The organism is Kitasatospora sp. NPDC085464 (genome assembly GCF_044541955.1).
Lineage (GTDB): Bacteria > Actinomycetota > Actinomycetes > Streptomycetales > Streptomycetaceae > Kitasatospora.
Genome location: NZ_JBITTM010000019.1, coordinates 1 through 57,164, shown reverse-complemented (window position 1 = coordinate 57,164; position 57,164 = coordinate 1). Strand labels below are relative to the sequence as shown.

At 71.5% G+C, this 57,164-nt stretch carries 51 protein-coding genes and 3 tRNA genes (1 of these 54 running past the window's edge); 10 read left to right on the top strand and 44 right to left on the bottom strand.

Annotated elements, in window-relative coordinates; all coding sequences use genetic code 11:
• The 4 genes from ACIGG8_RS18505 to rfbB all read right to left on the bottom strand — a co-directional run.
• Positions 1–128, bottom strand: the start of a protein-coding gene (locus ACIGG8_RS18505; protein ID WP_360254645.1) for a DUF2304 domain-containing protein. It extends 265 nt beyond the left edge of the window; the window shows 128 of its 393 coding nt (coding positions 1–128); its start codon is at positions 126–128; the stop codon falls past the left edge of the window.
• 109 nt (positions 129–237) lie between these two features.
• Entirely contained in the window at positions 238–1,557 is a 1,320-nt protein-coding gene (locus ACIGG8_RS18500) for a hypothetical protein (RefSeq protein WP_396549179.1), read from the bottom strand.
• Positions 1,554–2,468 carry a dTDP-4-dehydrorhamnose reductase gene (rfbD, locus tag ACIGG8_RS18495; RefSeq protein ID WP_396549177.1) on the bottom strand — a complete coding sequence of 305 codons (915 nt, stop codon included), beginning with the start codon at positions 2,466–2,468 and terminating at the stop codon, positions 1,554–1,556. The genes ACIGG8_RS18500 and rfbD overlap by 4 nt, the downstream gene beginning before the upstream one ends.
• Entirely contained in the window at positions 2,465–3,442 is a 978-nt protein-coding gene (gene rfbB / locus ACIGG8_RS18490; protein WP_350519902.1) for a dTDP-glucose 4,6-dehydratase, read from the bottom strand. The genes rfbD and rfbB overlap by 4 nt, the downstream gene beginning before the upstream one ends.
• An 83-nt stretch (positions 3,443–3,525) precedes the next feature.
• Between rfbB and rfbA the strand changes: the two genes are divergently transcribed.
• Both rfbA and rfbC read left to right on the top strand, forming a co-directional pair.
• A complete protein-coding gene (gene rfbA, locus ACIGG8_RS18485) occupies positions 3,526–4,401 on the top strand; it encodes a glucose-1-phosphate thymidylyltransferase RfbA (protein ID WP_350519901.1) in 876 nt (291 codons plus the stop codon).
• Complete coding sequence (gene rfbC, locus ACIGG8_RS18480) at positions 4,398–5,003, top strand: dTDP-4-dehydrorhamnose 3,5-epimerase (protein ID WP_396549174.1); 606 nt, start codon at positions 4,398–4,400, stop codon at positions 5,001–5,003. Before rfbA ends, rfbC begins: the two co-directional genes overlap by 4 nt.
• Before the next feature lie 61 nt (positions 5,004–5,064).
• Here rfbC and ACIGG8_RS18475 read toward each other — a convergent pair whose 3' ends face one another.
• Positions 5,065–5,502 (bottom strand): GtrA family protein, encoded by a 438-nt coding sequence (locus ACIGG8_RS18475; protein ID WP_350519899.1) that lies wholly within the window; start codon positions 5,500–5,502, stop codon positions 5,065–5,067.
• Positions 5,503–5,603: 101 nt separating this feature from the next.
• Between ACIGG8_RS18475 and ACIGG8_RS18470 the strand changes: the two genes are divergently transcribed.
• Positions 5,604–7,172 carry a DUF2142 domain-containing protein gene (locus tag ACIGG8_RS18470; protein ID WP_396549172.1) on the top strand — a complete coding sequence of 523 codons (1,569 nt, stop codon included), beginning with the start codon at positions 5,604–5,606 and terminating at the stop codon, positions 7,170–7,172.
• On the opposite strand, the gene ACIGG8_RS18465 is transcribed toward ACIGG8_RS18470, so the two are convergent.
• The 7 genes from ACIGG8_RS18465 to ACIGG8_RS18435 all read right to left on the bottom strand — a co-directional run bounded on the left by ACIGG8_RS18465 (position 7,159) and on the right by ACIGG8_RS18435 (position 14,199).
• Positions 7,159–7,644 carry a GtrA family protein gene (locus ACIGG8_RS18465; RefSeq protein ID WP_396549170.1) on the bottom strand — a complete coding sequence of 162 codons (486 nt, stop codon included), beginning with the start codon at positions 7,642–7,644 and terminating at the stop codon, positions 7,159–7,161. The two genes, ACIGG8_RS18470 and ACIGG8_RS18465, sit on opposite strands and share 14 nt — an antisense overlap.
• Entirely contained in the window at positions 7,641–8,603 is a 963-nt protein-coding gene (locus ACIGG8_RS18460) for a glycosyltransferase family 2 protein (protein WP_396549168.1), read from the bottom strand. The genes ACIGG8_RS18465 and ACIGG8_RS18460 overlap by 4 nt, the downstream gene beginning before the upstream one ends.
• Positions 8,604–8,794: 191 nt before the next feature.
• Positions 8,795–9,988, bottom strand: a complete 1,194-nt coding sequence (gene tuf / locus ACIGG8_RS18455) for an elongation factor Tu (RefSeq protein WP_350519895.1) — start codon at positions 9,986–9,988, stop codon at positions 8,795–8,797.
• A 220-nt stretch (positions 9,989–10,208) separates the two neighbouring features.
• Positions 10,209–12,314 (bottom strand): elongation factor G, encoded by a 2,106-nt coding sequence (gene fusA / locus ACIGG8_RS18450; protein WP_396549166.1) that lies wholly within the window; start codon positions 12,312–12,314, stop codon positions 10,209–10,211.
• A 39-nt stretch (positions 12,315–12,353) separates the two neighbouring features.
• Entirely contained in the window at positions 12,354–12,824 is a 471-nt protein-coding gene (gene rpsG, locus ACIGG8_RS18445) for a 30S ribosomal protein S7 (protein ID WP_148644378.1), read from the bottom strand.
• A gap of 2 nt (positions 12,825–12,826) precedes the next feature.
• Complete coding sequence (gene rpsL / locus ACIGG8_RS18440) at positions 12,827–13,198, bottom strand: 30S ribosomal protein S12 (RefSeq protein ID WP_014144289.1); 372 nt, start codon at positions 13,196–13,198, stop codon at positions 12,827–12,829.
• 410 nt (positions 13,199–13,608) lie between these two features.
• Positions 13,609–14,199, bottom strand: a complete 591-nt coding sequence (locus ACIGG8_RS18435; protein ID WP_396549164.1) for a DUF1707 and DUF4190 domain-containing protein — start codon at positions 14,197–14,199, stop codon at positions 13,609–13,611.
• A gap of 244 nt (positions 14,200–14,443) precedes the next feature.
• On the opposite strand from ACIGG8_RS18435, the gene ACIGG8_RS18430 reads away from it, so the two are divergent.
• The 4 genes from ACIGG8_RS18430 (at position 14,444) to ACIGG8_RS18415 (ending at position 19,487) form a co-directional block, all read left to right on the top strand.
• A complete protein-coding gene (locus tag ACIGG8_RS18430) occupies positions 14,444–15,295 on the top strand; it encodes an ABC transporter ATP-binding protein (RefSeq protein WP_396549162.1) in 852 nt (283 codons plus the stop codon).
• On the top strand, positions 15,292–16,914 hold the full coding sequence (locus ACIGG8_RS18425) for a transporter (protein WP_396549160.1): 1,623 nt from the start codon (positions 15,292–15,294) through the stop codon (positions 16,912–16,914). The genes ACIGG8_RS18430 and ACIGG8_RS18425 overlap by 4 nt, the downstream gene beginning before the upstream one ends.
• A gap of 119 nt (positions 16,915–17,033) precedes the next feature.
• Positions 17,034–18,320 carry a DUF2786 domain-containing protein gene (locus ACIGG8_RS18420; RefSeq protein WP_396549159.1) on the top strand — a complete coding sequence of 429 codons (1,287 nt, stop codon included), beginning with the start codon at positions 17,034–17,036 and terminating at the stop codon, positions 18,318–18,320.
• Between the two features lie 54 nt (positions 18,321–18,374).
• Positions 18,375–19,487, top strand: coding sequence for an ADP-ribosylglycohydrolase family protein (locus tag ACIGG8_RS18415; protein ID WP_396549157.1), 1,113 nt, complete (start codon positions 18,375–18,377; stop codon positions 19,485–19,487).
• A gap of 52 nt (positions 19,488–19,539) precedes the next feature.
• Here ACIGG8_RS18415 and ACIGG8_RS18410 read toward each other — a convergent pair whose 3' ends face one another.
• From ACIGG8_RS18410 to ACIGG8_RS18315, 20 genes are all read right to left on the bottom strand, one after another.
• Positions 19,540–20,859 carry a serpin family protein gene (locus tag ACIGG8_RS18410; protein ID WP_396549155.1) on the bottom strand — a complete coding sequence of 440 codons (1,320 nt, stop codon included), beginning with the start codon at positions 20,857–20,859 and terminating at the stop codon, positions 19,540–19,542.
• 118 nt (positions 20,860–20,977) lie between these two features.
• Positions 20,978–21,976, bottom strand: coding sequence for an ADP-ribosylglycohydrolase family protein (locus ACIGG8_RS18405; protein ID WP_396549154.1), 999 nt, complete (start codon positions 21,974–21,976; stop codon positions 20,978–20,980).
• A gap of 18 nt (positions 21,977–21,994) precedes the next feature.
• Positions 21,995–23,209 carry a cytochrome P450 gene (locus ACIGG8_RS18400; protein WP_396549152.1) on the bottom strand — a complete coding sequence of 405 codons (1,215 nt, stop codon included), beginning with the start codon at positions 23,207–23,209 and terminating at the stop codon, positions 21,995–21,997.
• 90 nt (positions 23,210–23,299) lie between these two features.
• Positions 23,300–24,040 carry an SIR2 family NAD-dependent protein deacylase gene (locus ACIGG8_RS18395; protein ID WP_396549150.1) on the bottom strand — a complete coding sequence of 247 codons (741 nt, stop codon included), beginning with the start codon at positions 24,038–24,040 and terminating at the stop codon, positions 23,300–23,302.
• A gap of 142 nt (positions 24,041–24,182) precedes the next feature.
• The gene (locus ACIGG8_RS18390; RefSeq protein ID WP_396549149.1) at positions 24,183–24,791 is read right to left on the bottom strand and encodes a hypothetical protein; all 609 of its coding nucleotides are present in this window, start codon (positions 24,789–24,791) and stop codon (positions 24,183–24,185) included.
• 133 nt (positions 24,792–24,924) lie between these two features.
• Positions 24,925–25,605, bottom strand: coding sequence for a response regulator transcription factor (locus tag ACIGG8_RS18385; RefSeq protein WP_350519883.1), 681 nt, complete (start codon positions 25,603–25,605; stop codon positions 24,925–24,927).
• Positions 25,602–26,789 carry a sensor histidine kinase gene (locus ACIGG8_RS18380; protein WP_396549148.1) on the bottom strand — a complete coding sequence of 396 codons (1,188 nt, stop codon included), beginning with the start codon at positions 26,787–26,789 and terminating at the stop codon, positions 25,602–25,604. The genes ACIGG8_RS18385 and ACIGG8_RS18380 overlap by 4 nt, the downstream gene beginning before the upstream one ends.
• An 82-nt stretch (positions 26,790–26,871) precedes the next feature.
• On the bottom strand, positions 26,872–27,546 hold the full coding sequence (locus ACIGG8_RS18375) for a DUF4097 family beta strand repeat-containing protein (RefSeq protein ID WP_396549146.1): 675 nt from the start codon (positions 27,544–27,546) through the stop codon (positions 26,872–26,874).
• 223 nt (positions 27,547–27,769) lie between these two features.
• On the bottom strand, positions 27,770–31,663 hold the full coding sequence (locus ACIGG8_RS18370; RefSeq protein ID WP_350519880.1) for a DNA-directed RNA polymerase subunit beta': 3,894 nt from the start codon (positions 31,661–31,663) through the stop codon (positions 27,770–27,772).
• Positions 31,664–31,763: 100 nt separating this feature from the next.
• Entirely contained in the window at positions 31,764–35,240 is a 3,477-nt protein-coding gene (gene rpoB / locus ACIGG8_RS18365) for a DNA-directed RNA polymerase subunit beta (RefSeq protein ID WP_350519879.1), read from the bottom strand.
• A 707-nt stretch (positions 35,241–35,947) separates the two neighbouring features.
• A complete protein-coding gene (rplL, locus tag ACIGG8_RS18360) occupies positions 35,948–36,331 on the bottom strand; it encodes a 50S ribosomal protein L7/L12 (RefSeq protein ID WP_350519878.1) in 384 nt (127 codons plus the stop codon).
• Positions 36,332–36,419: 88 nt separating this feature from the next.
• Complete coding sequence (gene rplJ / locus ACIGG8_RS18355; protein WP_045693068.1) at positions 36,420–36,983, bottom strand: 50S ribosomal protein L10; 564 nt, start codon at positions 36,981–36,983, stop codon at positions 36,420–36,422.
• 350 nt (positions 36,984–37,333) lie between these two features.
• Positions 37,334–38,200 (bottom strand): hypothetical protein, encoded by an 867-nt coding sequence (locus tag ACIGG8_RS18350; protein ID WP_396549143.1) that lies wholly within the window; start codon positions 38,198–38,200, stop codon positions 37,334–37,336.
• Between the two features lie 269 nt (positions 38,201–38,469).
• Positions 38,470–39,306 (bottom strand): hypothetical protein, encoded by an 837-nt coding sequence (locus tag ACIGG8_RS18345; protein ID WP_396549141.1) that lies wholly within the window; start codon positions 39,304–39,306, stop codon positions 38,470–38,472.
• A 134-nt stretch (positions 39,307–39,440) separates the two neighbouring features.
• A complete protein-coding gene (locus tag ACIGG8_RS18340) occupies positions 39,441–40,223 on the bottom strand; it encodes a hypothetical protein (protein WP_396549139.1) in 783 nt (260 codons plus the stop codon).
• Between the two features lie 225 nt (positions 40,224–40,448).
• Complete coding sequence (gene rplA, locus ACIGG8_RS18335) at positions 40,449–41,171, bottom strand: 50S ribosomal protein L1 (protein ID WP_030290441.1); 723 nt, start codon at positions 41,169–41,171, stop codon at positions 40,449–40,451.
• A 76-nt stretch (positions 41,172–41,247) separates the two neighbouring features.
• Complete coding sequence (gene rplK / locus ACIGG8_RS18330) at positions 41,248–41,682, bottom strand: 50S ribosomal protein L11 (protein WP_030232334.1); 435 nt, start codon at positions 41,680–41,682, stop codon at positions 41,248–41,250.
• 165 nt (positions 41,683–41,847) lie between these two features.
• On the bottom strand, positions 41,848–42,750 hold the full coding sequence (gene nusG, locus ACIGG8_RS18325) for a transcription termination/antitermination protein NusG (RefSeq protein WP_396549137.1): 903 nt from the start codon (positions 42,748–42,750) through the stop codon (positions 41,848–41,850).
• Positions 42,751–42,960: 210 nt separating this feature from the next.
• Positions 42,961–43,320: a preprotein translocase subunit SecE gene (gene secE, locus ACIGG8_RS18320; protein WP_350519872.1), complete on the bottom strand. Its 360-nt coding sequence runs from the start codon at positions 43,318–43,320 to the stop codon at positions 42,961–42,963.
• 150 nt (positions 43,321–43,470) lie between these two features.
• Positions 43,471–43,543 (bottom strand) — tRNA-Trp (locus ACIGG8_RS18315).
• A 285-nt stretch (positions 43,544–43,828) separates the two neighbouring features.
• Here ACIGG8_RS18315 and ACIGG8_RS18310 point away from each other — a divergent pair.
• Together ACIGG8_RS18310 and ACIGG8_RS18305 are read left to right on the top strand one after the other, a co-directional pair.
• Positions 43,829–45,076 carry a pyridoxal phosphate-dependent aminotransferase gene (locus tag ACIGG8_RS18310; RefSeq protein WP_396549136.1) on the top strand — a complete coding sequence of 416 codons (1,248 nt, stop codon included), beginning with the start codon at positions 43,829–43,831 and terminating at the stop codon, positions 45,074–45,076.
• 109 nt (positions 45,077–45,185) lie between these two features.
• Entirely contained in the window at positions 45,186–46,259 is a 1,074-nt protein-coding gene (locus ACIGG8_RS18305) for an adenosine deaminase (protein ID WP_350519870.1), read from the top strand.
• Between the two features lie 46 nt (positions 46,260–46,305).
• On the opposite strand, the gene ACIGG8_RS18300 is transcribed toward ACIGG8_RS18305, so the two are convergent.
• The 8 genes from ACIGG8_RS18300 to ACIGG8_RS18265 form a co-directional block, all read right to left on the bottom strand.
• Positions 46,306–47,349, bottom strand: a complete 1,044-nt coding sequence (locus ACIGG8_RS18300; RefSeq protein ID WP_396549134.1) for a UDP-N-acetylmuramate dehydrogenase — start codon at positions 47,347–47,349, stop codon at positions 46,306–46,308.
• A gap of 79 nt (positions 47,350–47,428) precedes the next feature.
• On the bottom strand, positions 47,429–48,886 hold the full coding sequence (locus ACIGG8_RS18295; RefSeq protein ID WP_396549133.1) for an MFS transporter: 1,458 nt from the start codon (positions 48,884–48,886) through the stop codon (positions 47,429–47,431).
• 107 nt (positions 48,887–48,993) lie between these two features.
• Positions 48,994–49,560 carry a TetR/AcrR family transcriptional regulator gene (locus tag ACIGG8_RS18290; protein WP_396549131.1) on the bottom strand — a complete coding sequence of 189 codons (567 nt, stop codon included), beginning with the start codon at positions 49,558–49,560 and terminating at the stop codon, positions 48,994–48,996.
• A gap of 135 nt (positions 49,561–49,695) precedes the next feature.
• Entirely contained in the window at positions 49,696–50,118 is a 423-nt protein-coding gene (locus tag ACIGG8_RS18285; protein WP_396549130.1) for a MaoC family dehydratase, read from the bottom strand.
• Between the two features lie 5 nt (positions 50,119–50,123).
• On the bottom strand, positions 50,124–50,582 hold the full coding sequence (locus ACIGG8_RS18280; RefSeq protein ID WP_396549128.1) for a MaoC family dehydratase N-terminal domain-containing protein: 459 nt from the start codon (positions 50,580–50,582) through the stop codon (positions 50,124–50,126).
• Between the two features lie 132 nt (positions 50,583–50,714).
• Positions 50,715–50,879, bottom strand: coding sequence for a 50S ribosomal protein L33 (rpmG, locus tag ACIGG8_RS18275; protein WP_006604855.1), 165 nt, complete (start codon positions 50,877–50,879; stop codon positions 50,715–50,717).
• A gap of 83 nt (positions 50,880–50,962) precedes the next feature.
• Positions 50,963–51,035 (bottom strand) — tRNA-Met (locus tag ACIGG8_RS18270).
• A gap of 43 nt (positions 51,036–51,078) precedes the next feature.
• Positions 51,079–51,151: transfer RNA gene (locus ACIGG8_RS18265), tRNA-Thr, on the bottom strand.
• A 252-nt stretch (positions 51,152–51,403) separates the two neighbouring features.
• Here ACIGG8_RS18265 and ACIGG8_RS18260 point away from each other — a divergent pair.
• Positions 51,404–52,672, top strand: a complete 1,269-nt coding sequence (locus tag ACIGG8_RS18260; protein WP_396549126.1) for a hydrolase — start codon at positions 51,404–51,406, stop codon at positions 52,670–52,672.
• A gap of 264 nt (positions 52,673–52,936) precedes the next feature.
• Here ACIGG8_RS18260 and ACIGG8_RS18255 read toward each other — a convergent pair whose 3' ends face one another.
• From ACIGG8_RS18255 to ACIGG8_RS18240, 4 genes are all read right to left on the bottom strand, one after another.
• On the bottom strand, positions 52,937–53,611 hold the full coding sequence (locus tag ACIGG8_RS18255) for a response regulator (RefSeq protein WP_350519863.1): 675 nt from the start codon (positions 53,609–53,611) through the stop codon (positions 52,937–52,939).
• A complete protein-coding gene (locus tag ACIGG8_RS18250; protein ID WP_396549124.1) occupies positions 53,604–56,192 on the bottom strand; it encodes an ATP-binding protein in 2,589 nt (862 codons plus the stop codon). The genes ACIGG8_RS18255 and ACIGG8_RS18250 overlap by 8 nt, the downstream gene beginning before the upstream one ends.
• A gap of 125 nt (positions 56,193–56,317) precedes the next feature.
• The gene (kdpC, locus tag ACIGG8_RS18245; RefSeq protein WP_396549122.1) at positions 56,318–56,953 is read right to left on the bottom strand and encodes a potassium-transporting ATPase subunit KdpC; all 636 of its coding nucleotides are present in this window, start codon (positions 56,951–56,953) and stop codon (positions 56,318–56,320) included.
• A 14-nt stretch (positions 56,954–56,967) separates the two neighbouring features.
• On the bottom strand, positions 56,968–57,164 hold a 197-nt coding region (locus tag ACIGG8_RS18240; protein ID WP_396549120.1), incomplete at its 5' end, for a hypothetical protein.

Genomic DNA, 57,164 nt, shown 5'->3' with positions numbered 1-57,164 from the left:
GCGATCACCACGCCGATGGCGAGCCAGAGGGCCGCGTACTTCTCCCGGAGCTGCTGGCGGCGCAGCAGCTCCAGGATCCACACGAGCACCAGCACGCCGGTGATCGAAGTCAGCACACTCAGCTGCACGATGGGTCTCGCCTTTCACGCGTCGGTGAGGCATGGGGGTGAATGGGGCACATGCTAGGGGCTCCGGTACCGCGGGACGGCCGCGGGGGGAGCGCTGACGACATCGTGATCAGCTCGCGGAGACCGCGTCGGGAGAGACCGTGACCTGCGCGGTGTCCGTACCGGCGCCGCGCACGCTACCGTCGCCGCGCAGCGCCAGCAACATGACCACGAGCACCACCAGCGGACCGACGGTGTACGCGGCCTCGACCCTGGTCGCCGGGGCGCCCGGCAGGCAGGTGATCAGCAGCAGCGCGGCGGTGCCGAGCACCCACCCGAGCAGCTGCCGGCGGTGGTGGCCGCGGGCGATGACGGCCTGGCCGACCACCGTGGCGAGCAGGTAGGCGAGCGTGCCCACCGAGAGCCAGAGGAAGTCCACCGGGCCCAGAGCATGCCGGTCCGCGTTGAACGCGACGTGAATCATCCATGGCCCCAGGACCACGGCGGGCACCCCGCCGAGGACCCCGAGGGCGGTCACGATGCCGCAGGTCTTGGTGAGGAGCTTGCGGAAGCCGACCCGGTCGCCGGTCGACGCGGCCGTCGACAGCCCCGACATCAGCGAGGCCTGCAGCGCGCCGAAGACGAACAGCGGGACCCGGCTGAGCACCATCGCGCCGGTGATCGCGCCGACCAGGACGGCCTGCGAGGGCGCCAGCACCTTGATGCTGAGCACCGCCGCGTTGGCGACGAACTGCGCCAGCAGGAAGGAGACGGTCAGCAGGCCCAGCCCGCTGCACAGCTCCCGCCAGCCGATGGCCGGACCGGGCAGGGCGATCCGCAGCGTCCGCGGCAGGCTGACGAGCATGGCCAGCACCGGGGAGACGGCCAGGACCAGGCTGTACGCGAGCGCCGAGTGCACACCGGCCACCAGCAGGCCGACCGAGAGGGCGATCCGCAGGACGCCGTCCAGGCCGAGCTGGAGACCGTACGCACCGAAGTGTCCGAGACCGGCCAGCACCCCGCGGGTCAGGTAGCAGGCGGCCGGGCCGACGAAGGCGGCGGCCAGGGCCACCACCAGGCTCCGGTCGCCGTGGAAGAACGTGTCCGCGAGCGGGCGGGAGAACGCCCCCAGCGCGGCGAGCACCACCAGCAGCAGCCCGCCGGTCAGCACGGTCGCCTTGCGCAGCACCGGGGCCGCGCCCTCGCCCCGGGCGGCGCGGGCGGCGATGACCCGGGTCAGCTCCTGCTCGACCGGGAAGAACAGTCCGAGGGCGAACGCCATGGCGATCGTCCACAGGACGTTGACGTCGGCGATCGCCTGGCGGTCGAGCGCGTGCCCGGCCACCCCGAGGTGCACGTACGAGGCGCCCCCGAGGGTGACCGTCCCGACGCCGACCGCCAGCAGTCCCGGCGGCAGCGCGCGCGTCAGTCGGCCGAGCACGCCGCTCACCGCTCCGCCGCGGTGCGCAGCGCCCGGAAGGCCGAGCGCTCCAGGGCGTCGGCCAGCATGGCCCGCCACTCGGGCAGCGGCGCCAGCCCGGCGGCGGCCCAGCGGTCGTGGCCCAGCACGCTGAAGGCGGGGCGGACGGCCGGGCGGACGAACGCCTCCGAGGTGGTCGGCCGGATCCGCTCCGGGTCGAGCCCGCTCAGCGCGTAGGTCTCGCGGGCCAGCCCGAACCAGGTGGTCCGGCCGCTCGCGGTGCCGTGGTAGACCCCGGCCGGGGCCCGTCCGCCGAGCGCGGCCCGGCCGAGCTCGACCAGGCGGACGGCGAGCGCGTACGACCAGGTGGGCTGGCCGTGCTGGTCGTCGACCACGTCCAGGGTGTCCCGCTGGGCGGCCAGCTTGAGCATGGTGGCCACGAAGTTCGGGCCGTGCTCGCCGTACAGCCAGGCGGTGCGCACGACGTAGCCGTGCTCGGGGAGCAGCTCGGCGACGGCCTGCTCCCCCACCAGCTTGCTGCGGCCGTAGGCGTTGACCGGTGCGGTCGGGGCGTCCTCCGGGCAGGGCTCGGTGGCGTCGCCCGGCAGGACGTAGTCGGTGGAGACGTGCAGCAGCCGGGCGCCGGTCTTGGCGCAGGCCGCGGCGAGGTGGCGCACGCCGGTGCCGTTGACGGCGGTGGCGGCCTCCTCCTCGGTCTCCGCACCGTCGACGTCCGTCCACGCTGCGCAGTTGACCACGATGTCGTGGCCCTCGACGGCGGCCAGTACGGCCGCCGCGTCGGTGATGTCGAGGTCCGCCCGGCGCAGCGCGGTGATCTCGGCGGTCGGGTCGGCGGCCAGCACCGACAGCAGGTCCTGCCCGAGCATCCCGGCCGCGCCGGTGACCAGCCAGCGGACCCGGCCGGTGGCGTTCGCGGTCACTTCGCCAGGGCCGCCTTCTGCTTCAGCGGCTCCCACCAGGCGCGGTTCTCGCGGTACCAGGCGATGGTCGCGGCGAGGCCGTCCGGGAAGGACACCTGCGGCTCGTAGCCGAGCTCCTCGCGGATCTTGCTGATGTCCAGGGAGTAGCGCAGGTCGTGGCCCTTGCGGTCCTCGACGTACTCGACCATGTCCCAGCCGGCGCCCGCGGCCTCCAGCAGCAGGCCGGTCAGCTCCTTGTTGGTGACCTCGGTGCCGCCGCCGATGTTGTAGACCTCACCGGCGCGGCCGCCGCGCATGACCAGCTCGATGCCGCGGCAGTGGTCCGCCACGTGCAGCCAGTCGCGGATGTTGCCACCGTTGCCGTACAGCGGCACCTTCTTGCCGTCGATCAGGTTGGTGGTGAACAGCGGGATGACCTTCTCCGGGAACTGGTAGTGCCCGTAGTTGTTGGAGCAGCGGGTCACCACGACGTCCATGCCGTGGGTGCGGTGGTACGCCAGCGCCAGCAGGTCGGAGCCGGCCTTGGAGGCCGAGTACGGGGAGTTCGGGGCCAGCGGCCAGGTCTCGGTCCAGGAGCCCTCGCTGATCGAGCCGTAGACCTCGTCGGTGGAGACGTGGACGAAGCGGCCGACGCCGTGCTTGCGGGCGGCGTCCAGCAGGACCTGGGTGCCGAGCACGTTGGTGACGACGAACGGGCCCGCGCCGGCGATCGAGCGGTCCACGTGCGACTCGGCGGCGAAGTGCACCACCACGTCGTGGCCCGGCATGACCTGGTCGACGGCGTCCGCGTCGCAGATGTCGCCCTGGACGAAGGTGTAGCCCTGGTGGTCGGCCACCGGGGCCAGGTTCTCCAGGACTCCCGAGTAGGTGAGCTTGTCAAAGACGGTGATCCGGGCGCTCTCGTCCGCTCCGAGGAGCTGACGGACGAACTCCGAACCGATGAATCCGGCGCCGCCGGTCACGAGGATGCGCATAATGCGCGTAGTCTACCGTCGCCGATCGGCCCCCTCGAACGGCCCAGGACAGGGCCCGTCCGACTCTCACTTAAGCTGCTCGCATGCGTGGAATCCTCCTGGCCGGCGGGACCGGCTCGCGCCTGTGGCCACTCACCCGGGCGGTCTCGAAGCAGCTGCTCCCGGTCTTCGACAAGCCGATGATCTACTACCCGCTGTCCACCCTGGTGATGGCGGGCATCAGCGAGATCCTGATCATCACCACCCCGGCCGACCGCGAGCAGTTCGAACGCCTGCTGGGCGACGGCTCGCAGCTCGGCCTCAAGCTGGAGTACGCCGTCCAGGAGAAGCCCGAGGGCATCGCCCAGGCCTTCGTGCTCGGCGCGGACTTCATCGGCGACGAGTCCGTCGCCCTCATCCTCGGCGACAACATCTTCCACGGCAGCGGCCTCGGCACCCGGCTCGCCGAGCACACCGACGCCCCCGGCGGCCGGGTCTTCGCCTACCCGGTGGCCGACCCGACCGCGTACGGCGTGGTCGAGTTCGACGAGCACGGCCAGGCGATCTCCATCGAGGAGAAGCCCGAGAAGCCGAAGTCCCGCTACGCCGTCCCCGGTCTCTACTTCTACGACAACCAGGTCGTGGAGATCGCCCGCGGCCTGAAGCCCAGCGCGCGCGGCGAGCTGGAGATCACCGCGGTCAACGACGCCTACCTGCGCAAGGGTGAGCTGAACGTCACGATCCTGGACCGCGGCACCGCCTGGCTGGACACCGGCACCTTCGTCTCGATGGTGCAGGCCTCGGAGTTCGTCCGGGTCATCGAGGAGCGCCAGGGCTTCAAGATCGGCTGCATCGAGGAGGCTGTCTGGCGGGCCGGCCTGATCAGCTCCGAGCAGCTGCGCGAGCTCGCCGAGCCGCTGCTGAAGAGCGGTTACGGACAGTACCTGCTGGCCCTGCTGGACGAGGAGAACGCCCGGTGAAGTTCCGCGAACTGAGCATCGAGGGCCTGATCGAGATCACCCCTCAGCTGCACGGCGACCCGCGCGGCATGTTCACCGAGTGGTACCGCTTCGACCGCCTCGCCGAGGTCGTCGGCCACCCGCTGCGGCTGGCGCAGGCCAACCTGTCGGTCTCCTCGCGCGGCGTGGTGCGCGGCATCCACTTCGCCGACGTGCCGCCCGGCCAGGCCAAGTACGTGACCTGCGTGCGCGGCGCCGTGCTCGACGTCATCGTGGACCTGCGGGTCGGCTCGCCGACCTTCGGCCGCTGGGAGGGCGTGCGGCTCGACGACGTGGAGCGCCGCGCGGTCTACATCCCGGAGGGCCTCGGTCACGGCTTCTGCGCGCTGACCGACGACGCCACGCTCTCGTACCTCTGCTCCGAGACGTACAACCCGACCGGCGAGCACTCGGTCCACCCGCTCGACCCCGACCTGGGCATCGAGTGGCCGGCCGAGGAGCCGCTGCTGTCGGCCCGGGACGAGGCCGCGCCGTCGCTGGCGGAGGCGATCTCCTCCGGCCTGCTGCCGACGTACGAGACCTGCAAGGCGTTCACCGAGAGCCTGCGCACCCAGCAGGACTGAGGTCCCGCGAGGACGCACGAAGGCCCGGCCGGATCCCTCCGGCCGGGCCTTCGTCCTTCCGTCACTTGTCCCGGAAGACCCAGTACTTGTAGCCGAAGTAGTTCACGACCGAGAGGATCACCAGCGCGAGCGCACGGGCCAGCAGGTAGAAGAGGCCCAGCTTCACGAAGCCGCCGACCAGCAGCACGGTGCCGACCCAGTTGCCGCCCGCCATCACCATGTAGCGGGCGGTCTGCTTGCCGACCGGCGAGGAGCTCTCGAAGGCCCAGATCCGGTTCAGCACGAAGTTCGTCGTGAAGCCGGCCAGCACGGCGACGAGGGTGGACACCGCCAGCGGCAGGCCGAGCACGCCGTGCAGGAGGTACAGCAGGCCCATGTCGACCGTGGTGCTGGTGACGCCGGCGGCCAGGAACCGCACCGCGCTATGGCCCAGAAGTCCGGCGATCCGGCCCTTCGCGGTGGATCCGGACACTTCCGAGGGCGATTCCAGTTGAGTCACGGGGGAATCGTAAGTGCAACGCCGGGCGGGCACACAGCCGCCCGGTCCGACCGAAATCGGCCACCCGTTATCTTGGTCGCGTGTCCTCATACCCCCCCGCCGTGACCTCCCCTCCCCCGGCCGCCGCGAGCAGGGCCGGCGACAGCTCCGGCCGACCGGGCCGCCTGCTGTTCCGGCGGACCTGGTGGACCGCGTTCATCGGGTTCTTCCTCGTCTGCGCGGGCTGGGCGCTCGCCTCGCCGTACGACGCGAGCCCGGACGAGCGGGAGCACATCGTCCGCGCGGTCGGGGTGGCCCGGGGCGAGTTCGCGCCCAAGCCCGAGGCGGCCGGCGGCGGCACCGGCGCCTTCCAGCACGTGCCGGCCTCGATCGTCCGGGACAACTGCTGGTGGTTCGACCCCACCAAGTCGGTGGCCTGCGCCAAGGCGCCCGGCGGCGAGGACCAGCAGATCGAGCGGGTGGGCACCCGGGCCGGCCGGTACAACCCGGTCTACTACGCGCTCGTCGGCTGGCCGATGGCCCTCTGGCCGAACTGGCTGGGCCTCACCCTGGCCCGGCTGGTCAGCGCCGCCCTGGTGTCGGCGCTGCTCGCCTCCGCCGCGCACAGCCTGGTCGCCTGGACCAGGCACCGGATCGCGGCGGCCGGGCTGCTGGTCGCGGTGACCCCGATCACCGCGCACCTGGCGGGCTCGATCAACCCCAACGGCATCGAGATCGCGGCCGGCGTGGCCCTGGTCGCGGCCCTCATCCCGACCATGCTGGACCCGGAGCAGCCGCTGCGGCGCGCGGCCATGGTGCAGATCGCGATCGCCGGATCGGTGCTCATGACGGTCCGCGCGCTCGGTCCGCTCTGGTGCGCGGCGGTCCTCGGGATCATGCTGATCCCGGCCAAGCGGGAGCGGGTGAAGGAGCTGCTGCGCTTCCGGCCGGCCTGGTGGGCGGCCGGGACGCTGTTCGCCGCCGGCGCCGCGGGGGCGCTGTGGACCGTGGTCATGAAGGCCTCGGAGATGATGCCCGTCCAGGTGCCGCCCGGCATCACGGTGCCCAAGGCGATCCGGCACGAGGTGATCGTCCGCTGGCCCGACTACTTCACCGAGGTGATCGGCGTCCCGTCGTGGCTCGACACGCACCTGCCCGGCACCGCCTACTACCTCTGGTACCTGGCCATCGGCTGCCTGGTGCTGCCCGCGCTCGCCTTCGGCGCGTGGAGCGACCGCTGGCGGGTGCTCGCCTTCTTCCTCGCCCCGTTCGCGGTGATCACGCTCTCGGACGCGATAGCGGCGCACAAGGTCGGCTTCGCCGGCCAGGGCCGGTACATGCTGCCGGTCGCCGTCGGGGTCCCGCTGGTCGCGGCCTTCGTCCTCGGACGCCGGGACGTGCTCGACGGGGCCCGGTCGGCCTCGCTGGTCCGGATGATCGCGCTGCTGGTGCTGCCGCTGCAGCTGGCCTTCCTCGGGTACACCATGATCCGCTGGCAGGCGGGGCTCGGCACCTCGGTGGACTACACCCCGCTCAACCCGCTGGCCGGCACCTGGCACCCGCCGGCGGGCTCGGCGACCGCGCTGCTGACCGCCGTGGCCGGCTGCGTGGTGCTCGGGTACTGGGCGTGGACGAGCACCGGCGGCCGCGCCGGGCGGCAGGAGCGGGCCGCCGCGGTCAGCGCTTCCTGAAGACCCACAGTTTGAGGAGGACGAACCGGGCCACGGTGGCGAGACCGTTCGCCACCACGAGCCCGGTCACCTCCACCACCCGGGAGGCGTGCGGCACCGCCGCGTCGAGCAGCGCGAGGACACCGCTGCTGAGGCCGAGTCCGATCAGGAACGCGACCGCGCCCTGGAGCTGGTGGCGCACCGCGCCGTCCGAGCCGGTGATGCCGAAGGTGAAGCGGCGGTTGGCCGCGGTGTTGGCCACCGCGCTGACGGCCAGCGCGACCAGGTTGGCCACCTGCGACGAGGCGACCAGCCGCAGGGCGACGAACAGCGCCAGGTAGAACAGGGTGCTCAGCACCCCGATGACCAGGAACGACGGCAGCTGCCGCCGGACCGCCGGGGGCTCGGCGCGCGGCCCGTCGCGGTGGTCGTGCCCGTCGCGGTCGTTCGGCCCGTCGTGCCCGCCCCGGTCTGCGGAGAGGATCTCGTTCACTCGCCCGTACCGTACCGGTCCGGCTCCTCGGCCGAGTCGTAGCCGATGAAGTAGGCGGGCCGCGCCTGGACCGCGGAGTAGATCCGGCCGACGTACTCGCCGAGCAGTCCGACGCAGACCAGCTGGACGGCGCCGATGAACAGCATCCCTATGAAGAGCGAGGACCAGCCGGGCACGGTGGAGCCGACCGCGTACGCGACCGTGGTGTAGAGCGCCAGCGCGATGCAGACCAGGAAGCTGAACAGCCCGAGCCAGGTGGCGAGCCGCAGCGGGGCCGCGGAGAAGTTGGTGATGCTGTCCAGCGCCAGTCGGACCATCTTGGACAGCGGGTAGTGGGTGCTGCCCGCGACCCGCTCCTCGCGCACGTAGACCACCTCGCCGCTGGGGAAGCCCAGCCACGGCACCAGCAGCCGGTAGACCGGCTGGTGCTCGGGCATCGCCTTCAGCGCGTTCACCGCGGCCCGGCTGAGCAGCCGGAAGTCGCCGGCCTGGTTGGGCATCCGCTTGCCGACCAGCTTGCGCATCAGCCAGTAGTACGCCCCGGCGGTGCGCCGCTTGAAGGAGGTGTCGGTGCCGCGGTCGCCGCGGACGCCGTAGACGATGTCGAGGCTCTCCTCGCGGGCGAGTGCCAGCATCTCCGGGATCTTCTCCGGCGGGTCCTGGAGGTCGGCGTCGATGGAGACGACGTAGTCGCCGAAGGCACGGTGGAGGCCGGCGGTGAGGGCGGCCTGGTGCCCGGAGTTGCGGGCGAAGCGGACGATGCGGAACTCCGGCCAGTCCTGGTGGATCTTCTGCATCAGCACCGGCGTCGCGTCGGTGCTGCCGTCGTCGACGCCGACCACCTCGTAGGCCACGTCGAGCCCGTCGAGGATCGGCCGCAGCCGCTCGACGGTCAGCGGGAGCGCCTCCTGCTCGTTGTAGATCGGCATCACGACCGACAACAGCGGTGCCGTTGACATGCGTTGGATCCCACTTTCCGCGACGGCGGGGCTGGTTGGTGGCCCGACCATAACAGTCTGCGATGAGCGGCCGGTGAAAGGAGGCGCGCTCCGGTGAGCGCCCCGTGAGACGCCGAAGGGCCCCGCGCACCGTGCGGTGCGCGGGGCCCTTCGGACTCAGCCTGTACGGGGCAGGCAGGTCAGATCGTCAATTACTTGATGATCTTGGTGACCTGGCCGGCGCCGACGGTGCGGCCACCCTCACGGATGGCGAACTTCAGGCCCTCCTCCATGGCGATCGGCTGGATCAGCTGAACCGTCATGGCGGTGTTGTCGCCCGGCATGACCATCTCGGTGCCCTCGGGGAGGGTCACGACGCCGGTCACGTCCGTGGTACGGAAGTAGAACTGCGGGCGGTAGTTGTTGAAGAACGGGGTGTGGCGGCCACCCTCGTCCTTCGACAGGATGTAGGACTGGGCCTCGAAGTCGGTGTGCGGCGTGACCGAACCCGGCTTGATGATGACCTGGCCGCGCTCGACGTCCTCGCGCTTGATGCCACGGAGGAGCAGACCGACGTTCTCACCGGCCTGGCCCTCGTCGAGCAGCTTGCGGAACATCTCGATGCCGGTGACCGTGGTGGTGGTCTTGGTCTCCTTGATGCCGATGATGTCGACAGTCTCGTTGACCTTGAGGATGCCACGCTCGATACGACCGGTGACGACGGTGCCACGACCGGTGATCGTGAAGACGTCCTCGATCGGCATCAGGAACGGCTGGTCCACGGCGCGGGCCGGGGTCGGGATGCTCTCGTCGACGGCGTGCATGAGGCCGAGGAGCTTCTCGCCCCACTCCTTGTCGCCCTCCAGCGCCTTCAGCGCGGAGACGCGGACGACCGGCAGGTCGTCGCCCGGGAACTCGTACTCGGAGAGGAGCTCACGGACCTCAAGCTCGACGAGCTCCAGGATCTCCTCGTCGTCCACCATGTCGGCCTTGTTCAGGGCGACGACGATGTACGGAACGCCGACCTGGCGGGCCAGGAGGACGTGCTCCTTGGTCTGCGGCATCGGGCCGTCGGTGGCGGCGACGACGAGGATCGCACCGTCCATCTGGGCCGCACCGGTGATCATGTTCTTGATGTAGTCCGCGTGACCCGGGCAGTCGACGTGGGCGTAGTGACGCGCCTCGGTCTGGTACTCGACGTGCGCGATCGAGATGGTGATACCGCGCTGCCGCTCCTCCGGCGCCTTGTCGATCTGGTCGAACGGCGTGAAGGGGTTGATCTCCGGGTACGCGTCGTGCAGCACCTTGGTGATGGCCGCGGTAAGGGTCGTCTTACCGTGGTCGATGTGACCGATGGTGCCGATGTTGACGTGGGGCTTCGTCCGCTCGAACTTCGCCTTCGCCACTGCAGTCCTCCTGAGGACAGATCCTGTACGCCGTGCTGACGTCAGTTGGTCTTGTATCGGGCTTGGTCCGCGGTGCCGGAAGCACCTCGTACCGTCCCGCGGGTGGGGGCCGGAGGCCCCGGGAGGATCCGTCCGGATCCTCCCGGGTCGCCTCCTCATAGCCTAAGGGGTCGAAATCATCCCGAATGTCGGACTGATCCCGAGGCCGGCAGAGCCGGACTCACTCGCCCTTGGACTTGGCGATGATCTCCTCAGCCACGGCCTTGGGGACCTCGGCGTACGAGTCGAACTGCATCGAGTAGCTGGCGCGACCAGAGGTCTTGCTGCGCAGGTCACCGACGTAGCCGAACATCTCGGAGAGGGGCACCAGCGCCGTGACGACGCGGGCACCGTGACGCTCGTCCATGGACCGGATCTGGCCACGGCGAGAGTTGATGTCGCCGATCACGTCGCCCATGTAGTCCTCGGGCGTGGTGACCTCGACGGCCATCATCGGCTCAAGAAGGACCGGCTTGGCCTTCTTCGCGCCTTCCTTGAAGGCCATCGAGCCGGCGATCTTGAACGCGAGCTCCGAGGAGTCGACGTCGTGCGACGCACCGTCGAGCAGCGTGACGCGGACACCCTGCAGCGGGTAGCCGGCGAGCACACCGAACTCCATGGCCTCCTGGCAACCGGCGTCGACCGAAGGGATGTACTCCTTCGGCACGCGGCCACCGGTGACCTTGTTCACGAACTCGTAGCCCTCGGCCTGCTCAAGCGGCTCGATCGCGATCTGGATCTTCGCGAACTGGCCCGAACCACCGGTCTGCTTCTTGTGCGTGTAGTCGATGCGCTCGACGGCCGAACGGATCGTCTCGCGGTAGGCGACCTGCGGCTTGCCGACGTTGGCCTCGACCTTGAACTCACGCTTCATACGGTCGACCAGCACCTCAAGGTGCAGCTCGCCCATACCCGCGATGATGGTCTGGCCGGTCTCCTCGTCCGTGTTGACCTGGAAGGACGGGTCCTCCTCGGCGAGACGCTGGATGGCGACACCCAGCTTCTCCTGGTCACCCTTGGACTTGGGCTCGATGGCGACGCGGATGACCGGGGCCGGGAAGTCCATGGACTCCAGGATGACCGGGTTCTTCTCGTCGGCCAGCGTCTCACCGGTGGTGGTCTGCTTCAGGCCCATGACGGCGACGATGTCGCCGGCGCCCACCGACTCGATCTCCTCACGCTTGTTCGCGTGCATGCGGTAGATCTTGCCGATGCGCTCCTTCTTGCCCTTGACGGCGTTCAGCACCGAGGTGCCGGACTCCAGGCGGCCGGAGTAGATCCGGACGAAGGTGAGCTTGCCCAGGTGCGGGTCGGACATGATCTTGAACGCCAGCGCGGACAGCGGCTCGTCGTCCGACGCCTTGCGGGAGATCTTGGTGTCCGGGTCGTTCGGCTTGGTGCCCTCGATGGACTCGATGTCCAGCGGGGACGGCAGGTACTTGACGACCGCGTCGAGCAGGGGCTGAACGCCCTTGTTCTTGAAGGCGGTACCACAGAAGATCGGGGTGAAGTCCGAGTTCAGGGTGCCCTTGCGGATCGCGTCCTGCAGCAGCTCGACCGGGATCTCCTCGCCCTCAAGGGCGAGCTCCATGATCTCGTCGCTGACGTTCGAGACGGTGTCGATCAGCGTCTCGCGGTACTCGTCAGCCTGCTCCTGCAGCTCGGCCGGGATGTCGACGACGTCGTACATCTCGCCCTTGGCGGCCTCGGCGGACCAGACCAGCGCCTTCATGCGGACCAGGTCGACGACGCCCTGGAAGTCCGACTCGGCACCGATCGGGAGCTGCATGACCAGCGGGGTGGCGCCGAGGCGGTCCACGATGGTCTGCACGCAGAAGAAGAAGTTCGCGCCCGTGCGGTCCAGCTTGTTGATGAAGCAGATGCGCGGGACGCCGTAGCGGTCAGCCTGCCGCCACACGGTCTCGGACTGGGGCTCGACACCGGCGACACCGTCGAACACCGTCACGGCACCGTCGAGGACGCGCAGCGAACGCTCCACCTCGACGGTGAAGTCGACGTGACCCGGGGTGTCGATGATGTTGATGGTGTTGTCGACGTCGTCGACCGTCCAGTGACAGGTCGTCGCGGCCGACGTGATCGTGATGCCGCGCTCCTGCTCCTGCTCCATCCAGTCCATGGTGGCAGCGCCATCGTGGACCTCACCGATCTTGTACGAGACACCGGTGTAGAACAGGATCCGCTCGGTGGTGGTGGTCTTGCCCGCGTCGATGTGCGCCATGATCCCGATGTTGCGGACCCTGGCGAGGTCAAGGGAGGTTGCAGCCATGGTGGCTCGTTCTCTCTCTGTCTAGTGACGGGGTACGGACTACCAGCGGTAGTGCGCGAAGGCCTTGTTGGACTCGGCCATCTTGTGGGTGTCCTCGCGACGCTTCACGGAAGCGCCCAGGCCGTTGCTGGCGTCGAGGATCTCGTTCATCAGGCGCTCGGTCATGGTCTTCTCGCGACGGGCGCGGGAGTAACCGACCATCCAGCGCAGCGCCAGGGTGCTGGCGCGGCCCGGACGGACCTCGACCGGAACCTGGTAGGTCGCGCCACCGACACGGCGGGACTTGACCTCAAGGGCCGGCTTGACGTTCTCCAGCGCGCGCTTCAGCGCGACGACCGGGTCGGAGCCGGTCTTCTCACGGACGCCCTCAAGGGCGCCGTAGACGATCCGCTCGGCGGTGGAGCGCTTGCCGTGCAGCAGGATCTTGTTGACCAGCTGGGTGACGACCGGGGAGCCGTAAACCGGGTCGATGATGACCGGGCGCTTCGGGGCGGGGCCCTTACGAGGCATTCTTACTTCTCCTTCTTGGCGCCGTAGCGGCTGCGGGCCTGCTTGCGGTTCTTGACACCCTGGGTGTCGAGCGAACCGCGGATGATCTTGTAGCGGACACCAGGAAGGTCCTTCACACGACCACCGCGCACCAGCACGATGGAGTGCTCCTGCAGGTTGTGGCCCTCGCCCGGGATGTAAGCGGTGACCTCGATCCCGCTGGTGAGGCGCACACGGGCGACCTTACGAAGCGCCGAGTTCGGCTTCTTCGGGGTGGTCGTGTACACACGCGTGCAGACCCCACGGCGCTGCGGGGAGCCCTTCAGCGCGGGAGTCTTGTTCTTCTCGACCTTGTCCTGCCGGCCCTTTCGGACCAGCTGCTGGATCGTAGGCACCGTTTCTCCGTTTTCTGTGTGCCAAGGCTTGGTGGAACTAACCTGCGGTGTCTTCCCTCGCAACCGGCCCCGTGGTCGACCCACGCGGTCGGGTGTGTTGGGCTTTTCCGACACGGAATCCCATGGCTGATGTACAGCGACGGCGCTCTACGCGCGGGGCGCTGGAAAGCGCTCCGGCTCGGCGCGGCGACCGGTGTGCATGCACGCACAAGGACCCGGGGACACCCCAGGCACAAGGTCAGAGCGTACCTAGCGCATGGGGCGCGGTCAAAACAAATGCAACGCCGCAGGTCGTCGCCTTCGGCCGGGCGTCACGCGGGTGTCCCGCACGTGACCACCCGGTGTCGGGCCGTCTTCACCCGCTCTACCACAGTCGTCGGCCGCCCGCCAGCGGAGCGCCGCCGCGCGGCCTAGGCGATGCCCACCAGGATCAGCAGCGCCCAGAAGGCACTGCCCATGTAGCCGAGGACCAGGCCGAGGACGGCCGCCCAGTCGCCGTCCATGTTGCGCTCGCGGATCTGGGCCCGGGCGATGTGCCCGGTGATCACCGCACCCACCGCCGGCAGCGCCAGGAAGCCGCTCAGGCCGCACACCACCGAGACCACCGCCAGCACGTTGGTCTGGCGGGCCGGCGGGGGCGCGGCGGGCAGGAAGGTGGCCGGGACCGGCGGGCCGGCGGGGGCCGTCATCGGGCCGGCGGGCAGGTCCGCCACCAGCGCGGCCAGCTGCCCGTAGGTCTGCGCCTCGACGGCGGCCTCGTGGCGCTGCTCGTACTCCTGGACGGAGAGCCGGCCCTCGGCGAAGGCGGCCTTCAGCACGTCGACCGTGCGGTCGCGGTCCGCGTGGCCGGCCCGCATCGCGGCCTGCGGGGACGGAGCGGGGACAGGAGCCTGGGCCGGGACCGGCGCGGGCTGCCAGCCGACGACCGGCCGGTGGCCGTGGCCCGGCTCGTGGCCGTGCTTGTAGGCGGGACCGGGTTCGCCCCACGGTTGAACGGACATCCGCCACCTCCCGGTACCGCGGTTCCCCCGCGCACCCTCACTGCTCCTCATAGTGCAGGACGAACAGGCGAACTGAGTAGTTGCCAAATCGGACCGACAAGGTCGGGAAAGGCGTTCCGCACGGCGTGCCTCACCCGTTCGGCGGACACGCTCAGGGGATCCTCAACTCGGGCGACAGCCCGTTCGTGCAGTGACAGGCTGAGCCCGAGAGCAGTTCCGCCGACCACGAGCAGAGAAGGCAGCGATGCAGGCGTCAGCACCACCTCCCTCCGACCTCCCCCGACCGGACGCCCCGTCCGCCGTCAGCATCCGAGGGCTGTGGAAGCACTTCGGCACCCAGGCCGCCGTGGCCGGGCTGAGCCTGGAACTGCCGGCGGGCTCGTTCATCGGCCTGGTCGGCCCGAACGGCGCCGGCAAGACCACGACGCTGTCGATGGTCACCGGGCTGCTGCGGCCCGACCAGGGCACCGTCCTGGTGCACGGCGCCGACGTCTGGGCCGACCCGGTCCTGGTCAAGGCGCGGATCGGCATCCTGCCCGAGGGCCTGCGGATGTTCGAGCGGCTCAGCGGGCGCGAACTGCTGCAGTACACCGGGCGCCTGCGCGGCCTGCCCGGCGCCGAGGTCGACCGCCGGGCCGAGGAGCTGCTGGCCGTCCTGGACCTCGGCCGGGACGCCGACAAGCTGGTCGCCGACTACTCCACCGGCATGCGCAAGAAGATCGGCCTGGCCGCCGCGCTGCTGCACAACCCCGACGTGCTGTTCCTGGACGAGCCCTTCGAGGGCGTCGACCCGGTCTCCGCCCAGACCATCCGCGGCGTGCTCAAGCGGTACGCGGCGGCCGGCTCCACGGTCGTCTTCTCCAGCCACGTGATGGAGCTGGTCGAGCAGCTCTGCGACTGGGTCGCGGTGGTCAACGCGGGCCGGGTCATCGCCCACGGCCCGCTGGACTCCGTCCGCGGCGGGCGCAGCCTGCACGAGGCCTTCCTCGACCTGATCGGTGTCCGCGAGGACGACGGGCAGGCCCTCGGCTGGCTCGGCGGCGGGCAGTTCGGCAGCGGGCAGTTGGACGGCGGACAGCTCGGGGGCGCGCAGTGACTGCGGCCGTGCCCGGCGCGGTGCCGGACGGGCGGACGGTGGTCCGCGCCCTGGTGGCGCTCAAGCTGCGGCTGCTGCGCAACGGGCTGCGGCGCAGCCCCGGCAGGACCACCGTCTACGTGCTCGGCGGCGTCGTGGGCCTGGCCTTCGCGGCCGGCATCGCCGTCGCCATGGCCGCGCTGAACGGGCGGTTCGCGGGCTCCGGGGACGCCGGGGTGATGCTGCTCGGCGTGCTGACCCTGGGCTGGGCGGCGCTGCCGCTGTTCCTGTTCTCCAGCGACGAGAGCGCCGACCCGACCCGGCTCACCATGCTGCCGCTGCGACCCGGTCCGCTGCTGCGCGGCTCGCTGCTGGCCGCGCTGATCGGGCCCGGACCACTGATCAACCTGGTGCTGGTGACCGGCGCGGTGCTGGCCGGCGCCGGCGGCGGGGCCTCCGCCGCGGTCGCCGTGGTCGGCGTGCCGCTCGCACTGCTCGGCCTGGTCACGCTCTCCCGGGCGGTCGCGGCCGGCAACGCCCGGATGCTCTCCAGCCGCCGGGGCAAGGACTTCGCGGTCTTCGGCGGGCTGGCCTTCGCCCTGCTGATCCAGACCGCCAACGTCGGTTCGCAGAGCATCTTCGGCCGCCCCGGCGGCGACATCGACCTGAGCCCGCTGAAGCCGATCGCCTCCGTCCTGCGCTGGATCCCGCCGATCAGCGCGGCGGACGCGCCGCGCACCGCCGCCGAGGGCCGGTACGGGCTCGCGCTGCTGCAGCTCGCCGCGGCCGGCGTGCTGGTGGCGCTGCTGCTGCGCTGGTGGCGCAGCAGCCTGCAGGAGCTGATGGTCACCGCCGACTCCTCCACCCTGGAGGTGGCCCGCGGGGTGCAGCGCTCGCGCGGCTGGGGCTTCCTGCCCGGGGGCCGGACCGGCGCGGTGATGCAGCGCCACCTGCGGTACGCCTGGCGCGAACCGCGTGCCAAGGCCGCGGTGTTCACCAGCATCGGCATGACGGTGGTGATCTGCGTGCTGTCGATGGTCCAGGGCTGGGCGAGCGTCTACCTGCTGGCGATGACGGGGACGTTCCTCGGGCTGCAGATGCTCAACCTGTTCGGCATGGACGGCTCGGCGTTCTGGATGGTCGCCGCCACCCTGCGCACCCCGGCCGACGCCCGGGACGAGCTGCGCGGCCGGGCGTACGCGGTGCTGTCGTACGCGATCCCGGTGACGCTGGTGCTCGGCCTGGTGCTGGCGGCCGTCACCGGCACGTGGGCGGAGCTGCCCGCCGCGGTCGGCCTCGCGCTCGCGCTGCTCGGCTGCGGGGTGGCGCTCGGCGCGATGTTCAGCGTGCTGGTGCCGTACAGCATGCCCGCCGACAGCAACCCGATGCGCAACGCCGCCCCGGGCCAGAGCGGGCTGGTGATGCTCAACTCCTTCGGCTCGATGATCGGCGTCGCCCTGCTCGCCCTGCCGGTGGGCGGCTACCTCGGCTGGGCGCTGGTCTCGGACGGGCCGAGCTGGCCGGTCCTGCTGATCGGCCCGCTCTACGGCGCGCTGGTCGCCGTCCTCGGAGTGCGGATGGCGGCCACCCGGCTGCTGGAGCGCGCCCCCGAGATCCTGGCCACGGCCGTCGAGCGCTAGCCGCACCGCCTTCTGCTCCCCCGCTCGTTGCCGCCCCGCCGTCCGCTCCCGGTCCTCGGTGCGCGCTCCGGCATCATGGGCAGGAGGAACCGGGCCGTCGAGGAGAGCAGGGACACACCGTGGGCAAGCGCACGCAGCAGGGCGGGGACGCCGGGCCGCTGCTGGAGCAGGCGGTGCGGTCGGTGCTGACGGCACCCGAGGAGGGGCTGGACCTCGCCCTGGACACCGGGGCGTCCCTGCTGGCCGCCTCGGCCGGGCAGTGGTCGGCGGTCAGCCGGGCGCTGCTGGGGTACGCGGACACCGCCGTCGGCCGCTGCTGGTCCGCCGGCTGGCGCCCGGCCGACCTGGTGCGGGTGGTGCGGCGCGGGCTGAAGCCCGTCCACCTCGCCCTCGCGGTGGACCTGATCGCCGCCGAGGGCCGCCGCCACCCGGCGGCCGCGCTCGACCGGCGCTGGCTGGAGCAGCTGCGCGAGCTGGAGGCCGAGGTCTGGTGGCCCGGCGACGAGCAGTACCTGGGGGCCTTCGCCCAGCGGCACCGGCTGGACCGCTTCGCGCTCGCCACCGCCGTCCTGGAGCTGCTGCGCACCTGGGGTCGGCTGCCCCCGATCGCCCCGGTGGGGCCCGGCCCCGGGCAGGCGGCGCGGCCCCGGCACTCCGGCCCGCAGCACCCCGGGCCCCCGGCCGGCGAGCCGCGGATGCTGGCCCGGATCCGGGCGCTGCTGGCCAAGGCCGAGTCCACCGAGTACTCCGAGGAGGCCGAGGCACTGACCGCCAAGGCCCAGCAGCTGATGGCCCAGCACAGCATCGACGAGGCGCTGCTGGCGGCCGCCGGTGCGGACCGGAACGCCCCGGCGGCGCTGCGGATCGGGGTGGACAACCCGTACGAGGGCCCCAAGACGATGCTGCTGGACGCGGTCGCGGCGGCGAACCGGTGCCGGGTGGTCTGGGCGAAGGAGTTCGGCTTCTGCACCGTGGTCGGCTTCGACGGCGACCTGGACGGCGTCGAACTGCTCTACACCTCGCTGCTGGTGCAGGCCACCCATGCGCTCAACAAGGCGGGTTCCGGCCGGGACTCGCGCAGCAAGGCGTTCCGGCAGTCCTTCCTGGTCGCGTACGCGGCGCGGATCCGCGAGCGGCTGACCGCGGCCACCGAGCGGACCACCAGCGCCGCCGCGGCCGGCCGGCACCTGCGCGAGGACGGCACCGAGGAACAGCTGCTGCCGGACGCGCGGCTGCTGCCCGCGCTCGCGGCCCGCTCGGAGGCGGTGGACGAGGAGGTCGGCCGGCTGTTCCCGAAGCTGGTCTCGCAGCGGGTCCGGGTCAGCGACGGCGAGGGCTGGGCGGCCGGGCGCGCCGCCGCCGACCGGGCCGCACTGCACGGGCGCGCCGGGCAGATCCGCCGGTAGCTCCGCACGCGGACCTGATAGAACTACTCCGCCACGAACGAAGGGGGATCCGACGTGACGGAGCCGGCTGCCGAGTCGGGGTACCGGGACCGGGTGCGCGGAGCGCTGCTCGGCGGAGCCGTCGGCGATGCGCTGGGCTGGCCGGTGGAGTTCCAGCAGCTCCATCAGATCCAGGGCCGCTACGGGCCGGAGGGCGTGACCTCCCTGCCGGGCGGTCCCGGGCCGGTCGAGGTCACCGACGACACCCAGATGACGCTGTTCACCGCCGAGGGCCTGATCCGCGGCTTCGTGCGCGGCTGGACGGGCGGCGGCGGCTCGGTGCCGGAGGCCGTCCACGGCGCCTACCGGCGCTGGCTGATGACGCAGCACCAGCCCGCGCCGGACACCGCGCCGCAGCCCCGCCCGTACGACGGCTGGCTACTGCGGCAGCCCTTCCTGTACGCGCGGCGGGCGCCGGGCAACGCCTGCCTGAGCGGGGTGTCCGAGCACCCGGTGTTCGAGGCGCCGTCCGTGATCGGGCGGCCGGGGCCGATCAACCCGGGTTCCAAGGGCTGCGGCACGGTGATGCGCTCGGCGCCGTTCGGGCTGGCGCGGCTGGGTGTCGAGCAGTCCTTCGGGCTGGCGGTGCAGTGTGCCCAGCTCACCCACGGTCACCCGACCGGGTACCTCGCGGCGGGCGCCTTCGCGGCGCTGGTCGAGCGGCTCGCGAACGGGACGGAGCCGTGGGCGGCGGTCGGCGAGACCGTGGAGCAGATCCGCGACCTGCCGGCGTCCAAGGAGACCGTCCAGGCGCTGGCCAGGGCGGTGCGGGTCGCCCAGGAGTCCGAGCCGTCGGCGGAGGCGGTGGAGCGGGTCGGGCTCGGCTGGATCGCCGAGGAGTGCCTGGCCATCGCGGTGTACTCGCTGCTGGCGGCCACCCTCGACCCCGACCCGGTGCGCACCGCGCTGCTGCTGTCGGTGAACCACTCCGGGGACAGCGACTCGACGGGCGCGGTCTGCGGCAACCTGGTCGGGGCCGCGTACGGCGCCTCGGCGCTGCCCGCCGAGTGGGCCGGGGAGGTCGAGGGGCGGGCCGAGCTGCGGCAGGTCGCGGACGACCTGCTGGTGCTGTTCGGCACCCGCGACCCGCTCCACCCGGGGCTCGGCGGGCGCTACCCGGCCTGGTGAGCGCGCCGGCCCCGGCGCGACGGGCGCTCCCGGCCGGGCCCGGTGAGCGCGCCTAGCCGGCCTGCGGGTCGGTGACCTGGCCGAGGAACAGCGGCTGCCCGCCGGCGGTGTCCCGGATCAGGAACAGGAACGGCCGGTCGATGTGCAGCTGGGCGGCCTGACGCGGGGCGGGCGCCGCCGCGGCACCCACGCCGACCCCGCTGCCGGCCGCCGCGACCGTCCCCTCCTCGTCGACCTGCACGGTGGCCTTCTGCACCACCGAGCTGACGACGAGCGGTTCCTTGGCGATGCCGCCGAGGTCGGCGTCGTCGAAGGCCGTGTGGACACCGAGCGAACGCAGCGCGGAGGTGAGCTCGTTGGACGTGTCGAAGTGGAAGCGCGGCAGCTGCAGGTCGACGGGCTGTGCGCTGAGGGCGCCGAGGATCCGGTCCAGCTGGGGCTGGTCCAGGCCCTTGGTGAAGGCGTCGAAGCCGCCCTGCGCGGGAACGATCAGGTCCATCGCCAGTCCGCCGTCCGCATAAGGCAGTTCGACGGCCTGCCAGGGTTCGCCGACGATCCCGCCGGAGCCGTCGGCGTACTTGAAGTCGCCGGTCTGGCCCATCGTGGAGACGTTCGGCGCGGTGCCGTCGAGCTTGTGGAACGGACGGTCCTCGGTGTGCGCGGGCTTGAACGCGGAGGCCCACTTCGCCTTGAGGTAGAGCGCGTCGGTGAGCACCAGCCGGGTGTCCGGGTTGATCGCCTTCGGGGCGAACAGGTCCTTGATCCGCCCCTCGGTGGCATTCTCCACGGCCGCGTTGACCGCCTTGCGGCTGCCCTCCGGGTCCTTCTTGAAGTCGGTGGTGTGCACTCCGGCGTCGAAGGCCGCAGCGAGCGTCGCCAGGTAGTCGGGCTCCACCGTGAAGCCCTGCTGCGTCCAGACCTCGTCGCTCCGGCGCAGGGTGAGTCCGTCGGTGGTCGGCACGGGGCGGTTCAGCGCCCCGACGGCGAGGGCGTACTGCTTCGGGTCGAGCTCGGTGTGCAGGGCCTTCGCCAGCTCCTGGGCGGTCGCACCGTGGGCACCGGGCAGCAGCATGGCGAGCACGGTGGAGAGTCCGGACGGGGAGAGCACCACGTTGCGGCCGGCGCCGTCCGGTGTCGCGGTGAGGGTGTGCAGGAGGTCCAGTCCGAAGGCGTCGGTGGCCCTCGCGGTGGCCGCCACCCGGGCCGGGTCCACCGCGGGCGGACTGGTGGGTGCGGAGGCCCTCACCTCCGCGCCGGTGGCGGCCCCGGTGCTGCCGCACCCGGCCAACAGCGGCGCGGCGAGTGCGGCGGCGAGGAGCAGCGCCGCCGGGCGGCGGGACGTACGACGGGTTCCGGTGCTGCGGTTCGTCATGGCCCTTCGACGCACCACCCCGCCGAGCGGTTCCGCCCGCCCGGGGGGACGCAGGCCGGGAGCGCACCGGCCTGGAGCGCGCCGGCCGGCCCCGGGACCGGGACCGGGCCTCGACCGCTCAGTCCCAGAGCGCCCCGAGCTCCAGGAGCTCGTCCCGGTACTCGATCCGGTCCACCCATTCGGCCGGCCAGACCGCTTCGCCGTGGTGGGCGCCCGCGAAGGCGCCGGTCAGGCAGGCGAGGGAGTCGGAGTCGCCGCTGGAGTAGGCGGCCCGGCGGACGGCGGCGACCGGGTCGTCGGGCAGCAGCAGGAAGCAGAGCAGGCCGGTGCCGAAGGCCTCCTCGGCGATCCAGCCCTCGCCGGTGGCCAGGCAGGGGTCGGCCTCGACGTCGGGCGCGGCGAGGGCGGCCTCCAGGTCGTCGAGAACCTTGAGGCAGTCGTCCCAGCCGCGGGCCATGACGGCCTGCGGGGAGCTGCCGTACCAGCGGTCGGCGAGGTCGCCGAGCCAGAACTCGTCGTAGCGCTCGCGGCCGGCCAGCGCGTACGCCCGCAGCACCGCGGGCAGCGCGGCCGGCGGGACGCCCTCGGCCAGCTTGCGGACGGCGTACGCGGTGAGGTCACTGGCGGCGAGCGCGGTGGGGTGGCCGTGGGTGAGCGCGGACTGCAGCTGGGCGGCGCCGGAGAGCTGCCGGGCGTCCAGTGCGCGGACCAGCCCGATCGGGGCGACCCGCATGTTGGCGCCGCAGCCCTTGGAGCCCACGTCGCTCGCCTGCTGCCAGCGGTACTCGGGGCGGCTGAGCCGCTCGCAGGCGCGCAGGCAGGTCATGCCCGGGGCGCGGTTGTTCTCCGGGGAGCGCCACCAGTCGACGAACTCCTCGCGGACCGGCCGCTCCAGGCGCAGCGGGGTCAGCGGTCCGCCGGCCAGGGCGGTGCGCAGGCCACGGCCGAGGGCGAGCGTCATCTGGGTGTCGTCGGTGACCAACGCCCTGGCGGGCAGCGGGAGTCGACGCCAGTCCGGATGGTCGACGGCGATCCGCTCGACGTCCTGGAACTCGGTCACCCGGCCCATCGCATCACCGATCGCCAAGCCCAGCAGTGCCCCCGTCGCCTTGCCCACGGCCGTTCCCCCTCGTCGTCAGACCTCGACCTGCAGTTCCTTGAGCCCGCGGATCACGTAGCCCGGGTTCCACTCGGGCTCGCGGACCAGCCGCAGGCCCGGGGCCCGGCGCAACAGCGTGCCGTAGGACTCGGTGAGCTCCAGTCTGGCAAGCGGGGCGCCGAGGCAGAAATGGATTCCGGCGCCGAAGGTGACGTGCGGGTTGTCGGTGCGGGCGAGGTCGAGCCGGTCGGGGTCGGCGAAGCGCTCGGGGTCGCGGTTGGCGGAGCCGAACAGCAGGGCGATCTCGGAGCCGCGCGGGACGGTGACGCCGTGGACCTCGATGTCCTCCAGCACCCAGCGCTCGAACATCTGCAGCGGGGTGTCCCAGCGCATCAGTTCCTCGATCGCGGTGGGCAGCAGCCCGTCCACCGAGGCGCGCAGCCGGGCGAGCTCCTCGGGGTGGCGGAACAGCGCCCACCAGCCGTTGCCGGTGGTGTTGACGGTCGCCTCGTGGCCGGCGTTGAGCAGCAGCACGCAGGTGGAGACCATCTCCTGCTCGCTGAGCGCGTCGGAGCCCTCCTGGGCCTGGATGAGCGCGCTGATCAGGTCCTCGCCGGGTTCCGCCCGGCGTTCGCGGATCAGGGCGCGCAGGTAGTCGGAGAACTCGGTGCTCGCGGTGACGGCCCGGCGGGCGGCCTCCTCGCTCGGGTTGAGTTCGAACATCCCGGTGATGTCGGAGGACCACGGCCGCAGCAGGTGTCGGTCGCCCTCCGGCACGCCGAGCATCTCGGCGATCACGGCGACCGGCAGGGGCTCGGCGACGGTGGCGATCAGGTCGCCGCCGCCGGCCGCGAGCAGGTCGTCGGCCAGTTCGCCGGCCAGGCGCCGGACGGTCGGGCGCAGGCCCTCGACCATGCGCGGGGTGAAGGCCTTGGAGACCAGCCGGCGGATCCGGGTGTGGTCGGGTGCCTCCAGGTCGAGCAGCCCGTGGTCGTTCAGGGTGTGGAAGGGCTCGTGCGCCGGGTCGGGCTCGGGGCGGCCGAACTCCGCGTGGCTGAAGCGGTGGGTGTAGGTGCGGCCGAGCCGCCGGTCGCGGAGCAGCGCGCTGACGTCCTCGTGGCGGGAGACGAGCCACTGGTTCGTCGGCTCGAAGTACGTCACCGGCGCGTGCTCGCGCAGCTCGGCGTACGCGTCGTACGGGTGGGCCACGAACGCCGCCGACCAGGGGTCGAAGTTCGCCGTCGTCGTCATCGGTCGATCACTCCAGGCCGTGAGGGGGAGCCGGAAGGATCATCGTACGCACGCGGTGCGTCCGTACGGAGCCCCCTCCGGCCCCTCTCCTCAGGCCCGTTCGGTCACCAGCCGCCGCACCAGCGCCGGCAGTGCCCGGGAGATCGGCTCCCGGATCACCTCGTCCGCCGTCTCGTCGAACGGGGTCGGCTCGCCGTTCACCACGATCAGCCGGGCGCCGTTCTCCACCGCGATCTGCGGCAGCGCGGCCACCGGGTAGACCTGGAGGCTGGTGCCCACCGCGACGAAGACGTCGCAGGCACGGGCGATCGCGTCGGCCTGCTGGAGCACCACCGGGTCCAGGTTCTCGCCGAACATCACCGTGCGCGGCTTGAGGACACCGCCGCACTCCCGGCAGGCCGGGTCCGGCTCCCCCGCCGCGACCCTCGCCAGCGCGTCCTCCATCGTCCCGGTCACCCGGCAGCGCACGCACTGCACCTCCCGTGCGGTGCCGTGCAGTTCGAGCACCTTGCGGGCGGGCAGCCCGGAGAGCTGGTGCAGCCCGTCCACGTTCTGGGTGAGCACCCGCACCGGCAGCCCGGAACGCTCCAGGTCGACCAGCGCCCGGTGCCCGGCGTTCGGCTCGGCGGCCAGCGCCCCGGCGTCGCGTCGCATCAGCCAGGCCCGCTCCCGCACCAGGCCGTCGGCCAGGTACGGCTGGAGGGTGACCAGTTCCTGCGCCGACGGGTCCCGCTGCCAGAGCCCCTGCGGGCCGCGGTAGTCGGGGATGCCGGAGTCGGTCGAGATGCCCGCGCCGGTGAGCACGGCGATCAGGGGACGCTTCGCGTTCATGCCCCGGACGGTACGGCGCCCGGCCCGCCCGCGGCCACCGAAAATCCGGGCCCGCCGACTCCCGCCGCACACCGGGCCGGCCACCCCGCGCGGGCCGGCCCTCCGGACGAGCCGACCGGCCGGCGTCGGGCCTGCCCTGGCGTCAGGCCAGCGCCGGCCGCGGCGCCACCACCGGACGGGCCAGCGGGGCCAGCGCCACCAGGTAGCAGGCGGCGGCCACCGGGATCATGGCCAGGTCGGCCGCCGACGCGACGGTGCCGACCAGCATCAGCACCGGGCTCCACCAGCGCAGCGTCCGGGCCGCGCCCACCGACGCGGCGACCAGCAGCGCCAGCAGGCCGACGTAGAAGAACAGCGGGCCCACCTGGTACACGGCCGGGAGCACCCCCGGGACGTCCTGCACCCGGTCGAACAGCCGCGACTGCTCGGCCTTGTCCGCCGCCACCAGGCCGACCACCAGGTCGATGCCGATCTGCGCCAGCGAGCAGAGCAGCCCCGCGAAGGCCGTCCCCAGCGCCGCCCCGGCGGCGATCCGCCCGGCCGTGCCGCGCGGGGCGAGCTGCCGGCGCAGTGCGAGGAAGATCGGGGCGAACAGCAGCAGCCCGGCGAACATCGCGGTGTGGCCGACCGTCCAGCCGAGGCCCGGCTCGCGGGAGCCCGGCACCAGGCGGATGCCGCCGTAGAGGGCCATCAGGGCGGGCGCGCCGACGACGGCGTACGCGGTGCGGCGGCTGTGCCGGGTGGTGTTCATCTGCGGTCTCCTGCGGTGTCCGTGATCCGTTCCGACACCGCACAGCCTGTCCGCCGGACCCCTCGTCCCGGATCGCCCGCACCGGCGAACTCCCCGCCTCCCCCGCACGGGGGAGGCGGTCCGCCCCCGGGCATCAGGACTCCCCCGCCACCACCGCCCCCGCCTCGTAGGCGAACACCACCGCGTGCACCCGGTCCCGCAGGCCGAGCTTGCTCAGCACGTTGCTGACGTGCGTCTTCACCGTGTGCTCGCTGACCACCAGCTCGGCCGCGATCTCCGCGTTGGACAGCCCGCGCGCGATCAGCTGCAGCGTCTCCTGCTCGCGCAGGGTCAGCTGCTCCAGCAGCTTGGACGGCGGCCGCACCGCCCGCTCCGGCGCGCCCGGCCGGCGGGCGGCGAACTCGCCGATCAGCCGCCTGGTCACCGAGGGTGCGAGCAGCGCCTCCCCCGAGGCGACCATCCGCACCCCGTGCGCCAGGTCGTCCCGTCGGACGTCCTTGAGCAGGAAGCCGCTGGCGCCCGCGTACAGCGCGTCGAAGACGTAGTCGTCGATGTCGAAGGTGGTCAGCATGATCACCTTGGTGGAGGGGAACTCCGCGCACACCCGGCGGGCCGCCTCCAGCCCGTCCATCACCGGCATCCGGACGTCCAGCAGCAGCACGTCCGGACCGTGCGCGCGCACCGCCTCGACCGCCTCGGCGCCGTCGGCCGCCTCCGCCACCACCTCGATGTCCGGCTGTGCGTCCAGGATCATCCCGAACCCGGCCCGCACCAGCTCCTGGTCGTCCGCGACGACCACCCGAATCGGCGTCATCCGCCCACCCTCTCCACCCTCGTGCCCGCGGCCAGCGGCAGCCGGGCGCTCACCAGGAAACCCCTGCCCTCCGGCCCCGGCCCGGCCTCGGCCAGCCCCCCGCAGGCCGCCGCCCGCTCCCGGATGCCGACCAGCCCGCGCCCGCCCGACCAGCCGATCACCGCGCGGTCGGCCGTCGGCGGCACCCCGCGGCCGTTGTCGGAGACCACGACCTCCAGCACCTCCGCGGAGAGCCGCACCCGGATCGCCACCCGGTCGGCCCCGGCGTGCTTGACCGTGTTGGTCAGCGCCTCCTGCACGATCCGGTACGCCGCCGCCTCCACGTCGGCGGGCAACGCGCCCTTCCCCTCGGGGAGTTCGAGCTCCACCCGCAGACCCGCCCCGCGCACCCGCTCGGCCACGTCGGCGAGTTCGGCCAGCCTGGGCTGCGGCGCCAGCTGGCGGCCGGCCTCGGGGTCCTTCAACACCCCGAGCACGCGGCGCAGTTGGACCATCGCATCACGGCCCGCGTCGGCGATGGTGTCGAACGCGCGGATCGCCCGGTCCGGATCGCTGCGCACCACCACCGGCCCGGCCTCGGCCTGGATCACCATCAGCGAGACGGCGTGCGCCAGGATGTCGTGCATCTCGCGGGCGATCCGCGCCCGCTCCTCCGCCACCGCCCGGGCCGCTTCGCTCGCCGACCGCTCACCGGCCTCCCGGGCCCGCTCCGCCTGCAGCCGGGCCAGCTTCCGCTGGGCGCGCACCAGCGAGCCGAACACGAAGGTGCCGACGGAGGTGAGCAGGCTGAACAGCGCGCCGTTCGGCGAGTGGGTGCCGACGACGTTGCCGACCACCGCCACCGCCAGCACGCTCCACCGCGTCCGCTCCGAGGACCGCTCCGCCACCGTGTAGAGGGCGATCACTCCGGACAGCGGCACCTGGGGGTTCGCCGAGTGCGCCACGATCGAGATCACCAGGGACGGCAGCGTCGCCAGCACCAGCACCGTCAGCGGTCCCCGACGCCGCCAGGGCAGCGGCAGCGCGGTCGCCACCGCGAGCAGGTAGATCCACCACGACCAGGCCGTGTCGTCCTGGGACACCGCCCACACCGCGACCCCCGCCGCGGCCAACGCCAGCAGCGAGTCCTGCACGTACGGACTCAGCCCGGCCGGCCGGTTCGGCCGACCCGTCGCACGCTCCACCCCGGTACCTCCCCCGTAGCCGGGGACGCCGCCCCCGCGGAGAAGATCATGCCCTACCGGCAGGACCTCCGGAACGGCCCGGTCAGGCACCGCTGACCGTCACGCCGCCGGTCTCCGCCCGGGCGGTGATGCTGCGCGCCGCACCCGGCTGCGAGGGGAGGCCCACGTCCACCCCGCCGACCGAGGCGTGCGCGTCCACCGCGTACGCCTCCCCGGTCGGGACCTTCACCCGCACCCCGCCGTTCGAGGTCGTCGCCTCGACCTTGGTCGGCGCGGCCGCGAAGTCGGCCCGCACCCCGCCGTTCACCGCGGTCAGCTTCACCTGCGCCGAGCTGAGCCCGCTCGCGTCGACCCCGCCGTTCTTGACGTCGGCCTCCGCGTCGCCGGCCAGCCCGGTCAGCCTGATGCCGCCGTTGGTCTCCTTGACCCGCACCTTGGTCCCGGCCGGCACCCGCACGGTGTACCCGATGCCGCAGTGGTCGCAGTCGTACGTCAGCCGGAGCACGCCGTCCTTCACCTCGTGCGTGCTCTTCGGCGCGGCCCCCTGGTAGTTCTGCTTCTCGACCACGTTCACGGTGTCGCCGTCGCCGGTCACCTGCACGCCGCCGTTCTCCCCCTCGACCACCAGCTCCTTGACCGGCTCGGCCACCCCGTAGCTGACCGTCCGGTGCTCCTGGTCGTCCCCGATCGGCAGACAGCCCATCATCCCGGCCAGGACCCCCGCCGTGATCGCCATCGCACCCAGTACCCGCTTCATCCCCTGCCCCCTTCGAAAGCGCCGTCGTCCCGACACCGAGAAGCCTCCCGCAACCGCCCCCTCCCCCACCTCCCTCCTCGGAGCGGTTCCCGCCCCTCCCCCGCACGGGTGAGCCGGTCCGGGCGGCCGGCGACCCGCCCGGCCCCGGGAACGCCGCAGGGCGGCCACCCCGTGAGGGGTGACCGCCCTGCGATCATCGGCCGTCGAAGGCCGAAGAGGTGACTCAGCCGGTGTACGGGCCGTAGTCGTAGTCGTCCAGCGGAACCGCCTGGCCGGAGCCGGCGCCGAAGGGCGACAGGTCGTAGTCGTCGTAGCCGACGGCCGAGTACATCGCGGCCTTGGCCTCCTCGGTCGGCTCGACCCGGATGTTGCGGTAGCGGGGCAGACCCGTACCGGCCGGGATGAGCTTACCGAGGATGACGTTCTCCTTGAGGCCCAGCAGCGGGTCCGACTTGGCGTGGATCGCCGCGTCGGTGAGGACCCGGGTCGTCTCCTGGAAGGAGGCGGCCGACAGCCAGGACTCGGTGGCCAGCGAGGCCTTGGTGATACCCATCAGCTGCGGACGACCGGAGGCGGGGTGACCGCCCTCGGCGACCACACGACGGTTCTCGGTCTCGAAGCGGCCGCGCTCGACGAGCTCGCCCGGGAGCAGCTCGGCGTCGCCCGACTCGATGATCGTCACGCGGCGGAGCATCTGCCGGATGATGATCTCGATGTGCTTGTCGTGGATCGACACACCCTGCGAGTTGTAGACCTTCTGGACCTCGGCGACCAGGTGGACCTGGACGGCACGCTGGCCCATGATGCGCAGGACGTCGTGCGGGTTGGTGGCACCCATGGTCAGCTTCTGGCCGACCTCGACCGCCTCGCCCTCGCTGACCAGCAGCTTGACACGCTTCGAGACCGGGTAGGCGATCTCGTCGGTGCCGTCGTCCGGCGTGATGACGATCTTGCGGGTCTTCTCGGTGTCCTCGATCCGCGCCCGGCCGGTGGCCTCCGAGATCGGGGCCACACCCTTGGGGGTACGGGCCTCGAAGAGCTCGACGACACGCGGCAGACCCTGGGTGATGTCGTCACCGGCCACACCACCGGTGTGGAAGGTACGCATCGTCAGCTGGGTACCGGGCTCACCGATGGACTGGGCGGCGATGATGCCGACCGCCTCACCGATGTCGACCAGCTTGCCGGTGGCCAGCGAGCGGCCGTAGCAGAAGGCACAGGTGCCGACGGCCGACTCACAGGTCAGGATCGAGCGGGTCTTGACCTCGCTGATGCCGTGGCGGATCAGCTCGTCGATCAGCACGTCACCGAGGTCGGTGTTCGCGGTGGCCAGCAGCTTGCCGTCCACCGTGATGTCCTCGGCGAGCATGCGGGCGTAGACGCTGGTCTCGACGTCGTCCGTCTTGCGCAGGACGCCGTCCGCACCCACGATGCCGATCGCCAGCTTCAGGCCGCGCTCGGTGCCGCAGTCCTCCTCGCGGATGATGACGTCCTGGGAGACGTCGACCAGACGACGGGTGAGGTAACCGGAGTCGGCGGTACGAAGGGCGGTGTCGGCCAGACCCTTACGGGCACCGTGGGTGGAGATGAAGTACTCCAGCACGGTGAGACCCTCACGGAACGACGCCTTGATGGGTCGCGGGATGGTCTCGTTCTTGGCGTTCGACACCAGACCACGCATACCGGCGATCTGGCGCATCTGCATCATGTTTCCACGAGCACCCGAGTCGACCATCATGAAGATGGGGTTCGTCTTCGGGAAGTTCGCGGCCATGGCGTCCGCGACCTCGTTGGTCGCCTGGGTCCAGATGCCGACGAGCTCCTGCTTGCGCTCGTCGTTGGTGATCAGACCGCGCTCGTACTGCTTCTGGACCTTCTCCGCCTTGGCCTCGAAGCCCTCAAGGATCTGGGGCTTGCTCGGCGGGACGATGACGTCCGAGATCGAGACGGTGACACCCGAGCGGGTCGACCAGTGGAAGCCGGCCGACTTCAGGTTGTCCAGGGTCGCCGCGACGACGACCTTGGGGTAGCGCTCGGCCAGGTCGTTGACGATCGCGGAGAGCTGCTTCTTGCCCACCTCGTAGTCGACGAACGGGTAGTCCTCGGGCAGCAGCTCGTTGAAGAGCGCGCGGCCCAGGGTGGTGGTGAGGCGGAAGGGCTCGCCCTCGTACCAGGTCTGCTGGCCGTCCTCGTCCACCGGAGCGGCCCAACCGCGCGGCGGGACGGTGCCGGCCGGCAGGCGCAGCTCGATCGGGGCCTGCACGTCCAGGTCGCGGGCGTCGAAGGCCATGATCGCCTCGGCGGTCGACGAGAAGGTGCGGCCGGCGCCCTTCACGTTCTCGCGGTCCGAGGTGAGGAAGAACAGACCGAGCACCATGTCCTGGGTCGGCATGGTGACGGGGCGACCGTCGGCCGGCTTCAGGATGTTGTTCGAGGACAGCATCAGGATGCGGGCCTCGGCCTGCGCCTCCGCGGAGAGCGGCAGGTGGACGGCCATCTGGTCACCGTCGAAGTCCGCGTTGAACGCGGTGCAGACGAGCGGGTGGATCTGGATGGCCTTGCCCTCGACCAGCTGCGGCTCGAAGGCCTGGATGCCGAGGCGGTGCAGGGTGGGCGCACGGTTCAGCAGGACCGGGTGCTCGGCGATGACCTCTTCGAGCACGTCCCACACGACCGGGCGGGCACGCTCGACCATGCGCTTGGCCGACTTGATGTTCTGCGCGTGGTTCAGGTCGACCAGGCGCTTCATCACGAACGGCTTGAAGAGCTCCAGCGCCATGGCCTTCGGCAGACCGCACTGGTGCAGCTTGAGCTGCGGGCCGACGACGATGACCGAACGGGCCGAGTAGTCGACTCGCTTGCCGAGCAGGTTCTGACGGAAACGACCCTGCTTGCCCTTCAGCATGTCGCTGAGGGACTTCAGCGGGCGGTTGCCCGGGCCGGTGACCGGACGGCCGCGGCGGCCGTTGTCGAACAGCGCGTCGACGGCCTCCTGGAGCATGCGCTTCTCGTTGTTCACGATGATCTCGGGGGCACCGAGGTCGAGCAGGCGCTTCAGGCGGTTGTTGCGGTTGATGACGCGGCGGTACAGGTCGTTCAGGTCGGAGGTCGCGAAGCGGCCACCGTCCAGCTGCACCATCGGACGCAGGTCCGGCGGGATGACCGGGACGCAGTCCAGCACCATGCCGTTGGGCTTGTTGGTGGTCTGCAGGAACGCGGAGACGACCTTGAGGCGCTTCAGCGCACGGGTCTTCTTCTGGCCCTTGCCGGTGCGGATGATCTCGCGCAGGCGCTCGGACTCCTCCGCCAGGTCGAAGTTCTCCAGGCGGTCCTTGAGCGCCGCGGCGCCCATCGAGCCGGAGAAGTACGTGCCGAAGCGGTCGCGCAGCTCGCGGTAGAGCAGCTCGTCGCCCTCAAGGTCCTGGACCTTGAGGTTCTTGAAGCGGGCCCACACCTCGTCGAGGCGGTCGAGCTCGCGCTGCGCGCGGTCGCGCAGCTGCTTCATCTCGCGCTCGGCACCCTCGCGCACCTTGCGGCGCACGTCGGCCTTGGCGCCCTCGGCCTCCAGCTCGGCCAGGTCGGTCTCGGCCTTCTTGGCGCGGCCTTCGAGGTCGGAGTCGCGGCGGTTCTCGATCTGCTGACGCTCGACCGAGACGTGCGCCTCCAGGGACGGCAGGTCGCGCTGGCGGCGCTCGTCGTCGACCCAGGTGATCATGTAGGCGGCGAAGTAGATGACCTTTTCGAGGTCCTTCGGCGCCAGGTCCAGCAGGTAGCCCAGGCGGGACGGGACACCCTTGAAGTACCAGATGTGGGTGACCGGGGCGGCCAGCTCGATGTGGCCCATCCGCTCACGGCGCACCTTGGCGCGGGTCACCTCGACGCCGCAGCGCTCACAGATGATGCCCTTGAAGCGGACGCGCTTGTACTTGCCGCAGTAGCACTCCCAGTCCCGGGTGGGGCCGAAGATCTTCTCGCAGAAGAGCCCGTCCTTTTCCGGCTTCAGGGTGCGGTAGTTGATGGTCTCCGGCTTCTTGACCTCGCCGTGCGACCACTGGCGGATGTCGTCGGCGGTGGCCAGGCCGATGCGGAGCTCGTCGAAGAAGTTGACGTCAAGCACTGGTCGTCAAGCCCTCTTTCGTAAGTCGAGAGTCGTTCATGTGGTCTGAGGGGGGCCTGGGGGCGGGCCGGCCGCGGTCGTGCGGCCGGCCCCACCTCCGTCAGACCTCTTCGACGCTGCTCGGCTCGCGCCGGGACAGGTCGATGCCGAGCTCCTCGGCGGCGCGGAACACGTCCTCGTCGGAGTCCCGCATCTCGATGGACTGGCCGTCCGAGGACAGCACCTCCACGTTGAGGCAGAGCGACTGCATTTCCTTGATGAGGACCTTGAAGGACTCGGGAATGCCGGGCTCGGGGATGTTCTCGCCCTTGACGATGGCCTCGTAGACCTTCACGCGGCCGAGCACGTCGTCGGACTTGATGGTGAGCAGCTCCTGCAGCGCGTAGGCCGCGCCGTACGCCTCAAGGGCCCACACCTCCATCTCACCGAAGCGCTGACCACCGAACTGCGCCTTACCACCGAGCGGCTGCTGGGTGATCATCGAGTACGGGCCGGTCGAACGGGCGTGCAGCTTGTCGTCGACCAGGTGGTGCAGCTTGAGGATGTACATGTAGCCGACCGAGACCGGCATCGGGAACGGCTCGCCGGAGCGGCCGTCGAACAGCCGGGCCTTGCCGGTGGAGTTCACCAGGCGCTCACCGTCACGGGTGAGGGTGGTGTTGTCCAGCAGGCCGGTGATCTCGTCCTCGCGGGCGCCGTCGAAGACCGGGGTGGCGAGGTTGGTGCCACCGTCGACCTGGTCGGCGCCGATCGCCTGCAGGCGCTGGGCCCACTCGTCGGCGAGGCCGGAGACGTCCCAGCCCTGCTTGGCGAGCCACCCGAGGTGGATCTCCAGGACCTGTCCCGGGTTCATTCGGGACGGGACACCCAGCGGGTTGAGGATGATGTCGACCGGGGTGCCGTCCTCCAGGAACGGCATGTCCTCGACCGGCAGGATCTTGGAGATGACGCCCTTGTTGCCGTGACGGCCGGCGAGCTTGTCACCGTTGGTGATCTTGCGCTTCTGGGCCACGTAGACGCGGACCAGCTGGTTGACGCCCGGGGGCAGCTCGTCGCCCTCTTCGCGGTCGAAGACGCGGACGCCGATGACCTTGCCGGACTCACCGTGCGGCACCTTCAGCGAGGTGTCGCGGACCTCACGGGCCTTCTCACCGAAGATCGCGCGGAGCAGGCGCTCCTCGGGGGTCAGCTCGGTCTCACCCTTCGGGGTCACCTTGCCGACCAGGATGTCGCCGGTGACGACGTCGGCACCGATGCGGATGATGCCGCGCTCGTCGAGGTCGGCGAGGACCTCCTCGGAGACGTTCGGGATGTCCCGGGTGATCTCCTCGGGGCCGAGCTTGGTGTCACGGGCGTCGACCTCGTGCTCCTCGATGTGGATCGAGGAGAGGACGTCGTCCTGCACGAGGCGCTGCGACAGGATGATCGCGTCCTCGTAGTTGTGACCCTCCCACGACATGAACGCCACGAGCAGGTTCTTGCCGAGGGCCATCTCGCCCTCGTCGGTGCAGGGGCCGTCGGCCAGCACCTGGTTGACCTCGACCCGGGCGCCCTCGTCCACGAGCACCTTCTGGTTGAAGGCGGTGCCCTGGTTGGAGCGGGTGAACTTGGCGGCGCGGTACGTGGTGTACGTGCCGTCGTCGTTGGCCACGGTGACGTAGTCGGCCGAGACCTCCTGGACGACACCGGCCTTCTCGGCGGTGATGACGTCGGCGGCGTCGACGGCGCAGCGGTACTCCATGCCGGTGCCGACCAGCGGGGCCTCGCTCTTCAGCAGCGGCACCGCCTGACGCATCATGTTGGATCCCATGAGCGCGCGGTTGGCGTCGTCGTGCTCAAGGAACGGGATCATGGCGGTCGCGACCGACACCATCTGGCGCGGCGAGACGTCCATGTAGTCGATCTCGGAGCCCGGGATGTAGTCGATCTCGCCGCCGCGGCGGCGGACGAGGACACGCGGCTCGGCGAAGGTCAGCTCCGCCGTCAGCGGGGCGTTCGCCTGCGCGATGACGTAGCGGTCCTCCTCGTCGGCGGTCAGGTAGTCGACCTGCTCGGTGACCACACCGTCGACGACCTTGCGGTACGGCGTCTCGATGAAGCCGAACGCGTTGACCCGGCCGTACGAGGCCAGCGACCCGATCAGACCGATGTTCGGGCCTTCGGGGGTCTCGATCGGACACATGCGGCCGTAGTGCGAGGGGTGCACGTCACGGACCTCGAAGCCGGCGCGCTCACGGGAGAGACCGCCGGGGCCGAGGGCGGACAGACGACGCTTGTGGGTCAGGCCCGACAGCGGGTTCGTCTGGTCCATGAACTGCGACAGCTGGCTGGTGCCGAAGAACTCCTTGATGGAGGCGACGACCGGCCGGATGTTGATCAGGGTCTGCGGCGTGATCGCCTCGACGTCCTGGGTGGTCATGCGCTCGCGCACGACGCGCTCCATACGGGCGAGACCCGTACGGACCTGGTTCTGGATGAGCTCGCCGACGTTGCGCAGGCGACGGTTGCCGAAGTGGTCGATGTCGTCGACCTCGACCACGATGTCGCGGCCGTCGCCGTCACGCCACTCGGTCTCGCCCGCGTGCAGCTTCACCAGGTACTTGATCGCACCGATGATGTCGGGCTCGGTGAGCACGCCGGAGTCCAGCGACTCGGCGTTGCCCAGCTTGCGGTTGACCTTGTAACGACCGACCTTGGCCAGGTCGTAGCGCTTCGGGTTGAAGTACAGGTTCTCCAGAAGCGTCTGCGCGGCCTCACGCGTCGGCGGCTCGCCCGGACGCAGCTTGCGGTAGATGTCCAGCAGCGCGTCGTCCTGGCCCTGGGTGTGGTCCTTCTCCAGGGTGGCGCGCATCGACTCGTACTCGCCGAACTCTTCGAGAATCATCTCGTTGGTCCAGCCGAGCGCCTTGAGCAGCACGGTGACGGACTGCTTGCGCTTGCGGTCGATGCGGACGCCGACCATGTCGCGCTTGTCGATCTCCATCTCCAGCCAGGCACCACGCGAGGGGATGACCTTGCAGGAGTAGATGTCCTTGTCGGACACCTTGTCCAGGGTGGAGTCGAAGTACACACCCGGGGAGCGGACCAGCTGCGAGACGACGACACGCTCGGTGCCGTTGATCACGAACGTGCCCTTGTGGGTCATGAGCGGGAAGTCGCCCATGAAGACCGTCTGAGACTTGATCTCACCGGTCTCGTTGTTGGTGAACTCGGCCGTGACGAAGAGCGGGGCCGCGAACGTGAAGTCGCGGTCCTTGCACTCGTCAATGGAGTTCTTCGGCGGCTCGAAACGGTGGTCGCGGAAGGTCAGGGACATCGACCCGCTGAAGTCCTCGATCGGGGAGATCTCCTCGAAGATCTCCTCCAGACCGGACTTGGTGGGGACGTCCTGACCACTCTCCAGGGCCGCCTCGACCCGGGACTTCCAGGCCGCGTTGCCGAGCAGCCAGTCAAAGCTCTCGGTCTGCAGGGCCAGGAGGTTCGGGACCTCAAGGGGCTCCTTGATCTTCGCGAAGGAGACGCGGAGCGGGGCGGTGGATGCGGCGGAATTGTTCGAGGCGTTGCGCGGCGCGGCCAAGAGGGGGGTCCTTCCGAGGGCTCGGAGCTCACTACGCGCGTACCAGCCGGGCCTGCTTGGGCTTGGTCCCGCCTCCATCGCCACCGGCCTCTGCCGGAGTCGAAACCCCAGGTCAGAGCCGCTTTGCGGAGGCGATGCCAGACCCCTTCAGGGCAACGCAAACTCCGGGCGACGAGTCACGGAGCAGCTAACAGGCAGCGCAAAGGGACAGTGTAGCCAAAGGCCACACTGCTGTCCAGCTCTGATTCGGAGACCGAATCGGAGACTCCTCCCGGTAGCCGGTGAGCGCGGACGCCCACCGGGTACTGCTCTAACTCACGTGGAGTCATTTCCCGCCGGGCCACTGGTTATGCATCCAGCAGCGGACCAACCGGGCGGACTCGCGCCTTGAGAATCGCGCGCCGCGCCTGGTTCGTCAAGGGCCCGCCGACGGTGCGGACCTCGCCCCGTCCATCGGTCGGATCCCCTCCGGCGTTACAGAAGCCGTGGTGGGGACCGCCCCGACGACGTTGATCACCATACCCCTCGCCACCGACACTGCCGAGTGCGCGATCGGCCACACCGGTGGGGCGCATCGACCCGGACGGCGGAACGGGGCCCGGAGCGGGGCCGGACGGGGGCCCGTCCCCGGGAACGCGAAAAGGCCGGGCCGACCACCCGTGAGGGTGGTCGGCCCGGCCGCACGCCCCCTCAGAGGGGGCGCAAGATCACTTGACGGTGACCTTGGCGCCGGCACCCTCAAGGGCAGCCTTGGCCTTCTCGGCAACGTCCTTGGCAACCTTCTCCAGGACCTTGGCACCAGCGGTGTCAACGAGGTCCTTGGCCTCCTTCAGGCCGAGGGAGGTCAGGGTGCGCACCTCCTTGATGACCTGGATCTTCTTGTCGCCGGCACCGTCGAGGATGACGTCGAACTCGTCCTGCTCCTCAGCGGCCTCGGCGGCCGGGCCGGCAACGCCGGCGGCGGCAACGGCGACCGGGGCGGCAGCGGTGACGTCGAACTTCTCCTCGAAGGCCTTCACAAAGGCGGCCAGCTCGATGAGGGTGAGCTCCTCGAACTGCGCGAGCAGCTCGTCCTGGGACAGCTTCGCCATGATGGCGTCCTTCCACTAAATCGGCAGGTGGTGCCGGATGTACGGGTTGGGCGGGCACGGGCCCGCAGCGAGGCGTGAGCCTGCCGAATTACTCGGCGGCAGCGTCCTCGGCGGCGGGAGCCGGCGTACCGGCACCGCCCTGCTCGACCTTGTCGCGCAGCGCGTCCACAGTGCGGACGAGCTTCGACGGCAGGGCCTGGAAGAGCGCGGCAGCCTGGGACTGCTTGGCCTTCAGGGCACCCGCCAGCTTGGCGAGCAGCACCTCGCGGGACTCAAGGTCCGCGAGCTTCTTGATCTCATCGGCGGACAGCGCCTTACCGTCAAGGACACCGCCCTTGATGATGAGAGCGGGGTTCTCCTTGGCGAAGTCACGCAGAGCCTTCGCCGACTCCACCGGGTCACCGGTGACGAAGGCGACAGCCGTCGGACCGTTGAACAGGTCGTCGAGCTCCGTGATCCCGACCTCATTGGCCGCGATCTTGGTCAGCGTGTTCTTCACCACGGCGTACTCGGCGTTGTCGCCGAGCGAGCGACGCAGGGTCTTGACCTGCTTCACCGAGAGACCGCGGTACTCGGTCAGCAGCGCCGCGGAGGAGCCACGGAACTTGTCCGTGATCTCGGCGACGGCAGCAGCCTTGTCGGGCCTGGCCATAGGCTTACGCCTCCTTCCGTGATGTCGAAGTCAGGCCGACCACGAAAGTCGACCAATTCTGCCGCTGACCGGCTGGACGGAAGGAAAGCCCTTGCAGAAATGCAATGAGCCCCGATGCGCAGGGGCACGGGGCTCGGAACGACCTCGACGGGCTGCCGCGCGAACGCGAGACCCGGAAGTCGAAGCTCCAGACACACCTGCGCGGGCTGCCTGCGACGAATCGCAGATCCTTCGGCCACCGACTCCCTCTCGGGCGCCCGGCGACAACCAGCGGTCTTTGGCTTCGGCCAGATTAGCCGGACGCGTCCGCGAGGTGCAAATCGCCCTCGGACGGAGCAACCCCGGAGCGCTCAGCGGGCCAGCGGGGAGACCGTCCGCACGCCGGTGTCCGCGGTGTCCGTCTCGGCCGGCGCCTGCGCCGAGAGCAGGGCGCCGGCCAGGTCGGTGTAGAGCACCGAGTCGTCCGCCCGGCCGCTGTCCCCGCTGCCGGTGCGCTGGAGCCGCACCAGCTGGTCCTTGTCGTTGAGCCAGAGGTCCAGAGTGAGCAAGAGCGAACCGCCGGGGGCGAGCGCGGCCCGCAGGCCGTCACGGCGGGCCTGGGGCAGCTGGGTCTGGGCGGCCGCGTACCGCTCGGCGTTGGTGGTGACCCGGTAGTGCTCGACGGTCGAGTCCTCGTACTTCTCCTCGCCGACGAAGGCGGGGTCCGTCCCGTCGGCGGTGGCCGCGGCCAGCGCCTCCACCGGGTTCAGCAGGTCGATCAGCCCGGCGTACGGGATCTCCTTGCGGCCGTCCGGGTCCGGCGGGACGGTGAAGCGCTCCCAGTGCCTGCCGCCCTGCCGGGCCGCGGTGGCCGCGTCGCCGCCCTGGTAGGCGACGGTGTCCACCACGATCAGCTGCTCGGCGTCGGCCGGGGTGGAGCGCTTGACCTGCAGCGCCGTCTTCGGCTGCCAGAACAGCGGGCCGGATCCGGCGTCCGCGCCGAGCCGGTAGCTGACCTTGGCCCGGCGGGCGGTCTGCATGGCCAGCTGGGCGGAGAGCAGCACGCCGTGCGGGGAGCGGTCGGTCGGCTTGGCCGCGGAGGCGGTCGGCGACGCGCTGGTCGGGGTCGGGCTGCCGGACGCCGCGGCCGTGCCGTCGGCTCCCCCGCCGCAGCCGCTCAGCCCACTCGCCAGCAGGGCGACGGCGGCCACTGCCGCCAACCGCTGCCGTCCCGCCACGTCCGTTCCCTTCCTCACCCTGCTCCGTCCGACGACGGCCCTCGTCCCGCCACCTTGCCACCCGTAACCGGCCCGCGCGGTGGCGGCCCCCTCAGCGGTCGGGCCCGGCCGGCCGGATCCACCGGGTCGGCCGAGCCGCGGCCGTGCGCGCCGGTCGGCCGGTGGCGCCCTCCTCCGGGCTCCGCGGGCTCGGTGGACGCCACCACGTCGGACGGCTCCGGGTGGTGGCGGTCACCGGGACGGCGTGGTCCGGGTGGGCGATGGCCGGATCAGCTGCCGAGCAGCTTGAGGAGCTCGGCCTGGTCTCCGAGGTCGGCGGCGGCGGGCGCCGTGATCGCGGCAGCCTTGCCGAGGTCCGAGTAGGTGACCGTGACGGCCTCCTTCGCACCGTTCGTGTCGCCGTACTCCTGGTACTGGACGAGCTCCTGCTTGGCGTTCAGCCAGAAGTCGAAGGTGAGGGTCTTGCCGTCCTCCTCCAGCGTCTTCTGGACGGCCTTGCGCTGCTCCTCGGGGAGCCCCGACATCCCGGCCACCAGGGTGGAGGTCTCCTCGACCGCCCGCAGGTGGGTGGTCGGGGTGCCCTTCAGGTCCTCCTGGCCGACCTTGGTCGGCTTGCCGCCCTGGGCCGCGACGGTGAGCAGGACGACCGGGTTCAGCATCTGGCCCGCCGCCCGGAAGCCGTCCCCGGCCTCGTTCCCGGCGGGCAGCTTCACCCAGTGCTTTCCGCCCAGGACCGCGGCCGCGTCGTCGCCGCCAAGGTAGGCGTCCGGCCCGACCACCCGGATCCGGAGCTTCTTGCCCCCCATGTCGCCGACCAGGTCCACGGCGGCCTTGGCCGGGTCCTTCCAGTCGGCGTCGCCGGTGCCGCCGCCCTTGGCGTCGTCCGGGGCGACCATGGTGACCTTGCCGTTGCCGGCCTTCTGCATGACCAGCGCGGAGGCGGCCAGCGCCGCCTTCGGGTCCCCGGTCAACGCCGCCGCGATCGGGTCGCCGCCCTTGGCGTCGCCGGCCTTGGCGTCGTTGCCGCCCTTGCTGCTGCAGGCGGTGACCGCACCGAGCAGGACGACCGTCGTCGCGACGGCCGAGGCGAGGCGCACAGCGCGCATGAAGTCCCCCGTGAAGATCATCGTCGACCCGGACAGGAGCCGGTTCCCGGCTCTTCCCAGGTCTCTCCCAGTCATTCCCAGCCGGACTCTAACGGATCTCCCGAGCCGTCACTCACCGGATTTCGGGCATCCCGTCAGCCGTCCGCGGCGGGCGACGCGTCGCCCGTCCCGGAGGACGGGACGTCCGTCGTGGTCACGGTGGTTCCGGCGGTGCCCCGGACCGTCTCGCGCAGTCTCATCAGCCGCTCGCCGGGCCCCACCCAGACGTCGAAGCCGATCGTCGTGACCCCGCGCTGGCGGTACCAGTCGACCGCGGCCGCGCGCCGCTGCGGGCTCGACTCCCGGTCCGCGCCGAAGAATCCGTCCACCGACACGGTGCCCTGGTAGTGCGCGACGGTCGTGCCGGCCAGCTGCTCGCCGCCGAGCGATCCGAGCGGGACGGCTTGGGCGATCGCGTAGGCGCGGCTGCCCGGGTCGGTGACCAGCGCGGTCGTCCAGCCGCCCGCGTAGCCGTCCGGATCGGGGCCGGCCGTCGGGTCCAGCGACTCGGCGCCGGCCCGGTCGGCGTGCTTGGCCGCGCCGCCCTGGTAGACGAGGTCGATCGCGCCGTTCCGCGACGTCAGCTGCCCGGTGCCCGCCTCGTCGGTGACGGTCAGCGCGGCCTCGTCCCGGGGGCCCCAGACCAGCGTGCCGCTCGCGGTGCGGCGCCCCTCGGGCCCCTCCCGCTCCACCTCGATCCGGGCACCGCCGGCGTCGTCCAGGGCCTGCGCGGCCGAGAGCACCACCTGCTTGGGCGGCAGGGCCGTGGGGACGCCGGGCGTGCCGGTGTCCGGTACGGCCAGCAGGCTGCAGCCGGTGCCGGCGCCGAGCAGCAGCAGGACGGCCGCCAGGGCGGCGGAGCGGGGGGCTGGCGGCACGGCACACTCCGTCGGTCGCGGGCTCTCCACATGATCTGACCGGCAGAGCGTACGACGGTTCGTGCATGCGTTCCCATCCGGGCAGGTCCCGGCCCGGCAGCCGCTCCCGTCGCACCCCCGACCCCGGCCCCAGGAGCGGCTCCGACCGCGGGAACGACGACGGGCCCGCACCCCCGGTGAAGGGGGTGCGGGCCCGTCGTACGGACTGCTCTAGAGCGCTGGGGCTCAGACCGCGGCCGGGTCCTCCTCGACGAGGAGGTTGCGGGTGCGGTTCGGGTCCACCTGGATGCCGGGGCCCATGGTGGTCGAGAACGCGGTCTTCTTGATGTAGCGGCCCTTGGCGGCGGACGGCTTGGCGCGGAGCACCTCGTCCAGCGCGGCGGCGTAGTTCTCGACCAGCTGCTCGTCGGTGAAGGAGGCCTTACCGATGATGAAGTGCAGGTTCGAGTGCTTGTCGACGCGGAACTCGATCTTGCCGCCCTTGATGTCGTTGACAGCCTTGGCGACGTCCGGGGTCACGGTGCCGGTCTTCGGGTTCGGCATCAGACCACGGGGGCCGAGCACGCGGCCCAGGCGGCCGACCTTGCCCATGAGGTCCGGGGTGGCGACGACGGCGTCGAAGTCCAGCTTGCCCTTCGCGACCTCGTCGATCAGCTCGTCGGCACCGACGATGTCGGCACCCGCAGCACGCGCGGCCTCGGCACGCTCGCCGGTCGCGAAGACCAGGACCCGAGCGGTCTTACCGGTGCCGTGCGGGAGGATCACGGTGCTGCGGACCATCTGGTCGGCCTTGCGCGGGTCGACGCCCAGACGCATGGCGACCTCAACGGTGCCGTCGAACTTGGTGGTGCTGGTCGCCTTGGCGAGGCGGACAGCCTCAAGGGGGGCGTAAAGGCGCTCGCGGTCGACCTTGGCGTCCGCGGCCTTCAGAGCCTTGCTGCGCTTCACTGCTGCTCCTGAATGGTGATTGGAGTTGTGGTGTCTCGGGCCTGCGCAGGCCCTACCACAGGGAACGAGAAGGGGATCAGCCCTCGACCGTGATGCCCATCGACCGGGCGGTGCCGGCGATGATCTTCTCCGCGGCGTCCAGGTCGTTGGCGTTCAGGTCGGGCATCTTGGTGGTGGCGATGTCGCGGACCTGGGCGCTGGTGAGCTTCGCGACCTTGGTCTTGTGCGGCTCGCTGGAGCCCTTCTCGATACCGGCGGCCTTCAGGATGAGGCGCGCGGCCGGCGGCGTCTTCGTGATGAAGGTGAAGGAACGGTCCTCGTAGACCGTGATCTCCACCGGCACGATCATGCCGCGCTGCGACTCGGTCGCAGCGTTGTAGGCCTTGCAGAACTCCATGATGTTGACGCCGTGCTGACCCAGCGCGGGGCCGACCGGCGGCGCCGGGTTGGCCGCGCCGGCGTTGATCTGGAGCTTGATAAGCCCCGTGACCTTCTTCTTCTTGGGAGGCATGTCTCTCCGGGTCCTTCCGAGAGGTGATTGCTGGTGCGTGCGGAACCGGGGCGACACCCGGCCGCCAGCACACACATCGGACCAGGCTAACGCGTCCGCGCCGCTGGACCAAAACGGATCCGGGGCAGGGCCCTCGGCCCCGCCCCGGATCCGAAGACCGTATGACTAGTTCTTCTGGATCTGGTCGAAGGAGAGCTCGACCGGGGTCTCCCGGCCGAAGATCTCGACCAGGCCCTTGACCTTCTTCGAGTCGGGGTTGATCTCGTTGATGGTCGCCTGCAGGGTCGCGAACGGGCCGTCGGTGACGGTGACCGAGTCGCCGACCTCGAAGTCCAGCACCTGGATCTCGCTGGGCTTGACCGGCGAGGGCTTGCCGGCCTCCTTGGCCGCCTGGCGCTCGACGTCGGGGGCGAGCATCTTGACGACCTCGTCCAGCGTCAGCGGGTACGGGTCGTAGGCGTTGCCGACGAAGCCGGTGACACCCGGGGTGTTGCGCACGACGCCCCAGGACTCCGGGGTGAGGTCCATGCGCACCAGGACGTAGCCGGGGAGCTTGTTCTGGCGGATGGTCTTGCGGTCGCCGTTCTTGATCTGGACGACCTCCTCCTGCGGCACCTCGGCCTGGAAGATGTACTCCTCGACGTTCAGCGAGACGGCGCGCTGCTCCAGGTTCTGCTTCACCCGGTTCTCGTAGCCGGCGTAGGTGTGGATCACGTACCACTCGCCCGGCATGAAGCGCAGGTCCTCGCGGAACTTGGCGACCGGGTCGACCTCCTCGGCCTCCTCGGACTCCTCGGCCTCCTCGACCTCGGTCTCCTCGGCGGCGGCCTCGACGGCGGCCTCGACGGCGGCCTCGACGTCGCCCTCCTCGTGCAGCGCGGCCTCCTCGGCGGGCTCGCCGGCCTCGGCCTCGTCGTACGCCTCGACCTCGTCCTCGTCGCTGTCCGCGGCGTCCACGATCTGCTCGGCGGACTCGACGTCGTCAGCCAGCTCGGCCGCGTCCAGCTCGGCGGCGACATCCGCCTCGCGGACGGTCTCGTCGGCGTCGTACAGGGGGGACTCAGACACGGTGGCTGCTTCTTTCCTGGAGATGGTGAAGGTGGCGCGCTCCGGAACCGGACCCGGCGCGCTGCCGCTCGCGCGGGCGCCTGGATGAGGCCTCGGAGACTTCAACAGTACCGAGTCAACGGTAACGGCGCGTACGACCTCCGCCGACAGCTCGACCCGGGCCGAAGGTCGGCCCGGGTCGGGAGGTTGTTTCGAAGGTGGTCGGCTGCGTCAGCCGAAGATCCAGAGGCTCAGCTTGGAGAAGCCGTAGTCCAGACCGGCCACGAAGGCCATCACGACGACGACGAACACGACCACGACGGTGGTGTAGTTGGTGAGCTCGCTCCGGGTGGGCCAGACCACCTTGCGCAGTTCGGCGATGATCTGGCGGTAGAACAGCGCCATGCGGGCGAACAGGCCCTTCTTGGCCCGCTTGCCGGACTTCTTGTCGCCCGAGCGGTTGGCCCGCTTGCGGTCGCGGCGCGAGAGCGCCTTCTCCTCGCCCTCGGCAGGCGTGGTCCCGGCAGCGCCGTCGGCACCCTCGGGGTTGCCGCTCTCAGGCGTTGCGGTGGAGCCCGTGGTCTCCGTCACTCGTCCTCACCTGAATCCGGGTCCTGCCGGACCGTCGCCGCGCACCCTAGATGGAGCACGACCGGCCGGCTTAGCGGTGCTGATCGGTGCCATCTCCGCATCAAGCCCGCTCGCTCTGTGGAGCGAACGGGCTAAGTGCGGATCTAGCAGCAGGGCAAGAGGGACTCGAACCCCCAACCGCCGGTTTTGGAGACCGGTGCTCTACCAATTGAGCTATTGCCCTACGGTGCCTCGCGGCTCCGGTGGCGACCAACCTACCGCATCTCTCCCCGCTGTCTGCACAGGCGGTTCAAGCTCCGGTCTTTTTCGGCGGGCCGTCGAGCAGCGAGTGTACGTGGTCGAGGGGCGTTTGGTCGAACCTCTTCTTCCGGGACGATCGATCGCCCGGCGGATGTCCGGTCCGGCGGGGCGCCCGCCGACGGATCGCCGGGCGCCGGGATCCGGACGGAGCCGTACGGATACTGGAACCGCGCTGCCCGGTCCGTCCCGGTTCTGCGACGATGCAGGCATGAGCGCTTCCACCCCGCAGCCCGACCAGTCCATCCGCCCCGCCGACCGCCGGGTCTCCGCCCGGATCGGCGCGATCGCCGAGTCCGCGACCCTCGCCGTGGACGCCAAGGCCAAGGCTCTCAAGGCCGCCGGCCGCCCGGTCATCGGCTTCGGTGCCGGCGAGCCCGACTTCCCCACGCCGGACTACATCGTCGAGGCCGCCGTCGAGGCCTGCCGCGACCCGAAGAACCACCGGTACACCCCGGCGGGTGGCCTGCCCGAGCTGAAGGCCGCGATCGCCGCCAAGACGCTGCGCGACTCCGGCTACGAGGTGGACGCCTCCCAGGTACTGGTCACCAACGGTGGCAAGCAGGCGATCTACGAGGCCTTCGCCGCGATCCTGGACCCGGGCGACGAGGTCATCGTCCCGGCCCCGTACTGGACCACCTACCCGGAGTCGATCCAGCTGGCCGGCGGCGTCGCGGTGGAGGTCGTGGCCGACGAGACCACCGGCTACAAGGTCTCGGTCGAGCAGCTGGAGGCCGCCCGCACCGAGAACACCAAGGTGGTGCTGTTCGTCTCGCCGTCCAACCCGACCGGCGCGGTGTACACCCGGGCCGAGGCCGAGGCGATCGGCCGCTGGGCGCTGGAGCACGGCCTGTGGGTGCTCACCGACGAGATCTACGAGCACCTGGTCTACGGCGGCGCCGAGTTCACCTCGCTGCCGGCCCTGCTGCCCGAGCTGGCCGACAAGTGCATCGTGGTCAACGGTGTCGCCAAGACCTACGCGATGACCGGCTGGCGGGTGGGCTGGGTGATCGGCCCCAAGGACGTCATCAAGGCCGCGACCAACCTGCAGTCGCACGCCACCTCGAACGTCTCCAACGTCGCCCAGCGCGCCGCGATCGCCGCCGTCGCGGGCGACCTCTCGGCCGTGCACGAGATGCGCACCGCCTTCGACCGCCGCCGCCAGACCATCGTGAAGATGCTCAACGAGATCGACGGCGTCGTCTGCCCCGAGCCGCAGGGCGCGTTCTACGCGTACCCGTCGGTCAAGGGCCTGCTGGGCAAGGAGATCCGCGGCAAGCGCCCGCAGACCTCCGCCGAGCTGGCGGGTCTGATCCTGGACGAGGTCGAGGTCGCCGCCGTCCCCGGTGAGGCCTTCGGCACCCCCGGCTACCTGCGGTTCTCCTACGCGCTCGGCGACAACGACCTGGTCGAGGGCATCAGCCGGATCCAGAAGCTGCTGGCCGAGGCCCGCGACTGACGTCAAGCAGACATTCGGGATTCACCCGGCACACCGCCCTCTTTCACCCCTTCGGGGGACGAAAAGAGGGCGGTTCCCGTTCTGGGGCCGCATACGGCAGTATCGGTGAATGGAACGCCTGTTGAACCCGCGAGACGTCAGGGGCCTCCCGAAGGCCCACCTGCACCTGCACTTCACCGGCTCGATGCGACCCGCCACGCTGCTGGAGCTGGCCGACAAGCACGGCGTCCGGCTGCCGGAGGCACTGAGTTCCGGCGAACCGCCCAGGCTGCGGGCCACCGACGAGCGCGGCTGGTTCCGCTTCCAGCGCCTGTACGACACCGCCCGCTCGGTGCTGCGGGACGAGACTGACATCCGCCGGCTGGTCCTGGAGACCGCGCAGGACGAGCGGCGGGACGGCTCCCGCTGGCTGGAGATCCAGGTCGACCCGACCTCGTACGCACCCCGGCTCGGCGGGCTGATCCCGGCGCTGGAGCTGATCCTGGACGCGGTGGACCAGGCCGCCCGGGCCACCGGAGTGGGCATCCGGGTGCTGGTCGCGGCCAACCGGATGAAGTCCCCGATGGACGCCCGGACGCTGGCCCGGCTGGCCGTCCGCTACGCCGACCACGGGGTGGTCGGCTTCGGCCTCTCCAACGACGAGCGCCGCGGCCTCGCCCGGGACTTCGACCGGGCCTTCGCGATCGCCCGCAAGGGCGGCCTGCTGGCCGCCCCGCACGGCGGGGAGCTGGCCGGCCCGGAGTCCGTCCGGGACTGCCTGGACGACCTGGACGCCGGCCGGATCGGCCACGGCGTCCGGGCCGCCGAGGACCCGCGGCTGATGGAGCGGCTGGCGGCCCGGCAGATCACCTGCGAGGTGTGCCCGTCCTCCAACGTCTCGCTCGGCGTCTACGAGAGCCCCGAGGAGGTCCCGCTGCGCAAGCTCTTCGACGCCGGGGTGCCGCTGGCGCTGGGCGCGGACGACCCGCTGCTGTTCGGCAGCCGACTGGCCGCCCAGTACGACCTGGCCCGGGACGTCCTGGGCTTCGACGACGCCGAACTCGCCGAGCTGGCACGGCAGTCGGTGCGCGGCTCGGTCGCGCCGGAGGCCGTCCGCAAGGAGCTGCTGGCGGACATCGACGCCTGGCTGGCGAACGGGCACGCCCCCGCGGACGCGCCCGTCACCGCCGCCGCGGCACCCTAGGCGCGCGCCGGCGGAGCACGCCGCGCAGCGCGGCCGGAGCGCCGTGCTAGAGCGCGACGCCCACCATCACCGGCTCGTTCACCAGCTCCACCCCGAAGGCCTCGCGGACCCCGTCCCGGATCTCCCGGGCCAGGGCCAGCAGGTCCTCGGCGGTGGCCGAGCCGCGGTTGGTGAGCGCCAGGGTGTGCTTGGTGGAGAGGGTCGCCGGGCCGCTGCCGTAGCCCTTGCCGAAGCCGGCCTTGTCGATCAGCCAGGCCGCCGAGGTCTTGGTGCAGCCCTCCGGGGCCGGGTAGGCGGGGGCGTTCTCGGTGCCCGGGCGGGTCCGGAAGGACTCGTACTGCGCGGCCGTGAGCACCGGGTTGGTGAAGAAGGAACCCGCCGACCAGGTGTCGTGGTCCGCCGGGTCCAGCACCATGCCCTTGCCGGCCCGCAGCCCCAGCACCGCCTCGAAGGCCTCGGCCAGCGGCACCCGCTCGTCCTGTCCGACCCCGAAGTGCTTGGCCACCTCGGCGTACTTGACCGGGCTGGAGAGGCCGGCGTGGTCCGCCAGGGCGAACCGGACCCGCAGCACCACGTAGCGGTCCGGATCGGCCTTGAACCGGCTGTGCCGGTAGGAGAACGCGCACTCGTCGTTCGAGAGCGTGACCACCTCGTCGGCGGTGCGGTCGTAGACGACCACCTCGGTGATCGTCTGGGCGACCTCCTGGCCGTACGCGCCGACGTTCTGCACCGGGGTGGCGCCGGCCGAGCCGGGGATGCCGGCCAGGAACTCGATGCCGGCCAGGCCGTGCTCGCGCACCGCCCGGGCGACCGCCTCCGACCACACCTCGCCGGCCGCCAGCTCCAGCACGGTGCCGTCCACGGCGAAACCGGCGGTGGCGATCCGCAGCACGGTGCCGGGGAAGCCGGCGTCGCCGATCACCAGGTTGGAGCCGCCGCCGAGGACCAGCAGCGGCTCGCCGGCCGCGTCGGCCTCGCGGACGGCGGCGATCACCTCGTCGTCGGTGTGGGCGGTCACCAGGCGGCGGGCCGGGCCGCCGAGCCGGAGCGTGGTCAGCGGGGCGAGGGGGGCGTCGTTTTCTACCAGCACGCCCACCAGCGTACGGGGGGAAGAGCGGCCCCCCGGCCGCCCTTCCCCCGCCCCGGTCCGGTGCGGGTCCGCCACCGGCTCAGACCCGGGCCGCCCCGGCCCGGTCCGCCGCCGGCTGCCCGTCGGCGGCCCGGCCCGCGACCGCGGCCCCGGCCCCGCGCCGGCGCGGGATGAGCGCCGCGGCGAACGCCCCGGCCCCGACGGCCGACGCGCCGACGTACAGGGCGGGCACCAGCCCGTCCGCGAAGGACCGGGCCGACTCGTAGCCGCCCTGCGCCGAGAAGACCGCCGAGAGCACGGCGACGCCGAGCGCCCCGCCGACCTCGCGCAGCGCGTTGTTGGCGCCGGAGGCGATGCCCTGCTCCTTGGGCCGGACGCTCGCCATCACCAGCTGGGCGGTCGGGCCGAAGTACAGCGACATCCCGATCCCGCAGATCACGATGACCGGGACCTGCGCGGCGTAGTCGAAGCCGCCGCCGTCCGCGACGAGGCCGAACAGCGCGAGGCCGATCGCCTGGAGCGCCAGCCCGGCCACCACGATCGGCCGGCCGCCGATCCGGTCGGAGACGATGCCCGCGATCGGCGAGACCAGCAGCGGCATCGCCGTCCAGGGCAGCATCCGGATGCCGGCCTCCTGCGGGCTGTAGCCGCCGACCCCCTGGAGGTACTGGCTGATCAGGAAGATCGAGCCGAACATCCCGAGGTACATCAGCAGGCTGGCGGCGTTGACGGCCGAGAAGGTGCGGCTGCGGAAGAGCCGCATCGGCAGCATCGGGTGGGCGGCCACGCGCTGCTCGTACCGGACGAAGGCGGCCAGCAGCACGACGCCGCCGATCAGGGCGCCGAGGACCAGCGGGCTGGTCCAGCCGTCCGGGTTGCCGCGGATCAGGCCGAGCACCACCCCGAACATCCCCAGGCTGACCAGCGCCGTTCCGGGCACGTCCAAGGCTCCGTCCGCCCCGCGGCTCTCGCCGAGCCGGCGGAAGGCCAGCGGCAGCAGGACGAGGCCGACCGGGACGTTCACCCAGAAGATCCACTGCCAGGAGAAGTGCTCGGTCAGCGAGCCGCCGATCAGCGGTCCGGCGGCGACGGCGAGGCCGCTGACGCCCGACCAGATGCCGAAGGCCAGCCCCCGCTTGGCCTCGGGCACGGCCGCGGTGAGCAGGGTGAGGGTGAGCGGCATCATCACCGCGGCTCCGACGCCCTGGACCGCCCGGGCGGCGATCAGCTCGCCGATCTCCGGGGAGAGGGCGGCCCCGGCGGAGCCTGCCGTGAAGATCGCCAGGCCGACCAGGAAGATCCTCCGGCGGCCGAAGCGGTCGCCGAGGGCGGCGCCGAACATCAGCAGCACGGCGAAGCTCAGGGTGTAGGCGCTGACCGTCCATTCGAGGTCGGACAGCCCGCCGCCGAGCTCCTCGCGGATCGACGGCAGTGCGGTGGTGACCACCAGGTTGTCCAGGGCGGCCATGAAGCCGGCCGCGCTGACGATCACCAGGGTCCAGATCGCGGTCCTGCCGAGGACCGGTTTCTCCGTCATGACTTCCCCCAGGTTCCTCTCGGGTGTTCCAGGAGTCTCAGGTAGTTATCGCTCAATAACTTTCGGGGGCCGAAAAGAGGCCGCACGGATGCCACCGTGCGGCCCACCTACTCGGCCTTGTCGCACTTGTCGTCGAAACCGGTCCAGATCCGGTGTTCCGGCGGGAAGCCCAGGGCCACCAGGGTGTTGATCAGCATCCCGTGCGCGAAGAACTGCGTGGTGTCCCGCATGTCGCCGCCGATCCGGATCCTGACCCGCTCGAACAGGCCCTCCCACAGCCGCCGGGCGCTCTCCCCGATCTCCTCCTCGCCGGACGCCCTGGCCGCGAACACCGAGACGTAGAGCTGCATCTGCATCATGAGCTGGTCACGGTCCTCGACCAGCCCCATGTACGCCCCGGACATCGCCTCGGCGGCCGCCTCACCGGTCAGACCGGCCGAGGCCTCGTCGAAGACCCGCCAGGTCTCCTCCACGCAGCGTTCGGCGGCCGCCTCGAAGATGGCCTGCTTGCCCGGGAACAGCCTGAACAGGTACGGCTGCGAGACGCCCACCCGGCGGGCGATCGCCTCGGTGGAGGTGCCCCGGTAGCCACCCCGGGCGAACTCGATCATCGCGGCACGGACGACGCTCTCGCGCCGCTCCTCCGCACTCATCCTCATGCTCGACCTCGCCATGCTTCAAAGTTAGTGGCCAATCACTATCTTCGCAAGGCCCGCGACCGCGGCCCGGTTCCGCCGGACGGCTCCCGGGCGCGGCCCGGCCGGTCGAGCGAACGCCCGACCGGCCCGCAGCCCCGGACCGGCCGGTCGTCAGACCAGCCGGACGACCGCCTTGGACATCCCGAGGACCTTCTGCCCGCCCGTGGTGGCCAGCAGGTCGACCTGCACCCTGCGGTCGTCCAGCTTCTTGGCGACCTTGGCCGAGACCTCGACCACCGCGCCGACCCCGTCGTTGGGCACCGGCACCGGACGGGTGAACCGCACGCCGTACTCGACCACCGCGGCCGGGTCGCCGACCCAGTCGGTGACCACCCGGATCGCCTCGGCCATGGTGAACATGCCGTGTGCGATGACGTCGGGCAGGCCGACCTCCAGGGCGAACTTCTCGTTCCAGTGGATCGGGTTGAAGTCGCCCGAGGCGCCCGCGTAGCGCACCAGTGTGTCGCGGGTCACCGGGAACGTCTGCGCCGGCAGCTCGGTGCCGACCTCGACCTCGTCGTAGCTGATCGCCATCGCGCTCACTCCCCCGCCTCGTCGGCGGCCCGGGCCACCAGGGTCATGACCGACGTCACCACGTGCTCGCCGGTCGCGTCCGTCACCTCGCCGCGCACGGTGAGCACGTCGTTGCCCGCGAGCGACTTGATGTTGTCGATGGTCACCGCGACCGACAGCCGGTCCCCGGCCCGCACCGGGCGGGTGTAGGCGAACTTCTGGTCGCCGTGCACCACCCGGGTGAAGTCCAGGCCCAGCTCCGGGTCCTCGACGACCTGGCCGGCCGCACGGTAGGTGACCACGAACGGGAAGGTCGGCGGGGCGATCACGTCCGGGTGGCCCAGCGCCTTCGCCGCCTCCGCGTCGGTGTACGCCGGGTTGGCGTCACCGATCGCGATCGCGAACTCGCGGATCTTCTCCCGGCCGACCTCGTACGGCTCGGTGGGCGGGTAGCTACGCCCGATGAAGGAGGGGTCGAGCGCCATGGCAGCTCCTGGGATCACGGGTGGACACGAAGCGGACGGATACGGAAAAGACTCCGGGCCGCACCCCCCGTGAGGGATGCGGCCCGGAGTCGAAGACCTGAATTCACACAGGCCCGATGCCCTACGACGAGGTCAGCGGGTCTCGCGGTGCGCGGTGTGCGAGTTGCAGCGGGGGCAGTGCTTCTTCATCTCAAGACGGTCCGGGTCGTTACGCCGGTTCTTCTTGGTGATGTAGTTCCGCTCCTTGCACTCCACGCAGGCCAGCGTGATCTTCGGGCGGACGTCGGTGGCAGCCACGGGAGTGCCTTCCTTGGACAACGAATAAGAACACAACAAGAGTAGCCGACCGGGAGTGCGATCTCCCGACCGACTACGCGGGGTAGCGGTGACCGGACTTGAACCGGTGACACAGCGATTATGAGCCGCTTGCTCTACCAACTGAGCTACACCGCCACAGTGATCCGCAGCACAGCCGAAACTGACTGCTTCTCACCAGAGCCCCCATGCGGAATCGAACCGCAGACCTTCTCCTTACCATGGAGACGCTCTACCGACTGAGCTATAGGGGCGAACGAGGAAGAGATTACACGTTTCGCGCCCGGAGGTGAAATCCGTATCCCGCGGCGAAGACCGCAGGTGGGCGAGGTGCACGGACGAGCGATCCAAGGCAGGTCGTTCGATCGGCCTCCGAGGCGCGCGGCCCGACCCGATACGACTATTGCCCGCCTCCCGGCACCCCGCCCCCGCGCGCCATAGGCTCGACGCTCATTGATCGGGATCGACTGGCCGACCGCACGGTCCGGCGCGAGAAGGAGCCGGCGATGGACAGCGCAGCCGCCGACGGGCCGCACCACGGGCCCGGCCCGGCGGCCAACCCGCTCGGGCACGGCCCCGTCCTGCTGCTCACCGGCGCCCGGCTCGCCGACGGGCGGGTGGTGGACGTCCGGATCAGCGGCGACCGGATCCAGGCCGTCGGCACCGTCGGCAGCCTCGGCCCGCTGCCCGCCCTGCCCGGCGCGCCCACCGTGACCACCGGCGCCCGGATCGACCTCAAGGGCTACCTGCTGCTCCCGGCCCCCGCCGAGGCGCACGCCCACTACGACGCGGCCTTCTCCGCCGCCCTGCCCGCCCCGCCCCCGGACACCCAGACCGACCTCACCCGCCGGGTCACCGAGGCCGCGCTCACCTCGCTCGGCTACGGCGCCACCGCCCAGCGCACCCACGTCCGGATCGGCGACGTGCACGGGCTGCGCCCGCTGGAGGCGGTGCTCACCGCCCGGCAGGCACTGCGCGGGCTGGCCGACCTGCAGGCGGTCGCGATGCCCCGGCTGCTCACCGGGCGGGCCGGTGCGGACGGCCGGGCGCAGCTGCGCGAGGCGCTCAAGCTGGGCGCCACGGCGGCCGGCGGCTGCCCGGAGCTGGACCCGGACCCGTCCGGCTACGTGGAGCTGCTGCTGGAGGCCGCCCGGGAGGCCGACTGCCCGGTGGACCTGCACACCTCGGCCGCCGACGGGGCCCAACTCGCCCGGCTGGCGGGCGCCTTGGCACCGCTGAGGCCACGGGTGACGCTCGGGCCGTGCGGTGCGCTGCCGCGTGGCGCGTCCACGGTGCTGGCGACCAGCGGGGTGCGGGTGGTCTGTCTGCCGCAGAACGGCGGCTGCACCGGCCTGGAGGGCCGGCCTTCCGGCCTGCGGCCGGGCCTGCTGCGGGAGTTGGCGGCGGCCCGGGTGCCGCTGGCGGCGGGCAGCGGGGCCCTGCGCGACCCGTCCAACCCGGTCGGCCGGGCGGATCCGCTCGCGTGCGCCTATCTGCTGGCGGCGAGTGGGGAGTTGACGCCGGAGGCGGCGTACGACGCGGTGGCGAACCAGGCCCGGGCGGCGCTCGGGCTGGCGCCGGTCCGGGTGGACGCCGGGTTCCCTGCGGAGCTGCTGGCGGTGCGCGGGGACAGCCTGGCCGGGGCGCTCTCGGGCGGGCACAGCCGGCTGGTGGTGCACAGCGGCCGGGTGGTCAGCCGGACCAGCGCGGTACGGGAGTTCGCGGACACCGTGGCGCTGGCGCTGCCCCGGCAGTCCGGGAGCGCCGAGGGCTGAGCGACGGCCGGGGTCCGGCGCCCAGGGCGCGTAGGACACGAACAAAAAGGGGCGCGCGACGGTTTGTCGCGCGCCCCTCCCCCACCTGCTGGCCGTCAGTTCGACGGCGGCGCGAGCGGCCCCAGGCTTCCCCCACACGGAGCAGGGCCCGCTCGGTTCGGTACCGACGCTACGCCCACGGAGCACCGCCGCCTCCCGCCTTGACGCTCTCCTGTCGGCACGCGGACCGCTCTTGACACCCCGTTGACGCCCGGCGGTTCTTTCCTACGGCACGTACCGGTACCCGATGCCCGGCTCGGTGATCAGGTGCCGCGGCCGGGCCGGGTCCCGCTCCAGCTTGCGGCGCAGCCCGGCGAGGTAGACCCGCAGGTAGTTGCCGCGCCCCTCCTGAGCCGGGCCCCACACCTCGCGCAGGATCTGCCGGCCGGGCACCAGCCGGCCGGGATTGGCGAGCAGCAGGGCGAGGATCCGCCACTCGGTCGGGGTGAGACGCACCGTGCCGTCGGGGCCGTTCACCGTGGTGGCCGCGAGGTCCACGGTGTGGTCGCCGATCACCGGCCGGACCGGCTGGACGCCGCCCAGCGGCCGGCGCAGCACCGCGCGTAACCGGGCCAGCAGTTCGTCCATCAGGAACGGCTTGGTCAGGTAGTCGTCGGCGCCCGCGTCGAGGGCGCCGACCTTGTCCGCGGCGTCGCTCCGGCCGGAGAGCACGATGATCGGCATCGCGCTGTGGGTGCGCAGGCCGCGCAGCACGTCCATCCCGTCGAGGTCGGGCAGGCCGAGGTCGAGCAGGACGGCGTCCGGGAGCGAGTGCGCGGCGCGGTCGAGCGCCTCGCCGCCGCTGGCCGCGGTGCGGACGGCGTACTGCCGGGCGCTGAGGTTGATCCTCAAGGTGCGCAGCAGGGCCGGTTCGTCGTCGACGATCAGGATCTCACTCATGCGGCGCCTCCTCCTCGGGGCCGACGGGCTCGGTGGTGACGGGCTCGGGGGTGACGGGCTCGGCGGCGGCGGGCAGGGTGAGCAGCATGGTGGTGCCGCCGCCGGGGGTGTCCTCGACCTCCAGGCTGCCGCCCATGGCCTCGGCGAGGCCGCGGGAGAGCGCGAGGCCGAGGCCGACGCCGGTGGTGTTGTCGGTGTCGCCGAGGCGCTGGAAGGGCAGGAAGACCCGGTCGCGGTCCTCGGGGGCGATGCCGGGGCCGCGGTCGATCACCCGGACCTCGACCTGGTCGGCGTGGTGGCTGGCGGTGACCAGGACGGGCGCGCCGGGGGCGTTGTGGCGCAGCGCGTTGGTGATCACGTTGGCGAGCACGCGTTCCAGCAGGGGCGGGTCGGCGAGCACCGCCGGGGCGGTGTCGAGGTCGAGCGGCTGGATCGGCGCGTACGGGTCGGTGAGGCTGTCGAGCGCGCGGGGCAGGACCTCGTCGAGGTGGGTCTCGGTGAGGTGGAGGGTGAGCGCGCCGGCCTGGAGGCGGCTCATGTCGAGCAGGTTGTCGACCAGACGGGTGAGCTTGACCAGCGACTCGTCGGCGGTGGCGAGCAGTTCGGCCTGGTCCTCGGGCGAGAACTCGACGTCGGGGCTGCGCAGCGAGCCGACCGAGGCGCGGGCGGCGGCGAGCGGGGTGCGCAGGTCGTGGCTGACGGCGGCGAGCAGGGCGGTGCGCATCCGGTCGGCGGCCTTGATCGGTTCGACCTCGGCGGCGACCACGGCGAGCCGGTCGCGTTCCAGGGCGGCGGCGACGTGCGCGGCGAAGGCGGTGAGCACGCGCTGGTCGGCGGCGGGCAGCCGGCGGCCGGTGAGGACCAGGACGGCGTCCGGGCCGACCGGGACCTCGGTGGTCTCGTGCGGGCCGTCGCCGTCGCCCGGGTGCTCGTCCGCGCAGTGCGCGAGCACCTCGCCGTCGGCCCGGGAGAGCAGGGCGACGGCCCGCATGCCGAAGGCCGTCCGGGACTTCTCCAGCAGGGCGGGCAGCGCGTCGGCGCCGCGCAGCACGCTGCCCGCCAGGGTGGAGAGGGTCTCGGCCTCGGCGGTGGCCCGGGCGGCCCGGGCGGTGAGCCGGCCGGCGTGGTCGACGACGGTGGAGACGGTGAGCGCGATGGCGGCGAAGACCACCAGGGCCACGATGTTGTTGGTCTCGCCGATGGTCAGGCTGTGGATCGGCGGGATGAAGTAGTAGTTCAGCAGCACCGAGGCGAAGAGCGCGGCCACCAGGGCGGACACGGCGCCGCCGAGCAGGGCCACGATGACCACGCCGAGCTGGAAGATCAGCGCGTCGGTGGTGAGGTTGATCCGGTGGTGCGCCTGGGAGAGCAGGGCGGTGAGCAGCCAGGGCAGGACGAAGCCGGCCGCGTAGCCGACGACGGTGCGGCGCCTGGAGTGGCGGCGGCCGAGCGAGGGCAGCCGGCCGCGGCCGGTGAACTCGTGGGTGACCATGTGGACGTCGATGTCCTCGGAGGCGTCCACGGTGGTCTCGCCGATGCCGGGGCCGGTGAGGAAGCGGTTGATCCGGCCGCGGCGGCTGGTGCCGAGGACCAGCTGGGTGGCGTGGTGGGCGCGGGCGAAGGCGAGCAGCGCGGTGGGGATGTCGTCGCCGACGACCACGTGGTAGCTGCCGCCGAGATCCTCGACCAGCTGTCGCTGCTGGGCGAGCGCGCCGGAGGAGGCGCCGGCCAGGCCGTCGCTGCGGGTGACGTGGACGGCCAGAAGGTCGCCGCCCGCCGTCCGGTCGGCGATCCGGGCGGCGCGGCGGATCAGGGTCTCGCCCTCGGGGCCGCCGGTGAGGGCGACCACGACGCGTTCGCGGGTCTCCCAGACCCGGTCGATGTTGTGGCTGGCCCGGTAGTCGCGCAGGCCCTCGTCGACCCGCCCGGCGACCCAGAGCAGGGCGAGTTCGCGCAGGGCGGTGAGGTTGCCGACCCGGAAGTAGTTCGAGAGTGCGGCATCCACCTTCTCCGCCTTGTAGACGTTGCCGTGGGCCATCCGGCGGCGCAGGGCCTGCGGGGCCATGTCGACGAGCTCGATCTGGTCGGCCCGGCGGACCACCTCGTCCGGGACGGTCTCGCGCTGCGGGATGCCGGTGATCTTCCGGACGACGTCGTTCAGCGATTCCAGGTGCTGGATGTTCACCGTGGTGATGACGTCGATCCCGGCGGCGAGCAGTTCCTCGACGTCCTGCCAGCGCTTGGCGTGCCGGCCGCCGGGGATGTTGGTGTGCGCCAGCTCGTCGACCAGGACGACGGACGGGCGGCGGGCGAGCGCGGCGTCGAGGTCCATCTCCTCGAACTCGGCGTCCCGGTAGGAGCGGTGGACCCTCGGCAGGACCTCCAGGCCCGCGAGCATGCCCTCGGTGTGGCGTCTGCCGTGGCACTCGATGTACCCGACCACGACGTCGGACCCGCGGTCCCGTCTGCGCCGGGCCTCGTCCAGCATCCGGTAGGTCTTGCCGACCCCCGGCGCGGAGCCGAGGTACACCCTCAGCCGGCCGCGGCGGACGCCGGAGCCGGGGGTGAGGTCGCGGGCCATGGGCACTGCTCTTTCCATCGGATCGGACGTGGTGGACGTCTGCGGACACGGGTCGGCCGGCCCGGGCGCGGGAGGCGTCCTCCCGTGCCCGGGCCGGCCCGGTCACCCGCTCGTGTGGGGTGATGTCACTTCTGCTCGCTGAGCGCCTTGTTGAGCAGCACGACGTTGACGCCGTCCTGTCCGAGGAAGCCGAGCGAACGGCTCTCGGTGTACTTGTCGACCAGCTGGTTCAGTTTGTCGGCCGGCAGGCCGCGTTCCCTGGCGACCCGGTTGACCTGCTCCTTGGCGTAGGCCACGGAGATGTGCGGGTCGAGGCCGGAGCCGGAGGCGGTCAGCGCGTCGGCCGGGACGCTCGCCGGGTCGACGCCGTCGAACGCGGCGACGGCGGCGCGGCGGTCGTTGACGGCCTTCAGCAGGTCGTCGCTGTTCGGGCCCTGGTTGGAGGCGCCCGACGAGGAGGCGTCGTAGCCGGTCCCGGCGGCGGAGGGGCGGGGCTGGAACCACTTCGGGTCCGGCTTGGCCTCCTCCTTCGGATCGTCCGGGTTCACCTTGGGGAGGTTGAAGTTCTGGCCGATCAGGCTGGAGCCGACCTCCTTGCCGTCGACCTTCACGATCGAGCCGTCGGCCTTCTCACTGAACGCGACCTGGCTGATCCCGGTCACCAGCAGCGGGTAGGCGACTCCGAGGATCACCGTCAGGACCAACAGGATCCGCAGTGCGGTGAAGTGCGTGCGCACGGTGGTGGGCAGGGGCTTGGACATCGGATTCTCCTCTCTCAGCTCAGGCCGGGGATGAACTGGACGATCAGGTCGATCAGCTTGATGCCGACGAACGGCACCACCAGGCCGCCGAAGCCGTAGATCCCGATGTTGCGGCGCAGCAGGGAACTGGCGTCGGACGGGCGGTACTTCACGCCGCGCAGGGCGAGCGGGATCAGGCCGATGATGACCAGGGCGTTGAAGATGATCGCCG

Coding starts and splice junctions, on each gene's coding strand:
- rfbB (WP_350519902.1), bottom strand. CDS start 3,442: ATGCGCATCCTCGTGACCGGCGGCGCCGGATTCATCGGTTCGGAGTTC.
- rfbA (WP_350519901.1), top strand. CDS start 3,526: ATGCGTGGAATCCTCCTGGCCGGCGGGACCGGCTCGCGCCTGTGGCCA.
- ACIGG8_RS18460 (WP_396549168.1), bottom strand. CDS start 8,603: ATGTCAACGGCACCGCTGTTGTCGGTCGTGATGCCGATCTACAACGAG.
- fusA (WP_396549166.1), bottom strand. CDS start 12,314: ATGGCTGCAACCTCCCTTGACCTCGCCAGGGTCCGCAACATCGGGATC.
- rpsG (WP_148644378.1), bottom strand. CDS start 12,824: ATGCCTCGTAAGGGCCCCGCCCCGAAGCGCCCGGTCATCATCGACCCG.
- ACIGG8_RS18435 (WP_396549164.1), bottom strand. CDS start 14,199: ATGTCCGTTCAACCGTGGGGCGAACCCGGTCCCGCCTACAAGCACGGC.
- ACIGG8_RS18430 (WP_396549162.1), top strand. CDS start 14,444: ATGCAGGCGTCAGCACCACCTCCCTCCGACCTCCCCCGACCGGACGCC.
- ACIGG8_RS18410 (WP_396549155.1), bottom strand. CDS start 20,859: ATGACGAACCGCAGCACCGGAACCCGTCGTACGTCCCGCCGCCCGGCG.
- ACIGG8_RS18400 (WP_396549152.1), bottom strand. CDS start 23,209: ATGACGACGACGGCGAACTTCGACCCCTGGTCGGCGGCGTTCGTGGCC.
- ACIGG8_RS18395 (WP_396549150.1), bottom strand. CDS start 24,040: ATGAACGCGAAGCGTCCCCTGATCGCCGTGCTCACCGGCGCGGGCATC.
- ACIGG8_RS18390 (WP_396549149.1), bottom strand. CDS start 24,791: ATGAACACCACCCGGCACAGCCGCCGCACCGCGTACGCCGTCGTCGGC.
- ACIGG8_RS18385 (WP_350519883.1), bottom strand. CDS start 25,605: ATGACGCCGATTCGGGTGGTCGTCGCGGACGACCAGGAGCTGGTGCGG.
- ACIGG8_RS18375 (WP_396549146.1), bottom strand. CDS start 27,546: ATGAAGCGGGTACTGGGTGCGATGGCGATCACGGCGGGGGTCCTGGCC.
- rplL (WP_350519878.1), bottom strand. CDS start 36,331: ATGGCGAAGCTGTCCCAGGACGAGCTGCTCGCGCAGTTCGAGGAGCTC.
- rplJ (WP_045693068.1), bottom strand. CDS start 36,983: ATGGCCAGGCCCGACAAGGCTGCTGCCGTCGCCGAGATCACGGACAAG.
- ACIGG8_RS18345 (WP_396549141.1), bottom strand. CDS start 39,306: ATGCGCGCTGTGCGCCTCGCCTCGGCCGTCGCGACGACGGTCGTCCTG.
- rplK (WP_030232334.1), bottom strand. CDS start 41,682: ATGCCTCCCAAGAAGAAGAAGGTCACGGGGCTTATCAAGCTCCAGATC.
- ACIGG8_RS18310 (WP_396549136.1), top strand. CDS start 43,829: ATGAGCGCTTCCACCCCGCAGCCCGACCAGTCCATCCGCCCCGCCGAC.
- ACIGG8_RS18305 (WP_350519870.1), top strand. CDS start 45,186: ATGGAACGCCTGTTGAACCCGCGAGACGTCAGGGGCCTCCCGAAGGCC.
- ACIGG8_RS18295 (WP_396549133.1), bottom strand. CDS start 48,886: ATGACGGAGAAACCGGTCCTCGGCAGGACCGCGATCTGGACCCTGGTG.
- ACIGG8_RS18290 (WP_396549131.1), bottom strand. CDS start 49,560: ATGGCGAGGTCGAGCATGAGGATGAGTGCGGAGGAGCGGCGCGAGAGC.
- ACIGG8_RS18285 (WP_396549130.1), bottom strand. CDS start 50,118: ATGGCGATCAGCTACGACGAGGTCGAGGTCGGCACCGAGCTGCCGGCG.
- ACIGG8_RS18280 (WP_396549128.1), bottom strand. CDS start 50,582: ATGGCGCTCGACCCCTCCTTCATCGGGCGTAGCTACCCGCCCACCGAG.
- ACIGG8_RS18260 (WP_396549126.1), top strand. CDS start 51,404: ATGGACAGCGCAGCCGCCGACGGGCCGCACCACGGGCCCGGCCCGGCG.
- ACIGG8_RS18255 (WP_350519863.1), bottom strand. CDS start 53,611: ATGAGTGAGATCCTGATCGTCGACGACGAACCGGCCCTGCTGCGCACC.
- ACIGG8_RS18250 (WP_396549124.1), bottom strand. CDS start 56,192: ATGGCCCGCGACCTCACCCCCGGCTCCGGCGTCCGCCGCGGCCGGCTG.
- kdpC (WP_396549122.1), bottom strand. CDS start 56,953: ATGTCCAAGCCCCTGCCCACCACCGTGCGCACGCACTTCACCGCACTG.